This window comes from Anaerosacchariphilus polymeriproducens, from assembly GCF_003363435.1.
GTDB classification, from domain to species: Bacteria; Bacillota; Clostridia; order Lachnospirales; family Lachnospiraceae; genus Anaerosacchariphilus; species Anaerosacchariphilus polymeriproducens.
This window is the reverse complement of sequence record NZ_QRCT01000049.1, coordinates 115,343-173,013: the sequence shown is the minus strand read 5'-3', so window position 1 is coordinate 173,013 and position 57,671 is coordinate 115,343. Positions and strand designations below refer to the sequence as shown.

Annotated in this window: 64 protein-coding genes (2 of these 64 running past the window's edge); 63 read left to right on the top strand and 1 reads right to left on the bottom strand. The window is 34.1% G+C overall.

The genetic code is table 11. From position 1 onward, the window contains the following. From DWV06_RS14275 to DWV06_RS13965, 62 genes are all read left to right on the top strand, one after another. Positions 1 to 250, top strand: the 3' portion of a protein-coding gene (locus DWV06_RS14275; RefSeq protein WP_115482864.1) for an IreB family regulatory phosphoprotein. The gene continues 14 nt to the left of window position 1, outside the view; only the last 250 of its 264 coding nucleotides appear in the window; its start codon lies beyond the left edge, outside the window; its stop codon occupies positions 248 to 250. A 10-nt stretch (positions 251 to 260) separates the two neighbouring features. Continuing rightward, entirely contained in the window at positions 261 to 692 is a 432-nt protein-coding gene (gene ruvX / locus DWV06_RS14270; RefSeq protein ID WP_115482863.1) for a Holliday junction resolvase RuvX, read from the top strand. A gap of 45 nt (positions 693 to 737) precedes the next feature. Next, positions 738 to 1,001 carry a DUF1292 domain-containing protein gene (locus DWV06_RS14265; protein WP_115482862.1) on the top strand — a complete coding sequence of 88 codons (264 nt, stop codon included), beginning with the start codon at positions 738 to 740 and terminating at the stop codon, positions 999 to 1,001. Positions 1,002 to 1,010: 9 nt separating this feature from the next. Continuing rightward, on the top strand, positions 1,011 to 1,454 hold the full coding sequence (locus DWV06_RS14260) for a Fur family transcriptional regulator (protein WP_115482861.1): 444 nt from the start codon (positions 1,011 to 1,013) through the stop codon (positions 1,452 to 1,454). A 68-nt stretch (positions 1,455 to 1,522) separates the two neighbouring features. Next, a complete protein-coding gene (locus DWV06_RS14255; RefSeq protein ID WP_115482860.1) occupies positions 1,523 to 3,187 on the top strand; it encodes a ribonuclease J in 1,665 nt (554 codons plus the stop codon). A gap of 9 nt (positions 3,188 to 3,196) precedes the next feature. Then, the gene (locus DWV06_RS14250) at positions 3,197 to 3,532 is read left to right on the top strand and encodes a YlbF family regulator (protein WP_115482859.1); all 336 of its coding nucleotides are present in this window, start codon (positions 3,197 to 3,199) and stop codon (positions 3,530 to 3,532) included. A 30-nt stretch (positions 3,533 to 3,562) separates the two neighbouring features. Continuing rightward, the gene (locus DWV06_RS14245; RefSeq protein WP_115482858.1) at positions 3,563 to 3,958 is read left to right on the top strand and encodes an endolytic transglycosylase MltG; all 396 of its coding nucleotides are present in this window, start codon (positions 3,563 to 3,565) and stop codon (positions 3,956 to 3,958) included. After that, positions 3,955 to 4,605, top strand: coding sequence for an O-methyltransferase (locus DWV06_RS14240; protein ID WP_115482857.1), 651 nt, complete (start codon positions 3,955 to 3,957; stop codon positions 4,603 to 4,605). The genes DWV06_RS14245 and DWV06_RS14240 overlap by 4 nt, the downstream gene beginning before the upstream one ends. After that, the gene (locus DWV06_RS14235) at positions 4,605 to 5,831 is read left to right on the top strand and encodes a peptidase U32 family protein (protein ID WP_115482856.1); all 1,227 of its coding nucleotides are present in this window, start codon (positions 4,605 to 4,607) and stop codon (positions 5,829 to 5,831) included. The genes DWV06_RS14240 and DWV06_RS14235 overlap by 1 nt, the downstream gene beginning before the upstream one ends. A gap of 3 nt (positions 5,832 to 5,834) precedes the next feature. Further along, a complete protein-coding gene (locus tag DWV06_RS14230) occupies positions 5,835 to 7,013 on the top strand; it encodes an aldo/keto reductase (RefSeq protein ID WP_115482855.1) in 1,179 nt (392 codons plus the stop codon). Between the two features lie 70 nt (positions 7,014 to 7,083). Continuing rightward, positions 7,084 to 7,704, top strand: a complete 621-nt coding sequence (gene sigK, locus DWV06_RS14225) for an RNA polymerase sporulation sigma factor SigK (protein WP_115482854.1) — start codon at positions 7,084 to 7,086, stop codon at positions 7,702 to 7,704. 38 nt (positions 7,705 to 7,742) lie between these two features. Further along, entirely contained in the window at positions 7,743 to 8,786 is a 1,044-nt protein-coding gene (locus DWV06_RS14220; protein ID WP_193726027.1) for a type IV pilus twitching motility protein PilT, read from the top strand. Positions 8,787 to 9,048: 262 nt separating this feature from the next. Continuing rightward, on the top strand, positions 9,049 to 10,584 hold the full coding sequence (locus DWV06_RS14215; protein WP_115482853.1) for a YifB family Mg chelatase-like AAA ATPase: 1,536 nt from the start codon (positions 9,049 to 9,051) through the stop codon (positions 10,582 to 10,584). After that, the gene (dprA, locus tag DWV06_RS14210) at positions 10,581 to 11,690 is read left to right on the top strand and encodes a DNA-processing protein DprA (RefSeq protein ID WP_115482852.1); all 1,110 of its coding nucleotides are present in this window, start codon (positions 10,581 to 10,583) and stop codon (positions 11,688 to 11,690) included. Before DWV06_RS14215 ends, dprA begins: the two co-directional genes overlap by 4 nt. A gap of 72 nt (positions 11,691 to 11,762) precedes the next feature. Further along, a complete protein-coding gene (topA, locus tag DWV06_RS14205; protein WP_115483072.1) occupies positions 11,763 to 13,844 on the top strand; it encodes a type I DNA topoisomerase in 2,082 nt (693 codons plus the stop codon). Positions 13,845 to 13,963: 119 nt separating this feature from the next. After that, entirely contained in the window at positions 13,964 to 14,743 is a 780-nt protein-coding gene (codY, locus tag DWV06_RS14200; RefSeq protein WP_115482851.1) for a GTP-sensing pleiotropic transcriptional regulator CodY, read from the top strand. A 229-nt stretch (positions 14,744 to 14,972) separates the two neighbouring features. Beyond that, positions 14,973 to 15,362 carry a flagellar basal body rod protein FlgB gene (gene flgB / locus DWV06_RS14195; RefSeq protein ID WP_115482850.1) on the top strand — a complete coding sequence of 130 codons (390 nt, stop codon included), beginning with the start codon at positions 14,973 to 14,975 and terminating at the stop codon, positions 15,360 to 15,362. Positions 15,363 to 15,388: 26 nt separating this feature from the next. Continuing rightward, on the top strand, positions 15,389 to 15,832 hold the full coding sequence (gene flgC / locus DWV06_RS14190; protein WP_115482849.1) for a flagellar basal body rod protein FlgC: 444 nt from the start codon (positions 15,389 to 15,391) through the stop codon (positions 15,830 to 15,832). A 13-nt stretch (positions 15,833 to 15,845) separates the two neighbouring features. Beyond that, positions 15,846 to 16,166 (top strand): flagellar hook-basal body complex protein FliE, encoded by a 321-nt coding sequence (gene fliE, locus DWV06_RS14185; RefSeq protein WP_115482848.1) that lies wholly within the window; start codon positions 15,846 to 15,848, stop codon positions 16,164 to 16,166. 59 nt (positions 16,167 to 16,225) lie between these two features. Then, positions 16,226 to 17,830, top strand: coding sequence for a flagellar basal-body MS-ring/collar protein FliF (fliF, locus tag DWV06_RS14180; RefSeq protein ID WP_115482847.1), 1,605 nt, complete (start codon positions 16,226 to 16,228; stop codon positions 17,828 to 17,830). 2 nt (positions 17,831 to 17,832) lie between these two features. Next, positions 17,833 to 18,840, top strand: a complete 1,008-nt coding sequence (fliG, locus tag DWV06_RS14175; RefSeq protein ID WP_115482846.1) for a flagellar motor switch protein FliG — start codon at positions 17,833 to 17,835, stop codon at positions 18,838 to 18,840. Then, positions 18,833 to 19,636: a FliH/SctL family protein gene (locus DWV06_RS14170; protein ID WP_115482845.1), complete on the top strand. Its 804-nt coding sequence runs from the start codon at positions 18,833 to 18,835 to the stop codon at positions 19,634 to 19,636. Before fliG ends, DWV06_RS14170 begins: the two co-directional genes overlap by 8 nt. A gap of 64 nt (positions 19,637 to 19,700) precedes the next feature. Next, positions 19,701 to 21,011, top strand: coding sequence for a flagellar protein export ATPase FliI (fliI, locus tag DWV06_RS14165; protein ID WP_115482844.1), 1,311 nt, complete (start codon positions 19,701 to 19,703; stop codon positions 21,009 to 21,011). A 15-nt stretch (positions 21,012 to 21,026) separates the two neighbouring features. Beyond that, positions 21,027 to 21,470, top strand: a complete 444-nt coding sequence (gene fliJ, locus DWV06_RS14160) for a flagellar export protein FliJ (protein WP_115482843.1) — start codon at positions 21,027 to 21,029, stop codon at positions 21,468 to 21,470. A gap of 19 nt (positions 21,471 to 21,489) precedes the next feature. After that, entirely contained in the window at positions 21,490 to 22,362 is an 873-nt protein-coding gene (locus DWV06_RS14155; RefSeq protein WP_115482842.1) for a MotE family protein, read from the top strand. A gap of 25 nt (positions 22,363 to 22,387) precedes the next feature. After that, positions 22,388 to 23,860 carry a flagellar hook-length control protein FliK gene (locus DWV06_RS14150; protein WP_115482841.1) on the top strand — a complete coding sequence of 491 codons (1,473 nt, stop codon included), beginning with the start codon at positions 22,388 to 22,390 and terminating at the stop codon, positions 23,858 to 23,860. Between the two features lie 44 nt (positions 23,861 to 23,904). Beyond that, the gene (locus DWV06_RS14145; RefSeq protein WP_115482840.1) at positions 23,905 to 24,558 is read left to right on the top strand and encodes a flagellar hook capping FlgD N-terminal domain-containing protein; all 654 of its coding nucleotides are present in this window, start codon (positions 23,905 to 23,907) and stop codon (positions 24,556 to 24,558) included. A 34-nt stretch (positions 24,559 to 24,592) separates the two neighbouring features. Further along, a complete protein-coding gene (locus DWV06_RS14140; protein WP_115482839.1) occupies positions 24,593 to 24,991 on the top strand; it encodes a TIGR02530 family flagellar biosynthesis protein in 399 nt (132 codons plus the stop codon). A gap of 92 nt (positions 24,992 to 25,083) precedes the next feature. Beyond that, positions 25,084 to 27,231 (top strand): flagellar hook-basal body complex protein, encoded by a 2,148-nt coding sequence (locus DWV06_RS18855; RefSeq protein WP_235828972.1) that lies wholly within the window; start codon positions 25,084 to 25,086, stop codon positions 27,229 to 27,231. A 147-nt stretch (positions 27,232 to 27,378) separates the two neighbouring features. Next, the gene (locus DWV06_RS14125) at positions 27,379 to 27,576 is read left to right on the top strand and encodes a flagellar FlbD family protein (protein WP_115482838.1); all 198 of its coding nucleotides are present in this window, start codon (positions 27,379 to 27,381) and stop codon (positions 27,574 to 27,576) included. Between the two features lie 83 nt (positions 27,577 to 27,659). Then, complete coding sequence (locus tag DWV06_RS14120; protein ID WP_115482837.1) at positions 27,660 to 28,460, top strand: motility protein A; 801 nt, start codon at positions 27,660 to 27,662, stop codon at positions 28,458 to 28,460. Next, positions 28,460 to 29,266: an OmpA/MotB family protein gene (locus DWV06_RS14115; RefSeq protein ID WP_115482836.1), complete on the top strand. Its 807-nt coding sequence runs from the start codon at positions 28,460 to 28,462 to the stop codon at positions 29,264 to 29,266. The genes DWV06_RS14120 and DWV06_RS14115 overlap by 1 nt, the downstream gene beginning before the upstream one ends. A gap of 19 nt (positions 29,267 to 29,285) precedes the next feature. Beyond that, positions 29,286 to 29,798: a flagellar basal body-associated FliL family protein gene (locus DWV06_RS14110; protein WP_115482835.1), complete on the top strand. Its 513-nt coding sequence runs from the start codon at positions 29,286 to 29,288 to the stop codon at positions 29,796 to 29,798. A 50-nt stretch (positions 29,799 to 29,848) separates the two neighbouring features. Then, positions 29,849 to 30,829, top strand: coding sequence for a flagellar motor switch protein FliM (fliM, locus tag DWV06_RS14105; protein WP_115482834.1), 981 nt, complete (start codon positions 29,849 to 29,851; stop codon positions 30,827 to 30,829). Positions 30,830 to 30,833: 4 nt separating this feature from the next. After that, complete coding sequence (fliY, locus tag DWV06_RS14100; protein WP_115482833.1) at positions 30,834 to 31,985, top strand: flagellar motor switch phosphatase FliY; 1,152 nt, start codon at positions 30,834 to 30,836, stop codon at positions 31,983 to 31,985. 26 nt (positions 31,986 to 32,011) lie between these two features. Then, on the top strand, positions 32,012 to 32,374 hold the full coding sequence (locus tag DWV06_RS14095; protein WP_115482832.1) for a response regulator: 363 nt from the start codon (positions 32,012 to 32,014) through the stop codon (positions 32,372 to 32,374). 8 nt (positions 32,375 to 32,382) lie between these two features. After that, positions 32,383 to 32,754: a flagellar biosynthetic protein FliO gene (locus tag DWV06_RS14090; protein ID WP_162300652.1), complete on the top strand. Its 372-nt coding sequence runs from the start codon at positions 32,383 to 32,385 to the stop codon at positions 32,752 to 32,754. Positions 32,755 to 32,769: 15 nt separating this feature from the next. Continuing rightward, positions 32,770 to 33,663 carry a flagellar type III secretion system pore protein FliP gene (gene fliP / locus DWV06_RS14085; protein WP_115482830.1) on the top strand — a complete coding sequence of 298 codons (894 nt, stop codon included), beginning with the start codon at positions 32,770 to 32,772 and terminating at the stop codon, positions 33,661 to 33,663. 25 nt (positions 33,664 to 33,688) lie between these two features. Continuing rightward, positions 33,689 to 33,967 carry a flagellar biosynthesis protein FliQ gene (fliQ, locus tag DWV06_RS14080; RefSeq protein ID WP_115482829.1) on the top strand — a complete coding sequence of 93 codons (279 nt, stop codon included), beginning with the start codon at positions 33,689 to 33,691 and terminating at the stop codon, positions 33,965 to 33,967. A gap of 2 nt (positions 33,968 to 33,969) precedes the next feature. Beyond that, the gene (gene fliR / locus DWV06_RS14075) at positions 33,970 to 34,749 is read left to right on the top strand and encodes a flagellar biosynthetic protein FliR (protein WP_115482828.1); all 780 of its coding nucleotides are present in this window, start codon (positions 33,970 to 33,972) and stop codon (positions 34,747 to 34,749) included. 1 nt (position 34,750) lies between these two features. Continuing rightward, positions 34,751 to 35,872, top strand: coding sequence for a flagellar biosynthesis protein FlhB (gene flhB / locus DWV06_RS14070; RefSeq protein ID WP_115482827.1), 1,122 nt, complete (start codon positions 34,751 to 34,753; stop codon positions 35,870 to 35,872). A 21-nt stretch (positions 35,873 to 35,893) separates the two neighbouring features. Continuing rightward, positions 35,894 to 37,927 carry a flagellar biosynthesis protein FlhA gene (flhA, locus tag DWV06_RS14065; protein ID WP_115482826.1) on the top strand — a complete coding sequence of 678 codons (2,034 nt, stop codon included), beginning with the start codon at positions 35,894 to 35,896 and terminating at the stop codon, positions 37,925 to 37,927. 1 nt (position 37,928) lies between these two features. Next, positions 37,929 to 39,122, top strand: coding sequence for a flagellar biosynthesis protein FlhF (flhF, locus tag DWV06_RS14060; RefSeq protein WP_115482825.1), 1,194 nt, complete (start codon positions 37,929 to 37,931; stop codon positions 39,120 to 39,122). 3 nt (positions 39,123 to 39,125) lie between these two features. Continuing rightward, positions 39,126 to 39,998 (top strand): MinD/ParA family protein, encoded by an 873-nt coding sequence (locus DWV06_RS14055; protein ID WP_115482824.1) that lies wholly within the window; start codon positions 39,126 to 39,128, stop codon positions 39,996 to 39,998. Between the two features lie 18 nt (positions 39,999 to 40,016). Beyond that, positions 40,017 to 40,754, top strand: coding sequence for a flagellar brake protein (locus DWV06_RS14050; RefSeq protein WP_162300651.1), 738 nt, complete (start codon positions 40,017 to 40,019; stop codon positions 40,752 to 40,754). A 4-nt stretch (positions 40,755 to 40,758) separates the two neighbouring features. Further along, positions 40,759 to 41,880: a chemotaxis-specific protein-glutamate methyltransferase CheB gene (gene cheB / locus DWV06_RS14045; RefSeq protein WP_115482822.1), complete on the top strand. Its 1,122-nt coding sequence runs from the start codon at positions 40,759 to 40,761 to the stop codon at positions 41,878 to 41,880. 1 nt (position 41,881) lies between these two features. Continuing rightward, positions 41,882 to 43,966: a chemotaxis protein CheA gene (locus DWV06_RS14040; protein ID WP_115482821.1), complete on the top strand. Its 2,085-nt coding sequence runs from the start codon at positions 41,882 to 41,884 to the stop codon at positions 43,964 to 43,966. A gap of 15 nt (positions 43,967 to 43,981) precedes the next feature. Further along, positions 43,982 to 44,449 carry a chemotaxis protein CheW gene (locus DWV06_RS14035; protein WP_115482820.1) on the top strand — a complete coding sequence of 156 codons (468 nt, stop codon included), beginning with the start codon at positions 43,982 to 43,984 and terminating at the stop codon, positions 44,447 to 44,449. A gap of 46 nt (positions 44,450 to 44,495) precedes the next feature. Then, positions 44,496 to 45,116: a chemotaxis protein CheC gene (locus tag DWV06_RS14030; protein ID WP_115482819.1), complete on the top strand. Its 621-nt coding sequence runs from the start codon at positions 44,496 to 44,498 to the stop codon at positions 45,114 to 45,116. Between the two features lie 12 nt (positions 45,117 to 45,128). Then, positions 45,129 to 45,614 carry a chemotaxis protein CheD gene (locus tag DWV06_RS14025; protein ID WP_115482818.1) on the top strand — a complete coding sequence of 162 codons (486 nt, stop codon included), beginning with the start codon at positions 45,129 to 45,131 and terminating at the stop codon, positions 45,612 to 45,614. A gap of 19 nt (positions 45,615 to 45,633) precedes the next feature. Next, complete coding sequence (locus DWV06_RS14020) at positions 45,634 to 45,912, top strand: hypothetical protein (RefSeq protein ID WP_115482817.1); 279 nt, start codon at positions 45,634 to 45,636, stop codon at positions 45,910 to 45,912. A gap of 28 nt (positions 45,913 to 45,940) precedes the next feature. Then, a complete protein-coding gene (locus tag DWV06_RS14015; protein WP_115482816.1) occupies positions 45,941 to 46,708 on the top strand; it encodes a FliA/WhiG family RNA polymerase sigma factor in 768 nt (255 codons plus the stop codon). 11 nt (positions 46,709 to 46,719) lie between these two features. After that, a complete protein-coding gene (locus DWV06_RS14010; protein WP_115482815.1) occupies positions 46,720 to 48,327 on the top strand; it encodes a DUF342 domain-containing protein in 1,608 nt (535 codons plus the stop codon). 27 nt (positions 48,328 to 48,354) lie between these two features. Then, complete coding sequence (locus tag DWV06_RS18280; protein WP_147289869.1) at positions 48,355 to 48,687, top strand: hypothetical protein; 333 nt, start codon at positions 48,355 to 48,357, stop codon at positions 48,685 to 48,687. A gap of 16 nt (positions 48,688 to 48,703) precedes the next feature. Next, a complete protein-coding gene (locus DWV06_RS14000) occupies positions 48,704 to 49,315 on the top strand; it encodes a DUF6115 domain-containing protein (protein WP_115482813.1) in 612 nt (203 codons plus the stop codon). Continuing rightward, on the top strand, positions 49,315 to 49,839 hold the full coding sequence (locus DWV06_RS13995; protein ID WP_115482812.1) for a hypothetical protein: 525 nt from the start codon (positions 49,315 to 49,317) through the stop codon (positions 49,837 to 49,839). The genes DWV06_RS14000 and DWV06_RS13995 overlap by 1 nt, the downstream gene beginning before the upstream one ends. A 142-nt stretch (positions 49,840 to 49,981) precedes the next feature. After that, a complete protein-coding gene (rpsB, locus tag DWV06_RS13990; protein ID WP_115482811.1) occupies positions 49,982 to 50,725 on the top strand; it encodes a 30S ribosomal protein S2 in 744 nt (247 codons plus the stop codon). An 83-nt stretch (positions 50,726 to 50,808) separates the two neighbouring features. Beyond that, complete coding sequence (gene tsf / locus DWV06_RS13985; protein WP_115482810.1) at positions 50,809 to 51,744, top strand: translation elongation factor Ts; 936 nt, start codon at positions 50,809 to 50,811, stop codon at positions 51,742 to 51,744. Positions 51,745 to 52,534: 790 nt separating this feature from the next. Then, positions 52,535 to 53,272, top strand: coding sequence for a class I SAM-dependent methyltransferase (locus tag DWV06_RS13980; protein WP_235828981.1), 738 nt, complete (start codon positions 52,535 to 52,537; stop codon positions 53,270 to 53,272). 5 nt (positions 53,273 to 53,277) lie between these two features. Continuing rightward, a complete protein-coding gene (locus DWV06_RS13975; RefSeq protein WP_115482808.1) occupies positions 53,278 to 54,033 on the top strand; it encodes a MurR/RpiR family transcriptional regulator in 756 nt (251 codons plus the stop codon). A gap of 189 nt (positions 54,034 to 54,222) precedes the next feature. After that, positions 54,223 to 55,047 (top strand): aldo/keto reductase, encoded by an 825-nt coding sequence (locus DWV06_RS13970; protein ID WP_115482807.1) that lies wholly within the window; start codon positions 54,223 to 54,225, stop codon positions 55,045 to 55,047. A 43-nt stretch (positions 55,048 to 55,090) separates the two neighbouring features. Beyond that, positions 55,091 to 55,597: a PTS sugar transporter subunit IIA gene (locus DWV06_RS13965; RefSeq protein WP_115482806.1), complete on the top strand. Its 507-nt coding sequence runs from the start codon at positions 55,091 to 55,093 to the stop codon at positions 55,595 to 55,597. A gap of 41 nt (positions 55,598 to 55,638) precedes the next feature. On the opposite strand, the gene DWV06_RS13960 is transcribed toward DWV06_RS13965, so the two are convergent. Continuing rightward, on the bottom strand, positions 55,639 to 56,517 hold the full coding sequence (locus DWV06_RS13960; RefSeq protein ID WP_115482805.1) for an AraC family transcriptional regulator: 879 nt from the start codon (positions 56,515 to 56,517) through the stop codon (positions 55,639 to 55,641). 177 nt (positions 56,518 to 56,694) lie between these two features. Here DWV06_RS13960 and DWV06_RS13955 point away from each other — a divergent pair, with 177 nt between their 5' ends. Next, a protein-coding gene (locus tag DWV06_RS13955; RefSeq protein WP_115482804.1) for a glycogen/starch/alpha-glucan phosphorylase crosses the window boundary here: on the top strand, positions 56,695 to 57,671 show its 5' portion. It continues 1,279 nt past the right edge of the window; the window shows 977 of its 2,256 coding nt (coding positions 1-977); it begins with the start codon at positions 56,695 to 56,697; its stop codon lies off the right edge, out of view.

Sequence of the window (57,671 nt, the reverse complement as noted above, 5' to 3'; positions counted from 1 at the left end):
TAATACACAATATTTTAAAGTACAAACGGATACAGAACTAAAAGTAAAGGAAGTACTGGATGTTGTATATAAAGCAATGAAAGAAAAAGGTTATGATCCTGTAAGTCAAATTGTTGGATATATAATGTCGGGTGATCCTACTTACATTACCAGTCATAATAATGCTCGGAGTTTAATTATGAAGGCAGAACGAGATGAATTGGTGGAAGAATTGTTGAAAGAATATATTAAGAACAATTTTTTGGATTAATGGAGGAAATATGAGAATAATGGGGCTTGATTATGGTTCGAAGACAGTTGGTGTTGCAATCAGTGACTCTCTTTTGTTGACCGCCCAAAGTGTTGAGACTGTCTGGCGAAAATCAGAGAATAAGCTAAGGCAGACATTAGCACGAATTGAACAATTAATTAATGAATATGAAGTAAGTAAAATTGTATTAGGTTTTCCTAAAAATATGAATAATACGATTGGGGAAAGAGCGGAAAAGGCATTGGAATTCAAAGGCATGCTTGAGAAAAGAACTGGTCTTGAGGTTGTACTGTGGGATGAACGGTTGACCACAGTTGAGGCTGATAGAGTTTTAATAGAAGGAAATATTCATTTTGAAAATAGGAAGCAGTATGTAGATCAGATTGCTGCTGTTTTTATTTTGCAGGGTTTTTTAGATTCTATATCGAATGAAGAGAAATAAACTTATATTTGGATATTGATATAGGTTATGAAATAAGGAGAATATATGGATAAAATAAAATTTACATTTACTGATTCAGGAGATGTAGTTGATTTTTTTGTACTAGAACAAACAAGGATTAATGGAATTGATTATATATTAGTAACAGATCAAGAGGATGGCGATGCAGAAGCTTTTATTTTAAAAGATCTATCAGGTATGGAAGATCAAGAGGCAATCTATGAGATTGTTGAAGATGAAAAAGAATTAGAAGCAGTCGCTGCTATATTTAATGAAATTTTAGAAGATATTTCTTTTGAAAGTATATAAGGTGATTGTATGTCAGTGGATCAAGATAAATTTAAACAAATTTTAAGAGAAAAAGGTTTAAAGGTGACGACACAGAGAATTTCAATTTTAAAAGTGTTGTCTGATTGTGATGACAAACATTTGACCGCGGAGGAGATCTATGAGCTAGTTAAAATAGATTATCCTGAAATAGGTTTAGCAACAGTTTATAGAACAATTCAGTTACTATTAGAATTGAAACTAATTGACAGCGTTCAGTTGGGAGATGGATACGTACGTTATGAATTTGGGCATAATGATGAAGGTGGTAAAAAACATCACCATCATCATTTAGTGTGTCTTTCTTGTGGAAAAGTAGTATCTTTCGAAGACGATTTGCTTGAGAAACTCGAAGAGAAAATTGAAGAGAAAACGTCATTTCGAGTAGTAGATCATGATGTGAAATTCTATGGTTACTGTAAAGATTGTTTGTAAAATATGTGCGGAAAATACATAAGCAACAAGGAATTTAGACTTGTTGACAAAATTTAAGGAGGTATATTTTGAAAAAAGCAAACAACTCAAAATTGAAAATCATTCCATTAGGAGGACTTGAACAAATTGGAATGAACATTACTGCCTTTGAATATGAAGACAGTATTATTGTGGTGGACTGCGGTCTGTCATTTCCGGAAGACGATATGTTAGGTATTGATTTGGTGATTCCGGATATTACGTATTTGAAAGAAAATAGAGATAAAGTAAAAGGCTTTATTATTACACATGGGCATGAGGATCATATTGGTGCCCTGCCTTATGTTTTAAAAGAATTACCGGCACCGATCTACGCAACTAAATTAACAATAGGAATTATTGATCATAAATTGAAAGAACATAATATCTTAAAGCAGATTAAAAGAAAAGTAGTGAAACATGGACAATCTATTAATTTAGGGTGTTTTAGAATTGAATTCATAAAAACAAATCATAGTATTGCAGATGCTTCTGCTTTGGCAATTTATTCACCGGTAGGTATCGTAGTTCATACAGGAGATTTTAAGGTGGATTATACACCTGTATTTGGAGATGCAATTGATTTACAACGTTTTGGAGAGATTGGGAAAAAAGGAGTATTGGCATTAATGTGTGATAGTACCAATGCTGAGAGACCAGGATTCACTATGTCAGAAAAAACGGTAGGGAAAGCTTTTGATAATATATTTGCAGAACATAAAAATACCAGGATTATTATTGCGACATTTGCTTCTAATGTGGATCGTGTACAGCAAATTATAAATTCTGCGTATCGCTTCGACAGGAAGGTAGTAGTCGAGGGAAGAAGTATGGTAAATATTATCAATATTGCTACTGAATTAGGATATATCCAAATCCCGGATAAAACATTAATTGATATTGAGCAGCTAAAAAATTATCCGGATGAAAAAACAGTTTTAATAACAACGGGAAGTCAGGGCGAGTCCATGGCTGCATTATCTAGAATGGCCTTGGATATACACAAAAAGGTGTCAATTAAGCCGGGAGACACCGTTATATTTAGTTCAAATCCTATTCCGGGAAATGAAAAAGCAGTTTCCAAGGTGATTAACGAATTATCTATGAAGGGAGCAGAGGTAATATTTCAAGATGCTCATGTTTCAGGGCATGCCTGCCGAGAAGAAATTAAATTGATATATTCTTTGGTGCGACCGAAATACTCTATTCCAATTCATGGTGAATATAAGCATAGAATCGCTCAAAAAAGGGTGGTCGAAGATCTTGGAATTGAGAAAGAAAATGTTTTCATTTTAGCATCCGGAGATGTATTTGAATTAGATGAGAATCAGGCGAAAGTTACAGGTAAAGTCAAAAATGGAGCAATTTTAGTAGATGGTTTAGGTGTTGGAGATGTTGGAAATATTGTATTACGTGACCGTCAACATTTAGCAGAAGATGGAATCATGATTGTTGTTCTTACATTAGAAAGAGGAAGCAATCAGGTATTAGCAGGGCCGGATATTGTATCTAGAGGTTTTGTATATGTAAGAGAAGCGGAAGGATTAATGGAAGAAGCAAAAAATGTATTAGAATCTTCTTTAGACAGATGTTTAGAACAAGGGGTATCCGATTGGGGAAGGATCAAGGGTACTGTTAAAGATTCTTTGAGTGAATTCATATGGAAAAAGACCAAAAGACGTCCTATGATTTTGCCGATAATAATGGAAGTGTAGGCGGTAAGTATGAATCAAATTCGTCAAATTTTAGATAATTTGGTTAAAGAAATACAAAAAACGGAAGAATATATTCATTTTATTGAGGCAAAGAAGGAAATAGAAAATTATCCGGATAAAGTTATGATTGCAAATGATTTCCGGGCAAAAAATTTTCGATTGCAAACTAGTGATTTAGAGCTATTTGATGAGATGGATGATTTAGAGCAAGAATTTGCTAGCTGTCTTCAAGATAGAATTATCGGAGATTACTTAAAGGCAGAATTAGAATTATGTAATATAATTAGGGAAATAAACTGTACAATTATAGAACCGTTAGAAATTGACTTAGAATTTGTAGAATAAAAACTGGTCTAAGGGGAGAGGAGGTTTTTTGTGAATACGAAAAGAACGTTTTATCATACAGCACGAGTATTGATTAAAATATTATTAGCTATATTTGTTGTTTTTTTGGTATATAAATACTGTGCTGATTCTTATCTGTTTGGGTATCGAGTATTCAATGAGGAACCTGTTGCAAATCCACCTGGTAAGGAAATCCAGGTGGAAATAAAACCAGGAATGTCTTTAAAAGATATTACAGCGAAATTGGAAAAGGAAAATGTAATTAGGGACTCTGCTTTATTTATGTTTCAGGTACGACTGCACAGGTATGAAAATAAATTAAAATCCGGGACTTATACATTAACAAACTCTATGACGAATAAAGAAATTATGAAGATTTTGACTGGAATAGTGGAAGAAACTCTGGATGAGGAGATTAAAAGGTGATTGTAGAACAGCGGTTTATAACTTATATGAATTCATTAGATCAAGGAAATACTGAGTTATTAAATCAGATCGAGAACGAGGCACTGGATACATATGTGCCTATAATTAGAAAAGAAACACAAAGCCTTCTGAAAGTTTTGCTTGCGTTGAAGCAGCCAATGAATATTTTGGAAGTCGGAACAGCAATTGGTTTCTCGACTATTTTAATGAGTGAATATAGTCCGGTCGGATGTAAGGTGACTACAATTGAAAAATATGAAAAGAGAATTCCAGTCGCAAAAGAGAATTTTAAAAGGGCGGAAAAAGAAAATGATATTATCCTTTTAGAAGGTGATGCAATAGAGATTTTACAAAATTTGAATGGATCATTTGATTTTATTTTTATGGATGCGGCAAAAGGACAGTATTTAAATTTCTTTCCAGACATTATGCGTCTATTGGCTCCTTCCGGTGTTTTAGTCTCTGATAATGTAATGCAGGATGGAGATGTCATTCAGTCTCGTTATGCCGTTACACGAAGAAATCGTACGATTCATAGCAGAATGAGGGATTATTTATATGAATTAACTCATAATGAGCAACTCGTAACGACAATATTACCGATAGGAGACGGGGTTACAATTAGTACGAAAGTGAGAGAAGAATAATGAGAAAACCAGAATTATTAATTCCAGCCAGTAGTCTTGAGGTATTAAAGGTAGCAGTTATTTTTGGCGCTGATGCTGTTTATATTGGCGGTGAAGCTTTTGGTTTAAGAGCAAAGGCTAAAAATTTTTCAATGAAGGAAATCAAGGAAGGGATAGAATTTGCCCATAAATATCAAGTCAGAGTTTTTGTTACTGCGAATATTCTGGCACACAATGAAGATTTGGAAGAGGTCAGGGGTTATTTTAAGGAATTAAAGGTAGTGAAACCGGATGCATTAATTATATCTGATCCAGGCATATTTATGATTGCCAGAGAGATTTGTCCGGAAATTGAGATTCATATTAGTACACAAGCGAATAATACAAATTATGGAACATATCAGTTTTGGTATCAACAAGGTGCTAAAAGGGTAGTTTCGGCAAGAGAACTATCAATTGACGAAATTAAAAAAATACGTAATAATATTCCAAATGATTTGGAGATTGAGACTTTTGTACATGGAGCCATGTGTATATCATATTCGGGACGTTGTCTTCTGAGTAATTATTTTACGGGAAGAGATGCGAATAAGGGAGCCTGCACCCATCCCTGTCGTTGGAAGTATTCTATCGTGGAAGAAACAAGACCGGGAGAATATATGCCTGTTTATGAGAATGAACGAGGAACTTATATTTTTAATTCGAAGGATCTGTGTATGATTGAACATATTCCGGATTTAATAGATGCAGGAGTGGACAGTTTAAAAATAGAAGGAAGAATGAAAACTGCGTTATACGTTGCTACTGTAGCGAGAACCTATCGTAAAGCGATTGATGATTTTTTAGAAGATCCTATGCTTTATAAGCAACATATGCCTTGGTACTTGGATCAGATATCAAATTGTACTTATAGACAGTTTACAACCGGCTTTTTTTATGGAAAACCGGATGAAAATACACAGATTTATGATAATAATACTTATGTAAAAGAGTATACTTATTTGGGCATAATTGGAGATAGGGAGGAGTCTGGCAGATACCAGATCGAACAAAGAAATAAATTTTGTGTTGGTGAAGAAATTGAAGTGATGAAGCCAAATGGAGACAATATAATTACACAAGTAAAGTCAATATTTGATGAGGATGGAAATCAAATGGATTCTGCACCTCATCCAAAACAAGTACTATTTGTCGATTTGGGTATGGAGCTTGATAAATTTGATATTTTAAGACGAAAAGAAGAGTGAGAAATGAATTATAGAGAAAATTCCAAAAATGGAGACAAACTGTCAATTTTAGGATATGGATGTCTCAGATTTACCAAAAAAGGAAATAATATTGATCAAGAAAAGGCAGAAAAAGAAATGCTTTATGCTTTGCAAAATGGCGTAAATTATTTTGACACTGCTTATACATATGGGGGCAGTGAAGTCGCTCTGGGGAAATTTTTAGCGAAAGGATATAGAAAAGATGTTTTCATAGCGACGAAACTTCCACATTATTTATGTAAGTCATATGAAGATTTTGACCGCTTTTTTAGCGAAGAGTTGGAGCGGCTCCAAACAGATTATATAGATTATTATTTAATGCATATGATAACAGATCTAACTTCCTTTAATAGGCTGAAAGAACTTGGGATTGAAAAATGGATTCAAGATAAAAAAGAGAATGGACAAATTAAAAATATTGGTTTTTCTTATCATGGAGGAAAAGAAGGATTTATTCAGGTGATCGATGTTTATGACTGGGATTTTTGTCAGATACAATATAATTATTTAGACGAACATGCACAAGCAGGAGTGGAAGGTTTAAAATATGCATCTTTAAAAGGTCTTCCGGTAATTATTATGGAACCTTTAAGAGGCGGTAAATTGGTATTTGGATTGCCAGAACAGGCAGTGAATTATTTCAAGAAGGAAGATAAATCAAAAACACCAGCTGAATGGGGGTTAAGATGGTTATGGAATCAACCGGAGGTAACCGTTGTATTGTCAGGTATGAATACTCTGGAGCAGGTCAATGAGAATGTAAGAATTGCTTCAGAAACTCAGGCAGGTGAACTGACTGCAAAACAATATGAAATGTTTGAGCAGGTGATAAAGGAAATAAAAAAGGTAGAAAAGGTAGGGTGTACAGGATGTGGTTATTGTATGCCATGTCCGCAAGGAGTCGACATACCCGTATGTTTCAGGTGTTATAATACAAAATATATGGATGGAGCTTATAAGGCTCTGAAAGAATATATATTGTGTACTACGTTAAAAATAAATCCATCGAATGCTTCGAAATGCATTCAGTGTGGAAAGTGTGAAAAAAACTGTCCACAGGGGATTTCGATTCGGAAAGAATTGAAAAATGTCAAAAAAAACTTAGAAACACCGATGTATAAAATAGCAAAAACAATAATGAAATTACGTATGAAATATTAAGTTAATATGGAAAGGCACTTTCAAGCTAGTTCTCACATAAAATGTAAAAATGGTCTTTGAGGTGCTTTTTTTGAAAACTTTTCCCAAACCCCTAACTGCGAAAGAGGAATCTTATTATCTGAAAAAATATAAAGAGGGTGATCTTGAGGCAAAACATATTCTGATTGAGCGGAATTTAAGATTAGTGGCTCATGTAGTAAAAAAGTACCAATATGTTGAAGAAGATGTGGAAGATTTAATCTCGATAGGGACCATAGGTTTGATAAAAGCAGTTGCAACTTTTGATATGGATAAAGGAAACCGGCTGGGGACATATGCATCACGGTGTATAGATAATGAATTACTGATGATGTTTAGGCAGAAGAAAAAAAGTTCGAAAGAAGTTTCCTTGTATGAACCTATTGGAACGGATAAAGAAGGAAATGAAATACATTTGTTGGATATTATTGAGAATGAAACAGCAAGTGTGACAGATCAGTTAACTTTAAAAGAGGATACGAAAAAACTATATGAGAGTATGGAGAAATACTTAAAAGAGCGAGAAAAAGAAGTGATAAAAATGCGTTACGGTTTGTACCAAAAAGAAGAACTTACGCAGAGAGAGATAGCCAAAAGGCTCGGAATTAGCCGTTCTTACGTTTCAAGGATTGAAAAAAGTGCTTTACAGAAAATGAAAAAAGGATTCGAATAATTCGAAAGATAATTTGTACTTAGAAAAGAGGAAACGAAATGATTAAGATTCAAGAACTTTTAGAGATTGCAAAGGCAAATGGTGCTTCAGATGTCCATATTACTGTAGGTATTCCTCCTAGAATGAGGATTAGCGGAGAACTTGTCAGTATGGATTTTGATAGCTTTGAACCGGCAGAAACTTTTGAACTATTGGAAAGTATGATGGAAAAAGACCAGTTAAAAAGATTTGAATTATATGGTGAGGTCGATTTCGCTTATTCTATATCCAAACAGGGTAGATATCGGATCAATGCTTTCAAGCAGAGAGGTTCTGTTGCTATTGTGTTGCGCCTTGTGGATAACATGATACCGGAATTAGAATCAATGGGGATTCCTGATGAAGTTGTAGATTTGTATAAAAAGAAAAGTGGTCTTGTTTTGATCAGTGGTCCTGCGGGTTCTGGGACGACAACTACGCTGGCCTCATTCATCCATAAAATGAATATGAACCGGAGTGCACATATTATTACGTTGGAAGATCCTATTGAATATTTGCATAATCATGAAAATTCAATTGTTCATCAAAGGGAAATTGGATTAGATACCTATACATTTGCCAATGCAATACATGAAGCTTTGCGTGAAGACCCAGATGTTATCTGCGTAGGGGAATTAAAAGACAGTGATACGATCTCTACCGCAGTAACAGCTGCAGAGAATGGATATTTGGTGTTTGCTACCCTGCACACGGTAGGTGTTGTTAAAACAATAGAACGGTTAATAGAAATCTTCCCATCCGAACAAAAGAAGCAAATGCGTCTACAGCTTGCGAATGTTTTAGAGGCGGTTATTTCTCAGCAATTGGTCCCCCGTGTAAAAGGAGACGGAAGAGTAGCTGCATTTGAAGTAATGTTTGCCTCTGATGAAATTAAAGATTTGATACGCAGGGATAAAATTGCACAGATCTACGATATTATCAAGAATGATAAATATAGTTCTATGATTACTATGGATAAGGCATTGCATCAGCTCTATATGGAAGGGGCAATTAGTAGAGAGTCAGCAATTAATTATTCCTTTGATGGATTTGAAAATAGTTAGATTTAATTTATAATAAAGACATCTTATCAGTTGTGGTAAGATGTTTTTATATTGTTAACAAGAGGATTTTAATGGTAATATATGTTAATTTTTGTATAAAGCTCTTGAAAAAGAGGATTAAGTATGTTAATCTGATAGTATTCATTGGAAGTTTCAACTTCCGTAAAGAAATTATTCTAAATTTCTTTTATTTTCCCATAGAAACAAAACTTAATATTAGGATAATGTGCCTAATTCGATTATATAGAAAAGGAGTGGATTCATGTTTAGTAGGGTACTATCAGGTGGTATCTGTGGTATAGAGAGCTATCAAGTACTGGTTGAAGTTGATGTAAGTAATGGTTTGCCTATCTTTGAAATGGTAGGTTATTTAAGCTCAGAAGTGAAAGAGGCGAAAGAAAGAGTGAAAACGGCATTACGAAATAGTGGATATATGCTGAGCCCTAAAAGAATAACAGTTAATCTATCACCTGCAAATGTAAGAAAAGGAGGGACAGCTTTTGATTTTCCTATTGCGATAGGCGTTCTTTCAGGTTTTGAGTTGATTAGAAAAGAACAATTGAAAGATACGTTGTTTATTGGGGAATTGGGCCTGGATGGGAGAATATATGCGATTCGAGGAATGCTCCCTATTGTAATCATGGCAAAGAAGCATGGAATTAAAAGATGTTTTGTTCCGAAAGAGAATGAAAAAGAAGCTTGTACAATACATGGAATTCAAGTGATTGGGGTAAACAATTTTGAACAGGCAGTAAGTTTTTTGTTTAAGAAAGAACCGATACAATATGTGGAAAAAAGTTCAGATTTGACCGAATTGTTAAAAAGTTCTGACTATCAAGAAGATTTTTCTGAAGTTTGTGGGCAGGAAAGAGTAAAACGTGCCATTGAAGTTGCTGCAGCAGGTTTTCATAATCTGTTGATGATTGGACCGGCAGGTACAGGTAAGACGATGCTGGCCAGGAGGATTCGGTCTATTCTTCCGCCAATGAATTTGGAAGAATGTTTGGAGGTTTCGAAAATTTATAGCGTTGCAGGTTTGTTGTCAGAAAAGGATTCTCTTGTAACACAAAGACCGTTTCGAGCGCCGCATCATACAGTAACTCCGCAAGCGTTGGCTGGTGGAGGGCGTTTTCCGATGCCGGGTGAGATAAGTCTGGCACAATGCGGAGTATTGTTTTTGGATGAATTACCTGAATTTTCAAGAAATTCGTTAGAGATATTGAGACAGCCTCTTGAAGAACGTCAAATAAAAATTTCCAGATTGTATGGAAGTTATAATTTTCCAGCTAAATTTTTGTTTGTTGCAGCTATGAATCCATGTAATTGCGGTTATTATCCCGACATGAATCGATGTACTTGTTCTGCTCGAGATATTTCTAAATATTTGGGAAAGATAAGTCAGCCATTATTGGATCGAATGGACATTACGGTAGAGGTTTCCCAAATGAATTATGGTGAAATATACAATCAAAAAAAAGGAGAATCTTCTATTATAATAGCACATCGTGTGAAACGTGCACGCGCTATTCAACAGGAACGATATAAAGGTTTGGGATTTGAGACAAATGGTGAATTGTCAGCCAAATTAATTGAAACATACTGTTTTTTGGAAAAAGAAGAAACTGCATTAATGGAGAAGGTTTTTAATCAATTTAAACTTAGTATAAGAGCTTATCATAAAATTTTGAAAGTAGCCAGAACGATTGCTGATTTAGAAGAATGTGAACAAATAAAGAGCATACATTTGAATGAAGCAATTTGTTATCGAACATTGGATAAGAGGTATTGGGGAAGATGAATATATTTTACAATTATTGGCTCGCTAATATTCCGGGAATAGGGAATAAAAAAATTCAAGAGATACTAAAATATACAAAAGATGCAAAAACTGTTTATAATCTTTCAAAAAAACAACTTAAAGAATTTGAATTTTTAACTGTTAAAAATATACAAATGATATTGGAGGCCCAAAATGATTACCAGATAAAAGAGCAGTTTGAAAATATGCAGAAGAAGGGAGTTGCATTTGTATGTGAATTAGAGGAAGAGTATCCTGATAAACTCCGAAATTTAGTCGATGCACCGTTCGGATTATATATAAAAGGGAGACTGCCATCTGAAATAAAGCCTAGTGTTGCTATAATAGGGGCAAGAAGATGTAGTCCTTATGGGAGAGAAGTTGCTAGAAAATTTGGGGAAGAATTTGCACAATATGGAATACAAATTATTAGTGGATTAGCAAGAGGGATTGATGGAATTGGTCAAATGAGTGCAGTAGAAGCAGGAGGAGAATCCTTTGGAGTACTTGGATGTGGGGTTGATATTTGTTATCCCAGAGAGAATATAGAATTGTATATGCAGATTCAAAAAAAAGGTGGTCTCTTGTCTGAATATCCGATAGGAACACAGCCGAGAGCCAATTTATTTCCATACAGGAACAGATTGATCAGCGGTCTTGCAGATGTTCTTTTAATTATTGAAGCCAAAGTAAAAAGTGGCACATTTATTACAGTAGAATATGCATTGGAACAGGGAAAAGATGTTTTTGTAGTACCTGGAAGAATTAATGATGCACTGAGTCAGGGGTGCAATGAATTGATAAAGCAAGGGGCTGGTATTGTGACATCATTTCAAGATATATTGGACGTTTTTGGTGTAAAAAGTGAAAAAAAATGTTTAGAAAACATAAAAAATCAATTAAATACCAACTTAGCACTTGAAAAAAAACAATTAATAGTGTATAGTTGTCTAAGTTTAGAGCCGAAAAGTATAGAAACTATAATTCAGGAAGTAAACCTGTCGATTCCTGAACTTACTAATATAATTGTAACATTACAGATGATGGGATTGATTTATGAACCAGCAAGGAATTATTATGTCCGAACGAGTATAAAAGAAGGATAGATAGATACACTCATTTAATATATGAGGATAAATAGACAGGTTTTATTAAAAAATTGCGGAGGCGTAGGAAATATGGCGAAGTATCTAGTAATCGTGGAATCACCAGCTAAGGTTAAAACAATTAAAAAATTCTTGGGAAAGAATTATGAAGTAGTAGCATCAAATGGTCATGTGAGAGACTTGCCAAAAAGCCAAATGGGAATAGATGTAGAGCACGATTTTGAACCAAAGTATATTACAATCAGAGGAAAAGGGGATGTCTTAGCAAGACTTAGAAAAGAAGCTAAGAAAGCGGATAAAGTATATCTTGCAACTGACCCTGACCGTGAAGGAGAAGCAATTTCATGGCATTTATCGAAATCTCTTAAATTAGATGAAGATAAAATGTATCGAATCAGTTTCAATGAAATTACTAAAAAAGCGGTCAAAGAATCCATAAAAGATGCAAGAGAAATCGATATGGATCTGGTAGATGCACAACAAACAAGAAGAATGTTAGATAGAATGGTAGGTTACCGTATTAGTCCATTGCTATGGGCAAAAGTAAAAAGAGGATTAAGTGCAGGTAGAGTGCAATCGGTAGCATTAAGAATTATTTGTGATAGAGAAGAAGAAATTAATGCATTTATTCCGGAAGAATACTGGACATTGGATGTTTTTTTGAACGTAGAAGGTGAGAAAAAACCACTTCAGGCAAAGTTTTATGGGAATCGTAATGAAAAAATAGCGATAAAATCGGAAGAAGAATTAAATGTTATTCTTACTAAATTAGAAAATGCACAATATTCTGTTGAAGATGTGAAAAAGGGAGAACGTATAAAAAAATCACCTGTCCCATTTATTACAAGTACATTGCAGCAGGAAGCAGCAAAAACTTTGAATTTTTCCACACAAAAGACTATGCGGATAGCCCAACAGCTTTATGAAGGAATTGAAATAAAAGGAAGTGGAATGATAGGTTTGATTACATATCTGCGTACAGATTCAACTCGTATTTCTGAAGAAGCAGATGGACTTGCCAGAGATTATATTAAAGAACATTATGGAGAAGAATATGTAATTCAGGCTACAACAAATTCAAAAAATAAAAGTAAAATACAGGATGCCCATGAGGCGATCAGACCAACAGATATAGAAAGAACCCCGGAAAAGATGAAGGAGTCTTTATCAAGAGATCAATTTCGGTTGTATCAATTAATATGGAAACGTTTCACAGCAAGTCGAATGAGCTATGCAAAATATGAAACTACATCAGTTAAGATTTCAGCTTCTGAATATCAATTCAGAGTTTCAGCATCCAAATTGGCATTTCAAGGGTTTATGTCTGTTTATGTACAAGAAGATGATGAAACAAAAGAAAATAATATATTATTAAAAGATATAAACAAAGAAACTCAATTAGATTTTGGAGAATTCGATTATAAACAACATTTTACGCAGCCACCGCCCCATTTTACTGAGGCAGCATTGGTAAAAGCATTGGAAGAGTTGGGGATTGGTCGTCCAAGTACGTACGCTCCAACAATTTCAACTATTATAGCAAGAAGGTATGTTGCGAAAGAAAATAAGAATTTATATGTGACAGAATTAGGTGAAATAGTTAATTTTATTATGAAAGAAGCGTTTCCAAGTATTGTGGATGTGAATTTTACAGCAAATTTGGAAGCATTATTAGATAAAGTGGGAGAGGGAGTCGTCAATTGGAAGACAGTTGTACGAAATTTTTATCCTGATTTAGATGAAGCAGTACAAATTGCAGAACAAGAGTTAGAAAAAATTGAAATTCAGGATGAAGTTACGGATGTTATTTGTGATATGTGTGGTCGAAATATGGTAATAAAATATGGCCCTCATGGTAGATTTTTAGCTTGTCCGGGATTTCCAGAATGCAAAAATACGAAACCTTATTTAGAGAAAATTGGTGTAAAATGTCCTAAATGTGGAAAAGATGTTGTTCTGCGTAAAACAAAAAAGGGAAGGAAGTATTATGGATGTGAAGATAATCCGGAGTGTGACTTTATGTCATGGCAGAAACCTTCCGAAGAAAAGTGTCCGGAATGTGGCAGCTATATGCTTGAAAAGGGGAACAAGTTGGTATGCGCAAATGAGACATGTGGTTATTTGAGAAACATAAAAGAGCAAAAAGATAAATAAAATGTGAAAAAAATGTAAATTATTATATTTTTGGATATTTATACTTGTTTTTGCGAAATTTGTGTGATAAAATTATAGGTGCATGACAAATGTTTAGAAAATTGAATGGAGGGTAAAGAATGAGTGTTCAATTGCTGGATAAAACCAGAAAAATTAACAAACTTTTGCACAACAACAATACGTCTAAAGTAGTATTTAATGACATATGTCAAATATTAACTGAAATATTGAGTTCAAATATTCTAGTTATTAGTAAAAAAGGCAAAGTGTTGGGTGTAAGTCTAAGCAACGCAGTGGATGAAATTGAGGAGTTGATTGCAGATCAAGTAGGTGGTTACATTGATCCGATTTTGAATGAAAGGTTATTGGGAGTCCTTTCTACAAAAGAAAATGTAAATCTACAAACATTAGGATTTGTATCGAATGATGTGAAAAGATATCATGCGATTATTACGCCAATCGATATTGCGGGAGAGAGATTAGGCACATTATTTATTTACAAAAGTGATATGGAGTATGAAATTGATGATATCATTTTAAGTGAGTATGGAACTACTGTGGTGGGACTTGAAATGATGCGCTCTGTAAACGAGGAAAATGCAGAAGAAACTAGAAAAGTACAGATAGTAAAATCAGCCATCAGTACATTATCATTTTCAGAATTGGAAGCAATTACACATATTTTCGAAGAAATGGATGGCAAGGAAGGAATTCTTGTTGCAAGTAAGATTGCGGATAGAGTAGGAATAACCAGGTCAGTCATTGTTAATGCACTTCGTAAATTTGAAAGTGCAGGAGTAATAGAATCTAGATCTTCCGGTATGAAAGGAACATATATTAAAGTTTTAAATGATGTTGTTTTCGAAGAACTAGAATCAATGAAAAATCAAAAACGCTAAACATTATTGGAATGTATATATTAAAACAGGAAGGATTTACAATTTTTTTGTAAATCCTTTTTCTTGTCTATAAATAAAAAAAAGTGTATTATATTGTGTAGATATTAAAGGGAATAGTACTATATCATGTAAAAAAATAGAAAAAAAGTACTACATCGTGTAAAAAAAACGAAAAATTGCTTGTCTTTTTTGTAATTTTATATATAATAGAGTCAGGAGGGTGTTGCATATGATTAATTCAAATGTATTTAATTATCTAAATGTATTAAATAAAGCGGCTGATGCAAGTTGGCTTAGAAATGAAGCTATTAGTAATAATATTGCGAATGTGGATACACCTGGTTATAAAAGACAGGATGTAGATTTTGAAAGTGCATTAGAAGTTGAATTAAAGAAGTCTAAATATTCTACTTTAGATGAAAAAATTTTAAATTCAAATTTAAAACATTTAGATGTGTCTACTTACACAGATTCCGCAGGGTTTTCGTATCGTATTGATGATAATAATGTAGACATAGACACAGAAAATGTAGAGTTAGCATCTAATCAGATAAAATATAACGGTTTGGTTGACAGTATGAAACAAGAAATCAGTAGATTAAAATTGGTTATAAAATAATTATATAAATTTAAGGAGGAAATAAAATGGGAATGTTTCGATCATTTGGGATTAATTCATCGGGTATGACAGCACAGCGCTTTCGTACAGATATTATCTCTCAGAATGTTGCGAATGCTTCAACAACTAGAACAGAAAATGGAACTCCATACCGTCGGAAAATTGTTTCTTTTGCGGAGAAAAGTACTACCCCTTCATTTAGTAGTGTTTTAGCAAAGGCTAATAGTTCTTATTCAGGAAGCGGGGTTAAAGTTTCTGAGGTGTCTGAGGACATAGAAAACGATTTTGTGATGAAATATGATCCTTCACACCCAGATGCAGATGAAAATGGATATGTGTCTTATCCCAATGTTAATATAGTAACTGAAATGACAGATTTAATTGATGCCAGTCGTTCATATGAGGCAAATGCCACTGCTTTTTCAGCAAGTAAATCGATGGCAGTAAAAGGTCTTGAAATGGCAAAATAGGAGGTAAGATTACATGGATATTTCTTCACTTAATAATATTTCTTCAAGTTATATAAAGGCAGCAGATGCTCTTCAAGGTCAAACCGTATCGGGAAATGAAAAGAATGATAGTTTTGATTCTGTGTTAAAATCAGCTATGTCTATGGTCAACCAGACGGATTCTTTGCAAAATGTTGCAGAGCAGGAAGAAATTAAATATGCTTTGGGATATTCAGAGAACACACATGACTTAACAGTAGCACAGGAAAAGGCAAATGTTGCTTTACAGTATACTGTGACGGTAAGAGATAAGTTTTTAGAAGCATATAATCAAATAATGAATATTCAAATTTAAGTTATAGAAATATAAAAATACTTTAGTCTTCGTAAACAGACGGTAGAGGAGTATCATGAATGAATGAAAGAATAAAGGGTATACAGCAAAAAATAATAAATTGGTGGAATAAATTTACAGCAGTTCAAAGAATAATTATCATAAGCGTAGTAGTTGGTGTCACAATTGCATTGGGAATATTATATTGGGTGCTTTCACAGCCTAAGATGGTAACTTTAGTGACTTTAGAGAGTACAAAAGAAGCTTCTCAGATAACAGAACTTCTTGAGTCAGAAGGAATTGCTTATACTGCTTCAAAAGATGGATTGGTCATTCAAGTTAATGAAAAAGATGAATCGGCAGCAGTTTTATTGTTGGGTTCTAATAACATTCCTACTCAGGAGTATGATTTGTCTTCTGTATTTGATGGCAATTTTAGCACAACAGAATCAGATAAATCCAAAAAATACCAGTTATATTTAGAAGAGAAGGTAGCCAGTGAATTAAAATCAATTGATATAGTTGATGAAGCAACCGTTACGTTATCAATTCCAGAGAATGATGGCACTTTAGCATCTCAGAAGGAATCTACCTATGCCAGTGTATTAGTTTCATTAAATGGTGAGGTGAAAGAAGGAGCTGCAGAGGGTTGGGCAAAATACATAGCAACAGCAGTTGGAAATGATAACACGGATAATGTATTGATTTTAGATTCAAATGGAAATGTTTTATTTACTGGTGAAGATAAGTCTTCTACAGCAGGCTCAGTAAGTAATCAGCTTGCAGTTCAAACAAAGTATGAAAGTATGGTAAAAAATCAGGTCAAAGATGTTATGCTTGGGGCAAATGTTTATGACAATGTTGAAATAGGTCTGAATCTCGCTTTAGATTTTGATGTGATTGAACAGACGGATCACCAGTATTATGTGAATGATGGAAATACACAAGGTTATTTAGATAGTGAAAGTAATTACGAACAAGAATCTCAAGGGGGAGCGGCTGCGACTCCTGGAACAGATGCAAATGACGAGACAACATATGTAATGGAAAATAATGGAACATCTACTTCTACTACGACAGAAAATACAAAAGATTATTTACCAAATGAAAAAATTACAAATACTAAATTTGCAACCGGTACAATTAAAGCAGATGAATCATCTATTACTGTAGTTGCAGCAACCTATAAAGTTTATGATGAAGATAAGTTGAAAAAATCCGGTGAATTAAAAGGTCAGACTTTTGCAGAGTTTCAGGCGGCAAATAGTGAAAAGACGAAAGTGGACGTAGATGAAGAACTTTATCAGGTAGTTTCGAAAGCTACAGGAATATCAGAGGATAATATTTCTATTGTAGCTTATCAGGTGCCTTTTTTCCAAGCAAGCGATACAAGCAAAAAATCGATTTGGGATTATGCTCCAATTCTACTTGGTGTATTGATTTTAGGATTTTTAGGATTTATCATTTTCAAGAGTACAAGAGGCGAAAAAGAAACTGTGTTAGAACCAGAACTTTCTGTTAAGAATTTACTTGAAACGACACAAGAAGCACAGGATGAAGAGTTAGAAGATATCGGATTTAATGAAAAATCAGAAGTCCGTATTATGATTGAGAAGTTTGTAGATGAAAATCCAGAGGCAGTTGCACAATTGCTTCGAAATTGGCTAAATGAGGAGTGGGATTAAAAATGGCTGAACATAAAATAGGAGGTTTACAAAAAGCGGCAATATTATTAATTGCATTAGGTCCAGAAAAAGCATCTAATATTTTTAAACATTTAAAAGATGAAGAAATAGAAGAATTGACATTAGAAATTGCAAACACCAGAAGTGTTACACCTAGTATAAAAGAAGACATATTGAATGAATTTTATCAGATATGTTTAGCACAGCAATATATTGCCGAAGGTGGTATTGGTTATGCAAAAGAATTGCTTGAAAAGGCTCTTGGCTCAGACAAGGCCATGGATGTTATTTCCAGGCTGACAGCTTCCTTACAGGTAAGACCTTTCGAATTTATACGAAAAACAGATCCGGCTCAATTGCTGAATTTTATTCAAGACGAACATCCACAAACAATTGCATTAATTTTATCATATCTGCCAGCTCAACAGGCAGCTCAGATCGTTGGTGCGCTGCCTATTGATAAGCAGGCTGATGTAGCAAAACGTATTGCGGTAATGGATGGAACTTCTCCAGATGTTATTAAAGAAGTAGAGCGTATTTTAGATAAAAAGTTGTCTTCTTTAGTAAATCAAGATTATACAATTATCGGTGGCGTAGAAGCTATTGTTGATATTTTGAATTCAGTAGATCGTGGTACAGAAAAACATATTATGGAAAATCTTGAAATTGATGATCCGGAACTTGCAGATGAAATCCGTAAGAGAATGTTTGTATTTGAAGATATTCTATTATTGGATGACAGAGCAATTCAAAGAGTATTGCGTGATGTAGATAATAATGATTTAAGTATTGCATTAAAGGGAGCGAATCAAGAAGTACAAAATACAATTTTCAATAATCTGTCTAAACGTCTGGCAGCAATGATTAAAGAAGATATGGAATATATGGGGCCGGTACGTATGAAGGACGTAGAGGAAGCGCAACAGAAAATTGTTGGTGTTATTAGAAAGTTAGAAGATTCTTCAGAAATTGTTATCTCACGTGGTGGAGGTGACGAGATTATTGTCTAATTTGTTAAAATATCATAATGTTAAGCAATTAGAAGAGAAAAAAAGAGTCATAGATTCAAATGATAAAGTTGCTGAAAGAATCAAGGAACTGCTTGTATCACAAAGGGCGGAACAGCTGGGGGAGGAAGGTGACTCTGAATTTATTGGAGGGCTGTTCGCTGAAAGTGTAGAAGTGGTTGAATCGGAAAAAGAAAAAGAGGCGGAACGGAATCGTCAGACAGCATATGAAGAAATTGTCGCACAGGCAAAAGAACAGGCTGCGAGTATGCTTGAAGAGGCAAGTGCACAGGCACAATTAATATTAGAGAATGCGAGGGTAGAAGGAGAAAATAAGGGGTATGAAGAAGGATGTCGTCGAGCAGAAGATAACATTCAGAAAATGAAGGAAGAGTTAGAAGAGAAGGAAAAAGAATTAGAAAGAGATTATAAAAGAAAAGTGAATGAGCTGGAACCCGTTTTGGTAGATGTATTGGCTGATGTATTTGAAAGAGTATTTCATGTTCAGTTCGATGATAAAAAGAGCATGGTACTTCATCTGGCGAAAAATGCAATGGATAAGATAGAGAACAGTAGAGAGTTTCTCGTAAGAGTTCCAAAAGAAAATTATACATTCGTAAAAGAACGGCAGGACGAACTGGAAGCAAGAGTAGGTAAGACAGTCAGGGTCGAAGTGATTGAAGATATGCTTCTTAAGAAGAATCAGTGTGTGATAGAGACTGATTCAGGAGTCTTTGACTGCAGCTTAGACATTCAGATGGAACGTTTATTGAAAGATTTAAAATCTCTAAGTATTTAAAAATTTTTTTCGAAAATAACTAATAACTCATTAAAATTTATGAGATGAAAAGGAAATATGCTTCATGACAATAAATCTTGATAAATATAGTAAATTATCCCAACAGTCATATTTTAAAAAGTTAGGCAAAGTAGTAAAGATTGTAGGACTAACAATAGAATCAGTTGGACCGGATGCAAAGTTAAATGATCTTTGTCGTATTATTGTGGATGAAGAAGAAAATAAATATGTTTTAGCAGAAGTAGTTGGAATGCGTGACAAAAGGATTTTGCTCATGCCTTATGAAAATGTTGAAGGAATAGGACTTGGATGTATCGTGGAAAATACGGAACATCCATTGTCTGTCTATGTAGGCGATGATCTGCTTGGTCATACCCTGGATGGCTTGGGGCGGCCGACGGATATTAGCTCTATTCCATTGACAAAAATGTATCCGGTTGAGGCAGACCCGCCAAATCCAATGGAACGTGAGATTATTGAGAAAGTCTTGCCTTTAGGTGTAAAAGCCGTAGATGGATTGATTACAGTAGGGAAAGGTCAGCGTATTGGTATTTTTGCCGGAAGTGGTGTTGGAAAGAGTACCTTATTAGGTATGTTTGCAAGAAATACGAAGGCAGATGTAAATGTAATTGCATTAATAGGTGAACGAGGAAGAGAAGTTCGCGAGTTTGTTGAAAGAGATTTGGGTGAAGAAGGAATGAAACGCTCGATTCTGGTGATAGCAACTTCGGACAAGCCTGCACTAATTCGTAATAAGGCGGCCAAAACAGCTACGGCGATTGCAGAATATTTTCGTGATCAGGGGAAAGATGTATTGTTGATGATGGATTCATTGACTCGTTTTTCAATGGCTCAAAGGGAAATAGGACTTGCGTCAGGAGAGCCACCGGTTACAAGGGGATACCCCCCAAGTGTGTATGCAGAAATGCCTAAGCTGTTAGAACGGGCAGGTAATTCAGAGGAAGGTTCCATTACAGGTCTGTACACTGTGCTTGTAGATGGAGATGATTTTAATGAACCAATTACAGATACAGCAAGAAGTATATTAGATGGACATATTATGCTTTCAAGAAAGTTAGTTCATAAAAACCATTACCCTGCAATTGATGTATTGCAAAGTATATCTCGTGTTATGAATTCCATTGTAACAGATTCGCATAAAAAGGTGGCGGGAAAACTTAAAAATGTTTTAGCTACGTACAGCGAAGCTGAGGATTTGATCAATATAGGAGCCTATAAAAAAGGAGCCAATAAAAATATAGATTATGCAGTAAGTAAAATTGATGAAGTCAATGAGTTTTTAATGCAGGGAACTCATGAAAAATTTGAATTTGATGAAATTATAGGGCAGTTAGAAAAAATGTTTGGTGAATAATATAGAGGAGGAGCCATGGCAAAGTTTATTTATCGAATGCAAAATATATTAGAGATCAAAAGAAAACTTGAAATGCAGGCAAAATCCGATTATGCAGAGGCAAGTCAGAGACTGGTGCAAGAAGAGAAAAAATTAGCAGAGTTAAAATTAAAACAACAGGAGTTTGAAGGAATTCACAAGAATCTTTTAATGTCTGCCATTAATCTTTTGGAAATTAAAAATTGTAGAAAATCTATTGAAGGAATAAAAGGTTCCATTAAAAATCAGATGATTTCTGTTCATGTAGCTCAGAAGAATTTAGAAATGGCCAGAGTTAAGCTGGGTGAAGTCATGTTGGAAAGAAAAACTTATGAAAAATTGAAAGAAAAAGCGTTTGAAGATTTTAAACAAGAAGTTAATGTTCAGGAAAGTAAGGAAATCGATGAACTGGTGAGTTACATCTATGGAAATAATAAATAAAAGATAGTGGGTGAAAGACATGGAAGATAATTTTGAAGAATTAGAGGAAAAAACGGAAAAGTCAAAAAAAGAACTGAAAAAAGAACAAAAAGACAAGAAAAAGGAAGAAAAAAAATTAAAGAAACAGAAGAAAAATGCCGATAAAATTATTGAGGACTCTGATTCGTTAGAAGAAAAAGAAGGAAGCAGATTTGCAGTGGTCTTGGCAGTTGCCGGATTAGTCATTACTTGGCTTATCATTTTGGTATTGTTAGTAAAAGCGGATATAGGAGGATTTGGTTCAGGGGTATTATCACCGATTTTGGAAGATGTTCCATATATAAATAAGATATTGCCAGAATCCAGTTCGAAAAGTGATAAAAAGAAAGTTAATCCGGATTATCCTTATAAAACGGTAGAAGAAGCTATTGAGCAGATAAAAAAACTCCAAGTGGAACTTCAGGATGAGAAAGAGAAAAGTGAAACAGGCGATTCAAATATCCAAGATCTGCAGACAGAGATAGAACGATTGAAAGAGTTTGAGAAAAAACAGGTCGAATTTCAGAAATTAAAAACTGAATTTTATGAAGAAGTTGTATTTGGAGAGAATGCTCCGGCAATGAAAGAGTATCAAAAATATTATGAGAGTATTGATCCTACTAATGCAGAACTTTTGTATAAAGAAGTAGTGAAACAGGAAGCTTATAATCAAAAAGTCCAAGATTATGCAACGACTTACTCCGCAATGAAACCAAAACAGGCAGCGGCTATATTAGAAAAATTAACAGATGACTTGAAACTTGCAGCACAGATACTGGAAGTAATGGACAAAGAATCAAGAGGTGATATTCTTGGTGCAATGGATCCTGATTTCGCAGTTAAACTAACAAAAATCATGGCACCTGAAGAATAAATAAAAAAAAGAAAGGAGGAGTTTTATGACAGGTACAACGATGGTAAAAATGAACTCGGCAATTTTAGGTTCACCAAAAGGCGTAAGTGCAGGAAAGAAAGAATCCTCTCAATTGGATTTTGAATCCTTCATCAATCAAATTGCTTCAAGTGGTCAGGTTGAAGCACAGACACAAACGGATTTTGTAGAAGATAGTCAGAGCAATTTAAAGGTTGGTAGTGTAAAAAAGGAGAGTTATTCAAGTATTCAGGATAAATTACCACAAAAGGAATCTGTTCAGGAAGATGCAAAGGAATTCTCAGAGACATCAGGAATGTTGAAAGAAAAACTAGAAGATTTTGAAAAGAAAATGAAAGAGAGCATTTTAGAAAGTTTAAATGTTTCCGAGTCAGAATTAGAAGCAGCAATGCAAGCATTAGGATTCCAATTTAGCGATTTCATGCAGCCGGAAAATCTTACGACATTGGTTACTCAGCTGGCAGGTAATACAGAGCCAGTCACACTGCTTATGAACGAAGAATTTCAACAGTTATTCCAGACGGTTGAAGAACTAACGGTTTCCCTCTTAAAGGATTTGGGCATGAATAGGAACGAAGTACAGCAATTACTTGAAAATATGCAGCTTGATACTTCGGTTCAGATGAATCCGGATGATGAATTGATTGGACAAGAAGTTGTAATTCAGTCTGAAATTCAAAAGCAAGAGGAAGCGGATTTAGTATTACAGCAGTCACAAGAAACTCAGGCAGCAGACGGAAATAGTGTAGAGAAAGCTTTAGAAAATCTGCCTAAAGAAATAGTGAATGTAGAAGAGCAGGAAATAGACGAAGAAACAAATGCTAAAATTTTGGCAGATGAGTCTATGAATTTAGAAACGGAAGAAATAGAAACTGATTTTTCGGATGATAATACAGATTCTCAGAATAAAGAAAATCACTTATTTTCTAATGCACAAAACGGCAATCCTGTATTAGATGCTAGAACAAATACGGTAGGTGCAGTACCACAGACAGCAGAGAATTTTCAGACGCGTGTAAATGTAGAAAATATTATGAGACAAATCACGGAATCAGTCAGAGTAAGTATGTCTCGGGAAGCCACCAGTATGGAATTACAATTGAATCCTGAAAATCTTGGTAAGATTCATTTGATGGTGACTACGAAAAATGGAATTGTTACTGCGCATATGGCAGCAGAAAATGAAGCTGTTAAAAATGCCTTAGAAAATCAGATTGTTCAATTAAGAGATAATCTTAACAATCAGGGCCTAAAGGTGGAAGCGATTGAAGTAACGATTGCAAGTCACGAGTTTGAAAGAAATTTAGAAGAGAATCAACAGAATAATCAAAAGGAAAGTGAAAGGCAAAATTCAGGTAATAGACGCAGGAATTTAAATGTTTCAGACTTGGAAGCTATTCAAGGGATTATGTCAGAAGATGAAAATCTTGCAGTCAAAATGATGTTACAGAATGGTAATTCAGTTGATTATTCAGCTTAAAAAGAATGATGATACGAATATAAGAAAAAGAAAGGAAGAAATTTATGGCTATTATTGCACCGATTAAGGATGGCATAGTTCAAGATACCACAGCTTCTTCAAACACTTCATCCACATCTACGAAAAAAAGTAATTCAGAACTTGATAAAGACGCATTTTTGCAATTATTAGTTGCACAAATGAAGTATCAAGATCCGATGGAGCCAACAGCCAATACGGAGTACATAGCTCAATTGGCCACATTCTCAGAATTAGAAGCAATGCAGAATCTACAGGCATCACAGAGTCAGGAAAAAGCAACTAGTTTGACAGGAGAAAATGTAATTATGAAGGTTACATCTTCTACTACCGGTGAAACAAGTTATATAAGTGGAAAAGTAGATTATGTTGTGATTGAAAACGGAAAAGCGTTTTTATCAATTAATGAACAATTATATTCCATTGATGATTTAGATACGGTAGTATCGGATGAATACTTAGATGCTACTGAAGCAGCTACAAATTTTAAAAATCAGGTAACGAATCTTCCGAGCGAGCAGACAGTTACATTGGATGATAAAGAAGCTGTAGTGGCAGCAAGGAAGGCATATGAAGCATTATCTACTTATGCGAAAAAATTTGTAAGTTCTGATGCGATTACAAAAATGCAGAATCTGGAAGCAAAAATTAAATTATACGAGTCTGAAGCAGATAAATAATGAATAAGGGACAGTAACCCAAGGGGGAATGGATATGAATTCAATTCAAAATCAATTTACATCCATTGAACAGGTTACCGGCCGATACTTAAAAAATAATCATCAATCTACAGCAAGTGCAGATTCCAACTTCTCTTTTGAAGAAATTTTACAAGAACAACAAAAGACGAATGAGTCCAGAGAATTAAAGTTTTCGAAACATGCCTTGAACAGACTTTCAGATAGGAACATAAATTTATCACAGGGTCAAAAGACACGATTGGAAGAAGGGACGTTGAAAGCAGAAGAGAAAGGGATAAAAGAATCATTAGTACTAGTTGATGACTTGGTATTTATTGTAAATATAAAAAATCAAACGGTAGTCACAGCAATGGACCAAACAGAAGCAAATGAAAATGTTTTTACAAATATTGATGGTGCAGTAATTATTTAGCCGGACCTTTTAAGGAAGCTAAACAGCCTTTGACCGATAGATAAGGCTGCGTCAATATAGTAAGACGATACAATTTAGGAGGATATTTTGTTATGATGAGATCATTATATTCTGGTGTATCAGGATTAAAAACACACCAGACCAAGATGGACGTTATAGGTAATAATATTGCGAACGTAAATACAGTAGCTTTTAAATCTAGTAGTACCACTTTTAGTGAAATATTATATCAAACTACAAAATCAGCATCAGGAGCGAATGCACTGACAGGAACCGGTGGTACGAATGCAAAACAGATTGGTCTTGGAGTTACAACAGGAGCAACTACAGTTAACATTACAACAGCAGGTGCAACGCAGACCACAGGAAACCCATTTGACTTGAAAATAACAGGAGATAGCTTTTTTGTTGTAAGTAATGGTTCAGAAAATTATTTTACAAGAGACGGATCATTTTACGTTGATGGTGCAGGAAACTTATGTATGTCTTCAACCGGATACAATATAATGGGATGGCAGGTTGATGGAGAAGGAAAAATAGCACAAGATACCGTGTCTCCATTAAGGATTCTGGCAGTGGAGAATCTGACTTCAGATCCTGAGGCAACAACAAATTCAAAAATTTCAGGAATTATTGACAAAAATAGTACTCAAGTAACAAGTGAAACGGGATTGATTCGAAGCTTAACTTTTTATGATCAATTAGGATATAGTTATACTGCTAAATTTTCTATAAAATCAACTGCGGCCGATGGAAAATATGCGATTGCACTTAATGATATTGTAGATAGTAACGGAGATTCTATTACGAAAAAATATGGAGTTACATTAGATAAAATTGTAAATTTTGGAACCGATAGAACTACGACTACCTCAACTACAAAGAATTTGACTAATTTAGTAGAAGGTTATGCATATGCCAATGGCAACTACTATTCAGCAACAGGAAGTGTAATGACCAATTATCAGAGTATTTTCCAGACAGGAACTTTAGAATCAGGCTTTACATATAATGCACCTCAGGTGGTTGATAATACATCTTATAATTTCGTGGGAACGAAATCTTATTCGGGAACAACAGGTTTTACAGATGTTGCTACATTGATCGGAGCGACCTATGATTCTGGTACTGGAAAAATGACACAAGGTCTGACAAAAGCTGAAATTTCTTCAATGTTATTTACAAAATCAATGGGTGCTTATAATTTGAACGATGCTGTAGCCTGGACCTATGATTATGGTACGGTCGGAGATGGAAGTGATGCTACTGTAACAGACGGAACAACAACGGTACCGGTTTCAATTCTGACCAGCTGCGGTATTACAGGTACATCTGCCTTGGCTGATGGTGATCCTGTAACAGGGCTTACATGGGAAATGACAAATGCAGAAGTCGTAACTGCATTACAGGCAGCAGAAACCAATCCGGATATTGCATGGAGTTATTCAACTGGTTCCGGATATGTTGCAACTCATACAACTACGTTAGGAAACAGTGATTTAAATACAGGATATTACTATGACTCTGCACAAGGACAGTTTGAACAGGGTGGTACGATTGTAACAGCAGCAGAGGCTTATGGGATACCTGCAGATACAGATGCCGTAAAAAATACTTTTACACAAAATGCGGATGGATCTATTACTTTATCTACAACAACGAAGACAAAAGATTATATTGTACAGTTTAACACTAGTACTGGTGCTTTTGTTTCAGTAAATGGTGAAGATGATGTGAATTTAGATTTTGCTGCCGGTTATGGGAACTTTAAAGATATTAATATGGATTTTAAAGGAACCACAATGGTAGATAATAATGGAAGTTCAACTTTAGTAATGGAGACCGGCGATGCAGATGGTGTCGGAGCAGGGAAAAAGCTTGGACAGATGACAGGGGTATCTATTCAGAACAACGGAATGATTTATGGAACTTACGATAATGGAAATACAAAACTTTTGGGACAGATAGCTACCGCTTCCTTTGCCAATGCTTCAGGTCTCTTGAAAGAAGGAGAGAACTTGTACTCAGCAACATTGAACTCCGGAGAATTTGACGGAATCGGACAAGATGTTACAGCAGATGGAGGAAGCATGTCAAGCGGAGTTTTAGAGATGTCTAATGTAGATCTTTCTGCGGAGTTTACTGAAATGATAACAACACAAAGAGGTTTTCAAGCGAATTCCAGAATTATAACAACTTCAGATTCGATGCTAGAAGAATTAATTAACCTAAAACGTTAGTCAGTAAGGGAAAATAGGGGATAGGATCGGTGCAGAAGAGGAGCATTTGTCTTATCTCCCTTTTTCAGTCAAATTCATAGATATTGTAGAATAATGTTTCACTGTGACGCAATATGTGGTATAATACCAAAGAAGGAGTGCGTATATATGATAGATGTAACGAAGCTAAATGGAATAAAAATATTAATCAATGCTGAACTGATAGAAATAATAGAAGAAACTCCCGATACGGTAATTTCTTTCACAACTGGAAAGAAATTAATAGTAAAAGAAAGTAGACAAGAGATAAAAAATTTAGTAATATCATATAAACGAAGTATTTTTACAAACTTCGACAAAAATTAAAAAAAATAGACAGAATATGAAAAAATAGACAGAATGATTATATACAATAAAGAGAAAAAAAGACGAAGGGACGGGTGGCAATTGTGGATATAGCTTCCTTGTTAGGCATTATTTTAGGTGTTGTAATGATAGTATTCGGTATTGTTTTTGATAAAAATACCGGAGTGGAGTTTTCAAAGTTATTCAGTTTTATTGATATCCCATCAGTTATTATTACAATTGGAGGTTCATTGACAAGTACATTGAGTTCAAGTACTTTACCCAATTTTTTAAATGGTTTAAAATCAATTAAACTTGCGTTTCAAGGGGTGAAGGGAGATGCCAATGAAACCATTTCTAATGTAATAGAATTGTCAACGATTGCCAGAAAAGAAGGTTTGCTGGCATTAGAAGAAGCAGCTACGAATCTGGAAGATGAATTTTTAAAAAAAGGAATTATGCTGGTGGTTGATGGGACAGACCCTGAGTTGGTAAGAGGGATTATGGAAACAGAATTGGTCTGTGTCAGCGAAAGGCATGGAAAAGTACTTGATTTCTGGAATAAATTATCAGAAATGGGTCCAGCCTGGGGTATGATTGGAACTCTAATCGGACTAATTAATATGTTGAAAGGTTTAGATGATCCTTCAACAATCGGTCCTTCTATGTCAGTAGCTTTGTTGACGACTCTTTATGGTTCGTTGATAGCAAACTGGTTGTGCGGTCCGGTATCTGCAAAACTGAAAGCGAATAGTGCAACTGAAATCATGTTAAAAGAAGTGACGGTAGAAGGTTTATTATCTATTCAGGCAGGTGAAAATCCAAGAGTCATTGAAGAAAAATTGAAGTCTTTCTTAGCACCTTCACAACGAACAAAAGTGAATGAAAGAGAAGGTGAGGAATAATGGCAAAAAAGAGGAAAGAGGAAACAGGTCCAAAAGGGGCACCGGCATGGATGACCACATTTGGAGATTTGATGAATCTTCTCTTATGTTTTTTTGTATTATTGTTTTCAATGTCTTCCGTAGATGCTGAAAAATTTGAAAATATGATCGCATCTTTAAATAGTAGTTTTAGTATTTTATCCGAAGGCGGCACAGGTGTAGGAGAAGGAACACTTATTTCAGCAGGAGTCAGTCAGTTGGCAATGTTTGAAGAAGAATACAGCAAAATGCTGGAACCTATCGATTCAGAAGATTCTTCCATGCCAAAGGATTTTAAAGAAGAATATCAATCAGAAGCATTAAAAGAATCAGAAAAAATGGCAGAAAATATTGAAAAAATGGCTCAGGAAAATGAAGTCTTAGATAAAGTCCAAATAGATTTTACATCTCAATATGCTTTGCTTACGTTAAATGGCGCATTACTATTCGAATCAGGAAGTGCAGATATCGTTGAAAATTCTTATCCATTAGTTGATAAGATTGGCACTATATTAGAATACTATAATGAGAATATTATTGAAATAGAAGGTCATACAGATAATGTTCCGATACATGGTGGAGCGTTTAAGAATAATGAAGACTTATCTTGTCAAAGGGCATTGGCAGTAGCAGAATATTTCCGTAATCATAATAGTATAGATCCGGTAAAGCTTAAATACTCAGGTCGTGGGGAATATGCTCCAATTGCTGATAATACAACGGTAGAAGGCAGAGCTCAAAACAGAAGAGTCGAGATTAAAATTTATAATTCGTTTAGCGATTACTAAATGGAAGGAATGAAATAAAATGAAAAAAAATTTATTGACTGTGTTGGTATTGGCTTTAGTGTTAGCTAATTTAATTCTAACTGCTATATTGACATTTAGTGTTATTTCAGAAGTAAAGAAGACAGATGCACTGGTTGGGAAAATAGCAGCCGCGATTGATCTAGAGTTGAGTGCAGGTGAGAAGTCAAAAGACAAGAGCGTTCCAATTGATAAAATCTCAGTATACAATATTGAAGATAGTATGACGATCAATTTAAAACCGGGAAATGACGATGCGGAACATTATGCTAAATTGTCAGTGTCATTATCAATGAATACAGAAAGCAAAGATTATGAAAAATACGGTGCATCACTTAGTGAAAAAGAGAGCTTAATAAAAAATGAAGTCAATCGTGTAGTATCTTCTTATACAATTGACGAAATCAAAAGCAGTACACAGGCAATTCAAGACGAGTTGTTAACCAGAATACAAGAAATGTTTGATTCTGATTTTATTATTCAGGTAGTTTTCAGAGATGTGGTTTATCAGTAAGGCAGATATTAGAAGCACTATGGGTTTGAAGAAAGGAGGGGAATATTCCGATGGGAGAGGTATTATCTCAAAATGAAATAGATAATTTACTGCAGGCGTTAAGCAGTGGTGAACTGGATGCAGATGAGATGAAAGAAAAAGAGGAGAAGCAGGTGAAATATTATGATTTTGCCAGACCTGCAAAATTTTCGAAAGAGCATCTGCGTACTTTAGAAATAGTTTTTGAACATTTTGGCAGATTATTATCTACAAATCTACCGGCATATTTAAGAAAAAATATTCAAGTAGAAGTAGTGAATTCTGAAGCACTTACTTATCAGGAGTTTTCAAATGCTTTAGCGAATCCGGTGATTCTTGGTATCGTTGATTTTAGTCCATTAAACGGACATATTGTATTGGAGTTGGCCCCAAATCTAGGTTTTGCAATGATTGACCGTATGTTAGGTGGAGAAGGGACCGCATTAGAAAAGGCAAGAGAGTTTTCAGAAATCGAATTGACAATTATTGAAAGAATTATGAATATTTGTGTTAATCTTTTAAGAGAACCTTGGAAAAACGTAGTAGATATTTCGCCGAGGTTAGAGAGAATAGAAACCAATTCACAGTTTGCGCAGATCATATCTCCAAGTGAAATGATTGCAATCATTACAATAAATATGAAGATTGGCGAAGTTGAAGGTTTCATGAATATCTGCCTTCCATATTTGACTTTAGAACATGTGATGGATCGTTTAAATACGAAGTATTGGTTTTCCAGCATTCAAAATCAAGATGATAAAGCATATTGTGATGCCATTGGTACTTTGATTTCAAAATCTAATATGCCCATTAAGGCAGTGTTAGGAAAAAGTTCTATTACAGTCAATGATTTTGCCCATTTGCAATGTGGAGATATTATAAGGCTGGACAGAAAAGTAGATGAAGAATTAAAAGTATATGTAGGTAATATAGAAAAATTTGCTGCTCTGCCAGGAGCATCTGGTGATAAATATGCAGTAAGAATTACATCGGTCATAAGAGAGGAGCAGTGATAAAATGGATGGAATATTAGGGCAAGATGAGATTAATGCTTTATTGAATAATACAGATCCCGATGGAATGAGTGATTCGACAGAACAAGTGTTGACAGATGCTGAAAAAGATGCGGTTGGTGAAATAGCAAACATTAGCATGGGAACTGCTGCTACCACCTTATTTGCTCTTGTTAACAGAAAAGTAGTAATTACAACTCCCAAGGTGTCTTATTCAACGTGGGAAGAAATTTCCGAATCATATGAAAGACCATGTGTTTTTATACAAATATCTTATACGGAAGGTCTGGATGGAAGTAATATATTGGTATTGAAAGAACTGGATGTCAAGATTATTACTGATTTGATGATGGGTGGTGATGGCACCAATACAGATGGTGAACTTGGAGAACTTCATTTAAGTGCAATTAGCGAAGCAATGAATCAAATGATGGGTTCTTCTGCAACATCATTATCCTCAATGCTGAATAAGACAATTGATATCAGTCCGCCACAAGCAGATTTAATTGATATAAATTCAGTGGATGATGAAGGAAAGATTGCAAGCTTTTTAAAAGGACGATTTATAAAAGTATCCTTTAAGATGGAGATTGAAGGATTAGCTGACAGTGAAATCATGCAGCTTTATCCTGTAGATTTTGCCCGTGAGATGTATGAATGTTTTCGACAGACAATGGAAATGGATAAAATAGATGAAACTTCAAACAGGCAACAACAGACACCGAAACAACAGGCGGTTCCGCCACAAGCTACAACGCAGCAGGCAGTGCCTCAGCAGACACCGAATGTTGGAATGGCGAATATGAATGGAGGACAACAACCAATGATGCAGCAAATGAATACAGCACCGAAACAGGATGTAAATGTGCAGCCGGCACAGTTTCAGGCGTTTTCAAATGATTTTATTCCAATGGGTCAAAAAGAAAATATTGATTTGATAATGGACGTGCCATTGGATGTAACGGTTGAATTGGGAAGAACAACAAAATCAATCAATGATATTTTAGAATTTGCACCAGGGACAATTATTGAATTAAATAAAATTGCCGGTGAACCAATTGATGTTCTGGTTAATGGCAAATATGTTGCAAAAGGTGAAGTAGTTGTGATTGAAGAAAGTTTTGGAGTTCGTGTGACTGAAATCATAAAAGGATAATATAAGAAGACAGAGGAGATAAGATTATGGCAAAAAATATTTTAGTATGTGATGATGCAGCATTTATGAGAATGATGATTAAAGATATTCTTTCTAAGAACGGATATAATGTAGTTGGTGAAGCTGAAAATGGAGCAATAGCAGTTGAAAAATTCAATGAGTTAAATCCTGATTTAGTTCTAATGGATATTACCATGCCTGAGATGGATGGATTACAGGCTCTTAAAAAGATACGCGAAACGGATACGGATGCAGCTGTTATAATGTGTTCTGCCATGGGACAACAGGCAATGGTTATTGAAGCAATTCAATCAGGAGCGAAAGATTTTATCGTAAAACCATTTCAAGCAGATCGTGTCTTAGAATCCATAAAAAAAGTAATAGGATAGGGATGAGAATGACAATTGGAATGTCCACCATAAATAATATTTTTCAATTATTAGGTGTTTTATTGATTTTTATTTTTGTACTTGCAGTTACTTATTGGACAACACGTTGGATTGCAAAATATCAGCAGGCACAGGTCTTTCATAAAAATATTAAGCCAATTGAAACTTTCCGTGTGACGAATGGGAAGTTTATACAAATCTTGAAAGTAGGAGAAAAATACATTGTAGTTGCAGTCTGTAAAGATACAATTACTATGTTGACAGAATTAAAAGAGGATGAAGTAATGGAAATTCCTCTGGAGATGAAACAGAATACAAATCTCAACTTTCAACAGGTACTTGAAGATATTAAAAAAAAGTTGCACCAAAAACAGAAATAGGCAGGCAAGGGAGATATGTTAAGAGTTAAGAAACAATATAGAAAAATTAGTATAGTAATGAGTCTGTTTGTATTTGTGTTGACCTTATTTCTGCTGAATCATCGTGTGGTTCATGCTACTACGACCGATAATAATACACAACAGAATACAACACAAGACAATCAAAATGATATAGGTCAGCTCAATGTTGGTCAGGGTCCTGAAGTTGCAACAGGGATCAATGATGGTGGTTTTTCCATAAATTATAATGATGGAAAAGGGCAAATGGCAGGAAACATAAAAATACTTATCTTCTTGACCTTAATAGCTTTAGCCCCTTCTATTCTGATTATGTTGACCTCATTTACAAGGATAATCATTGTATTACATTTTACGAGGCAGGCCCTTGGTACACAAACTGCTCCCCCAAACCAGGTTATGGTCGGGTTAGCATTATTTTTAACGTTATTTATAATGTCCCCTGTTTTCAAAAACATAAATGAAAATGCTTTGAAACCATTTGATGCAGGAAAGATTACACAAGAACAGGCCATTGAAACAGGATTAAAACCTTTAAGAGATTTTATGTATAAACAGACACAGGTCAAGGATTTAAATCTTTTTTTAGACATAGCGAACCAGGAAGACGCCGCTGTAGATAAAAATGGGAAAATTATCTTAGAGAAAATTCCAATTTCAGTGTTGATTCCCAGTTTTATTTTAAGTGAATTGAGAACTGCCTTTATTATTGGATTTTTAATTTATATTCCGTTTATAGTTATTGATATGGTAGTAGCATCTACTTTGATGTCTATGGGTATGATGATGCTTCCACCAACAACGATTTCTATGCCATTTAAGATATTACTTTTTGTACTAGCAGATGGCTGGGATTTGGTTATTGGAAATTTAGTAAAGACGTTTTACTGACAATATGAAATAAGAGGTGAAAAAAATGATAAGTCAGGAAGTTGTTATGGATATCGCCAGAGATACAATATGGCTCATAATTAAAGTCTCGATGCCCTTATTGTTAGTTTCCCTAATTATTGGTCTTTTAGTAAGTATTTTCCAGACAGTAACTTCCATTCAGGAACAGACACTAACTTTTATTCCCAAAATTATAGGTATTTTTGTTGGGATGTTGATATTTGGGGGCTGGATATTAAACAGTATTACGACTTATATGACAGAGCTTTGGTCACATTTTAGTTATTACTTATCAGGATCATAATTATGGTAAACTATGTATTTTCAATAGAGACATTTGAATATTTTTTAGTGATTTTTGTTCGGATGGCAACGTTTGTTTTTATTGCTCCATTTTTTGGAATGAGTAATACACCGGCCAGGGTAAAAGTTGGTTTTTCCCTTGTGGTATCAATCGTTTTATTTCAGGTACTACCGGTGAAAGAATTGAATTATAATACAGCAATTGAATATGGAGTAATAGTATTAAAAGAAGGAATTACAGGATTACTGATAGGATATGCAGCCAGCATTTGTAATTCTATTGTTATATTTGCAGGTAAAATTATTGATATGGATATGGGGTTATCGATGGCTACGTTGTTTGACCCGGTAACCAAGGAACAGACCAGTATAACAGGTAATTTATATTCTTATTTCGTTTTAATGATGCTTATTGTTAGTAATATGCATCATTATATATTAAGAGCATTGGTAGATTCTTATCAATTAATTCCCGTTGATGGATTAAATATTAATGTCGATAAGATGTACTCAAATTTTTCGACCTTTATGATAGATTTTATTGTAATTGGGTTCCGCATTGCACTACCTGTATTTGCATGTATCTTAATTATGAATGTAATTTTAGGAATACTTGCAAAAGTAGCGCCCCAGCTAAATATGTTTGCTGTGGGGATTCAAATGAAGATTATGGTAGGTCTGATGGTGTTGTTTTTGACAATTGGATTACTACCTAGTATTTCAAATTTTATATTTGAGGAAATCAAAAAAATGATAATACTATTTATTGAAGGAATGCATTGATATGGAGAATAAATATTTTTATTTGTCCTACAATTTACAGTACTTTGCAAAAGATGGACCTGGTGGAGAGAAAACAGAACCTGCAACCGGGAAAAAATTAAAAGAGGCAAGAGAAGAAGGTCAGGTGGCCAAAAGTAACGAGTTGACTTCGGCAATCGGTCTTGTATCATTATTTATAATATTAAAGTTCTTTATTTCTTATATTGGGACAAATCTTATTTCTACTTTTGAACTTATCTATGGAAAAATTCCGGATATTGTAAAAGAAGGAAGTAAAGAGTTTAATTGGCAGACAGCTACTACATTGCAGTCAACCGTATTGATTAAAATTCTCATGATTGTGGCACCGGTATTTATCATATCCTTGGTTGTTGCAGTAATAGTAAATTTGCTGCAGGTAAAATGGAAACTGACAACAAAACCTCTTAAACCTAAATTAAGTAAATTAAATCCAATGAGCGGATTTAAAAAAATACTTTCAAAACAATCGATTTTTGAATTAGTAAAGTCGATTGGAAAAATCATCTTAATTGCTTACGTATCTTTATCTGTTTTAAAAGAAAAACAAGATCAAATCTTTATTTTATATGATATTCCTCTATTTCAGGCAATTCAATTAATAGGCAGCATAGCGATAGATATAGGGTTAAAAATCAGTTTGGTCTATATTATTGTGGGAATTGCAGATTATATCTTTAATTTTATTAAATTTAAAAACGATATGAAAATGACAAAGCAAGAAGTTAAGGATGAATTTAAAAATACAGAAGGAAATCCTGAAATAAAAGGACGTCAGAAATCAAAAATGAGAGAAGTTTCGAGACAAAGAATGATGCAGGATGTGCCAAAAGCAGATGTAATCATAACGAATCCAACACACCTTTCAGTAGCAGTCATGTATGATTCAGATTCTTTAAAAGCACCTTTGGTAGTCGCAAAAGGTGAAGATTATTTAGCATTAAAAATTCGTGAAATTGCGAAAGAAAACGATGTAGAAATTGTAGAGAATAAACCTTTAGCCCGAATGCTTTATGCAAATGTAGAAGTGGGAGGCGAAGTCCCACCTGAATTATATCAGGCGGTAGCAGAAGTATTGGCGTTTGTATATAATTTGAAGAAATGAAAGTAAAAGGAGGTAACTAAGATGAAAAAGGCAGATATAGGAATAGCAGTCTATTTACTGGCGGCTGTCATGTTTTTCATCATTCCGATTCCAAGTATCTTGCTTGACGTAATGTTAGCAATCAATATATCTGTGGCATTGATTGTATTATTTAATGCCTTATTTGTAAAAGAAGTATTAGATATGTCTTTTTTTCCTACCTTATTGCTTTTCACTACCATATTTAGAATATCACTAAATGTTTCAACAACTAGACTTATTTTAGCAACCGGAGAACCGGGAAATGTAGTAGAAACTTTTGGACAATTCGTTGGTAGCGGTAATTTAATTATTGGTGTAATAATATTTATAATTTTGGTCATTATCCAGTTTGTGGTTATTAATAAAGGTTCCGAAAGAGTTGCTGAAGTAACAGCCAGGTTTACACTGGATGCTATGCCGGGAAAACAGATGGCTATCGATGCAGACCTTAATACGGGAACGATAGATGAAAAAGAAGCAAGAGTGAGAAGAGAAAAGATTCAGCAGGAATCCGGCTTTTTTGGGTCCATGGATGGTGCGATGAAGTATGTAAAAGGAGATGCATCAGCAGGTCTGATTATTACTTTCGTTAACATTATTGGTGGAATTACAATGGGAGTTCTACAGCAGGGCTTGGAATTGTCAGAATCTTTTGGCAAATATACAATATTAACAATTGGTGATGGTCTGGTGAGTCAGATACCTTCTCTTTTGATTTCGTTATCAGCAGGTATTTTAATTACGAAAGTCTCCAAAGAATCTGATTTTAGTTCCGTTTTAGTCCGTCAGCTGTTTGGTATTCCAAAAGTATTGTATATCGTAGGGGGTACTTTATGTTTTCTGGGAATTACGACACCCTTAAGCAAGCTGTTGTTTATAGGACTTGGCCTTGCTTTTGTTGTGACAGCACGTTCGATGCAGAATACTCTGGCTGTGGAGGCAATTGAAGAGGAAGTGGATACATCAGAAGAACAAGCAGATGAAATTCGGCGTCCGGAAAATGTGGTCTCTTTGTTACAGGTAGATCCGATAGAGTTAGAATTTGGATATGGAATCATTCCATTAGCGGATGTAAATCAAGGTGGTGACCTTCTTGACCGTGTGGTTATGATTCGACGCCAGATAGCCTTAGAATTAGGAACGGTAGTACCTATTATTCGTTTAAGGGATAATATACAATTAAATCCTAATCAATATATTGTTAAAATAAAGGGAATACAAATTAGTGAAGGCGAGATTCTATTTGATCATTATATGGCAATGAATCCCGGTTTTGTGGAGGAGGAAGTGATAGGAATTCCTACTTTTGAACCATCCTTTCATTTACCGGCTATTTGGATTACGGAAAGTCAAAGAGAGAGAGCCGAAAGTTTAGGTTATACAGTAGTAGATCCACCATCAATTATTGCAACACATTTAACAGAAATAATTCGTTCTCATGTTGCGGAACTATTGACCAGACAAGAAGTTCAAAATCTTATTAATAATGTGAAAGAAAACAATCCTACTTTAATAGAAGAATTAGTACCGAAACTATTAAGTATCGGCGAAATTCAAAAAGTGTTACAAAATCTATTGCGGGAAGGTATTTCAATAAGAGATTTGTTATCAATTTTTGAGAATCTGGCAGATCATGCAACTACAACCAGAGATACCGATGTTTTAACAGAATATGTCAGGCAAACTTTAAAAAGAGCAATTTCTTCAAAATATTTTCCTTCGAATGAAACGACTAGTGTAGTTACGCTGGATCCTAATGTGGAAAAAGAAATTATGAATTCAGTAAAACAGACTGAGCAGGGAGCATATTTGACTTTGGATCCGGAACGGACGAAAAAAATTATTGCGTCTGTGGAAGAGGAGACAGGAAAGCTTGAGAATTTAGGGAAGGCATCTATTGTTATAACGTCTCCGATTGTAAGAATGTATTTTAAAAAACTTACAGAAGATTATTTTAAAGATTTAGTTGTGATATCATATAATGAAATCGATTCGAATGTAGAATTACAATCAGTAGGGATGGTGACCGGATAAAATGATTATAAAAAAGTTTCAGGCAAATACGGAAGAAGCAGCAGTACAGCAGGCTAGAGATGAATTAGGAAGTAATGCAGTGATCATGAATATTAAAGTGGTGAAGCCGAAAGGGATTTTTGGTCTTTTTAAATCCAGCACCGTAGAGGTTACAGCGGCAGCGGAGGAAAAAGAACCGGTGATACCACAATTGCCGAAAAAACCGGAAACAGTTCAATTAGCAGCCGATGAAGCCGTTAAAGTGCCGGTTTTAGATAAGAAAAAAGAGGACACTTCTGTCATTGAAGAAAGACTAGACAGTCTGCAACAGCTTTTGGAAAAACAGTGGGGAGACAAAACATTTGAAAAGAAAGAACAGCCTAAAGAGAATGTAAAAAGTGAAGAATCCAAAGTTAAAAACGAAAATCTGTCTTTTATCAAATTAATATATGGAGTTATGCTTGAGAATGAAGTTGATGAAAAATATGCCAATCAAATTATTGATGAGACAGAACGCATAATGAAAAGTGATAAAAGTGTAGATTATATTTTATCAAATTTATATCAGAAAATGATTCTAAAGTTTGGTCAGCCAAAAGAAATTGAATTATCAGAGGAAAAACCCAAAGTCGTTTTTTTTGTTGGGCCAACTGGAGTAGGGAAAACTACAACCATTGCAAAATTAGCTTCTAAGTTTAAATTAGAAGATAAGAAAAAGGTTGCATTAATTACAGCAGACACATATCGTATTGCAGCAACTGAGCAGCTTAGGACTTATGCAAATATTTTGGATGCTCCGTTTTCGGTCATTTATTCTTTAGAAGAATTGGAGCAGAATATTGAAAAAGTAAAAGAATATGATTTGGTTTTAGTAGATACAGCGGGTCACTCGCATAGAAATGAAGAACAAAAAGAAAATATTAATCAACTATTACATTGTCTGGGAGAAGAATATGAAAAAGAGACTTACTTAGTATTAAGTGCGACGACGAAGTATAAAGATTTGTTGGAAATAGTAGATTCATATTCCGGATTTACTGATTATAGTATTATATTTACAAAATTAGATGAAACAAGTACTTATGGGAACATCTTGAATATAAAATTATATTCAGGAGTGAGTTTATCTTATATAACAAATGGCCAGAACGTCCCAGATGATTTGGAAGTATTAGATACACAAAGCATTGTGAAGAAGTTGCTGGGAGGTAAATGATTTATGGATCAAGCCGAACAATTAAGAAATATTATCAAATCAAAAAATCAAAAGCCACCCAAAGTAGCAAGAGTAATTACTGTTACTAGTGGAAAAGGCGGAGTAGGAAAATCTAACGTTGCAGTAAATCTCGCAGTTGAGATTCAAAAGCAGGGAAAACGTGTACTAATATTTGATGCAGATTTCGGCTTAGCAAACGTAGAAGTAATGTTTGGAGCAATTCCGCAATATACCTTAAGTGATTTAATTTTCCAAGGAAAAGAAATAAAAGATATCATAACACCCGGGCCATTAGAAATTGGATTTATTTCAGGTGGTTCAGGGATTGCAGGATTGAATAACCTTAATAAAGATGAAATATCATATATAATTCGGAATATGGCAGAATTAGATTCTTTAGCAGATGTTATAATTATTGATACAGGTGCAGGAATCTCGGACAGCGTATTAGAATTTGTCGTATATAGTTCAGAAGTTTTGTTGGTAACGACACCAGAACCGACTTCTTTAACCGATTCTTATTCGTTATTAAAAGCATTACACAGGAATCCTAATTTTCGACAGGAAGAGACTAAAATCAGAGTGATATCAAATAAAGTTTCTACTGTTCAAGAGGGACATGCACTTTATAAAAAATTAAATACAGTAACGAATCGTTTTTTGAACATGGAAATTGATTTTTTGGGTATGATACCACAAGATAAAAAAATGGAAGAAGCCGTTATGCAGCAGCAGCCTGTTACTTTGTACATGCCAACATCTAAATCAGCAGTTGCATTTCAAGAGATAGCAGTAAGTTTGTTAAATCATAAACAGATTTTTTATCAAGACTTAAACGGAATCAAACAGTTGCTTTCTAAAATTATAAATAAATAAAACTAGGAGGTGATGAAATTGATTTCTAATGTACTATCCATAGGCGATAAAGTAGAAATAAGGCTTTTAAATGATAAAGAACATGGAGAGAAGCTGGGGGATAGCACCCGCATTTTTAAAAGTCAGATTCAGGATATTACAGAAGATGATATAAAAATGGCACTGCCCATTGAACAAGGAAAGATAATATTGTTACCGGTCAGATTACGATATGAATTTTATTTTTATACAAAATCAGGTCTGTATCGGTGTGAAGGTGAGATTCAAAACCGTTATAGAGCAAATAAAATCTATATGGCTTCTGTTGTAGTTAAATCAAAGCTTATTAGATATCAAAGAAGAGAGTTTTATCGATTACCTTGTTTATTAGATATGAATTATAAAATAATTGACAAAGAAAAAGCCATAATATTTGCAGACAGTACTATTCAGTATAAGAGTGAATATTTATCATCAGATGAAATATTTAAGGGGATAGTTGTAGATATTAGTGGGGGAGGTTTAAGATTTATAAGTGGAGACAAAATAGAAGCTGGAGCCTATATATGTTTTATGTTACAAATAGAGTTAAATAGTCAAACAAAGAACCTGTATGAAATCGGTGAAGTTATTTCATCGGACAGAATGATGCCAGAGAAGGAGCGCAAGTATGAGCATCGGATCCGTTTCGTATACTTAAATAAAAAAGAGCAAGAGTTGATTATCCGATATGTATTTGAAACTGAGCGTAAAAAGGTGAATAAAAAAAGGGACTGATTATATGAAGAAAAAAATTCTAATTATAGATGACTCTGCACTTATGAGAAGGCTGGTTTGTGATATAATAAATGCAGATGGTAGATTTCAAGCCGATGATTATTGCAAGGATGGAAAGGCTGGCTATGAAACCCTATTAAAAACTCAATATGATGCAGTGATTTTAGATGTGAACATGCCGATTATGTCAGGGCTTGAACTTCTTCAAAAATTGAAAGACGAAAATATTCATGTGAATATCATTATGGTCAGTTCAACCATGAACCCAGGTTCAGAAGAAGTAATAAAAGCTACTCAATTAGGAGTTTTTGATTATATTTTAAAACCTTCTAACTTTGTAGAAGCCCGTGGAGAAGTTTTCCGAAACAAAATTCTTGATTCTTTAGCAAAAGCTACGTATACAGATGAAAAAATATCTTCTATTGCCCAAGTAATAGAACCTCAAGTAGAGAAAAAGGAAAAAGAAGTCAAGGAACGCAGGCCTGATAAAACTATTACGGATCAAAGAACGACAGGAGTCTATAGAGTCAAGGAAAGAGTAATAGGTAACAAGTTAATTGCGCTTGCATGTTCCACAGGAGGTCCCAAAGCACTTCACTCAATCATACCGTATTTATCTAAACACATTGACGCACCTGTTGTATTAGTTCAGCATATGCCAGTAGGATTTACAAATTTATTAGCAGAAAGATTGAACAAGGTAAGCATGGTAGAGGTGAAAGAGGCAGAAGATGGAGAACTTATCAAGAATGGACATGTATATATTGCTCCGGGAGGCTTTCATATCAGAGTAATTCCCGGAAGTGGAAATACACATAAAATCAGACTCAGTCAAGAACCTCCACAAGGGGGATTAAGACCATATGCAAACTTTATGTATGAGTCATTAGAGGATTGCAATTATGATGAAATTACCTGTGTTGTTTTAACAGGTATGGGAGCTGATGGAACAAAAGGTATCGCGCATCTTAAAGAGAAAAAAAATGTTTATGTTATTGTACAAAACAAAGAAACATGCGCAGTTTATGGAATGCCCAAAGCGATCGTAGATGCAGGTCTACAGGATGAAATAGTTCCATTAGGCGATGTTTATCAATCAATTACAAAGAACGTGGGGGTAAGATGACATGGATGTAAGCCAATATTTAGAAATTTTTCTTGATGAAACGAAAGAACATTTACAAACTTTAAACGAAAGTCTGCTTATATTAGAAAAAGAACCGGAAAATAAAGACACAATTAATGAGATTTTCAGAGCAGCACATTCCTTAAAAGGTATGGCTGGAACTATGGGTTACAAGCGGATGCAGAAGTTGACTCATGATATGGAAAATGTGTTCCAGGGAATTCGTAATGATAAAATGAAAGTATCTGCAAAACTTGTGGATGTTTTGTTTCAGTGTTTAGATGCTTTAGAAGAGTATCTTGAAATGATTCAAAATACCGCAGATGAAGGTACGAATGAGAATGAAGCGATCATTAAACAACTTACTGAAATTTTAAATGAAGAAAGTGATACCGAAAAAACGAAAACAAGTGTAGACAATAAAGAAGAAACGTCTAATGAAAACGAAAAAAAATTCCTCGATATTGTTTTTACAGAGAAAGAAAAGAAAAGAGCACAGGATATTATGGCATCTGGTCAAAAGCTCTATGGTGTCACAGTATTTATTCAGGATACTTGTTTATTAAAGGCTGCTAGAGCATTTATTGTTTTTAAAGCAGTAGAGGAGTATGGGAGCATTATAAAATTTGAACCGGGTGCACAAGAAATTGAAGATGAGAATTTCGATTTGGATTTTAGTTTTGTTCTGGTTTCAGAAGAGCCTTTAGAAAAAATAAAAGCAACAATAAATGATGTATCAGAAATAGATAAAATATTCTGTGAAGAAATGACTGAAATAAAAGAAGAGGCAGAGGACGTGATTTTGGCGCAGGAGATTGTAGAAGAGAATAACAATTCTGTTTCAAATAATACAAATAATGTAATAAAAGGAACGAATGAAAAATCAAATGTAAACCAACCTGTGAAACAAAACGTTAATAAACCGGTTGTAAACCGAACAGTTCGTGTTGATATTGAGAAACTGGATGCTTTAATGAATCAAGTAAGTGAGCTGATCATCGCGAAGAATAGTTTAGTATCTATCAGTTCAGCAGAGAGTACCGGCCTGCAGGAGCAAGGGTTCCATGAGCAGATTGAATATTTAGAACGAATCACAACGAATCTTCATGAATCTGTTATGAAAGTAAGAATGGTTCCAATCGAAAGTGTAGTGAACAGATTCCCAAGAATGATTCGTGATTTATCCAAAAAACTGGATAAAAAAATGGAACTATATATGACAGGAGAAGATACAGAACTTGATAGAACTGTTATAGATGAAATTGGTGATCCATTACAACATTTACTTAGAAATTCAGCTGATCACGGGCTTGAGTCAAAAGCAATCAGAAAAGAAAGAGGAAAGCCGGAGCAGGGATCTATATTCTTAGATGCTTATCAGGAAGGAAATAACGTTATTATTGAAGTAAGCGATGATGGTAATGGTATTGATGTTGAAAGTATTAAGAAAAAAGGGATTGATCGTGGAATTATCACACCTGAACAGGCTGAAACTATGGAAAATAGAGAAATTATTGATTTATTATTCCTTCCGAGTTTTTCCATGGCGCAGAAAATTACAGATGTTTCAGGACGTGGTGTTGGACTGGATGTTGTAAAATCGAAAATTGCTGCCTTGGGTGGAGATGTTGAAGTTAAGAGTAAGTTAGGAGAAGGAAGTAAATTTACTATCCGCCTTCCATTAACACTCGCAATTATCCAGGCATTAATGGTTGAAGTCAGAGAAGAGAAATATGCAATTGCATTAGGTTCCATTCAGACAATTGAAGATATTTTGGTACAGGATATTAAGTATGTACAGGCAAAAGAAGTAATCCATATCCGTGGCACAGTAATACCAGTGATCCGTTTAGACAAAATACTTGATATTGAACCAAGAGAACAGGAACCTGAAAGTTTGACAGTGGTTATTGTTCAAAAGGGTGATAAGCAAGCCGGTCTGGTTGTAGATAATTTGATTGGACAACAAGAAATAGTAATTAAATCATTAGGCAAGTATATTGAAAATAATCGTATTATCAGCGGTGCTACGATTCTAGGTGATGGTGAAGTTGCCTTAATTGTTGATGTTAATTCATTGATATAGCAGGAGGTGTTGAACATGGATAATAATCAAATCTCACAGGTAGACGCAAATAAAAAGCAATATATTGTAGTATCTATTGGGAATGAACAATATGGTATTGATATTCATTATGTAGATAATATTGTCAGAATGCAGAAAATAACAAGAGTACCCAAAGCACAGGCTTATTTTAAGGGAATTATCAATTTACGAGGAGAAGTAGTCCCTGTTATGAGTATTCGTTTAAAAATGGATCTTCCGGATGATGAATTCACGAATGCAACAAGAATTATTATATTAAAAATTGAACAACATGGTGTACTTGGAATTATTGTAGATGAAGTAAAAGAAGTTGTTACGTTAAGCTCTAACGAAATAGATAAGATGACAAATGATGTAAAAGATGGAAAAAATTCATTTATAAATGGAATTGGAAAACATGATGGTCAATTAATTTCATTACTTGAGCTAAATAGTATTATTTCAGAAAAAGAGGTTGTTTAATTAACAGATTTTTAGTGCAGAGTATGTGAACCTATGGAGGAAGCATATGACAAAATTTAATTTTGAGCAAGTCAACGATTTATATATTGATGTATTAAAAGAAATTGGAAACATCGGCGCCGGAAATGCTACCACATCTCTGGCGAAGATGTTAGGTATTAAAATTAATATGAGCGTTCCTAATGTACAGCTTTTATCGATTCAAGAATTGACCACGGCTCTTGGCAATGAAGAAGATACGATCGTCGGGATTTTCTTGGAATTAGAGAAAGATGTAAATGGAAGTATGATGTTCTTATTGGATTTGAAATCAGCGCATTATTTGGCAAATCATTTACAGGGAAAGCCAATCGATAATGAAGCAGATTTTGATGATATGGATATATCGGCAATGAAAGAAATAGGAAACATCATTGCAGGATCTTACCTATCGGCAATATCAACTATGACACAATTAGTTATTACTTCATCAATCCCTTATTTGACCATTGATATGGCAGCAGCAATATTAAGTGTACCTGCGATACAATTTGGACAGGTCGGAGATAATGCGTTGTTAATTGAAACTACTTTTGGGAATGATACCACATTAAGTGGATATTTTATCTTACTTCCTGGTTTGGATTCCTATGATAAAATATTAACATCTCTTGGTATTGAACTATAGGAGGAAACACTGATGGGTCAAATCATAAAGGTAGGCATGGCTGATTTTAAGGTTGGCAGAGGTCCGGACATTGTTACAACTTTGGGGTTAGGATCATGTGTAGGGATAGCACTTTATGATCCGGTGACTAAAATAGGTGGCTTGGTACACATTATGTTGCCAGACAGTACTAAAATTAGACATAATTCTAATAAAGCAAAATTTGCAGATACAGGTATTCATCAATTAATTGATGAAATGAAAAAACTGGGTGCCGGTGAAAGCCGCTTGGTTGCAAAATTAGCAGGTGGTGCTCAAATGTTTGAATTTAATGTTACAAATGAAATTGGAAATATTGGTCAAAGAAACGTAGTAGCGTCCAAAGAGATTTTAGGAAAGTGCAATATACGGATATTAGCAGAGGATACAGGTCTCAATTATGGACGAACAGTAGAACTATATTGTGATACCGGAGATTTTCTGATTAAGTCAGTAGGGAAACCTATTAAAACATTATAAAATATAATGGAGATGACAAATGAATACAAAATCAATTCCAGCTATCATTTCATTATTGGCGGGTCTGGTGACTTGTGTTGTTATGTTTCAACAAAAATATACCGATGTAAATGGTATGAAGACTTTATTTATGGTATTAATTATTTTTTATGGAGCCGGTCTAATTTTACAATTTATGTTGAATAAAGTATTTAATCCTGCCCCAAAAAAGGAAGATAAACAAGAGATGGACCCAGATGAAACAAGTATCCAGAATAATGAAAGGATAGAAGAAGTAAAAACGGAAGAAATGAACTAAAATTTACAGAGAAAAGAGGGGATAGGCAATGAACGAGACAGAGAAGAGGAAGCTATGGAATGACTATAGTAAATATAGAACGCCGGAACTTCGAGAGAAGATTATTCTTGAATATGCCCCTCTTGTTAAAATCGTAGCTGGCAGGCTCAGCATGTATTTGGGACAGAATGTAGAATACGATGATTTGGTCAGTTACGGGATATTTGGCCTGATTGATGCGATTGATAAATTTGATCTCGATAAGACAGTAAAATTTGAGACATATGCAAGTTTGAGAATCCGTGGATCCATTTTAGACCAGATCCGCAAAATGGACTGGATACCGAGAACAGTAAGAAAAAGACAAAAGCAGATTGATGCAGCCATGAAGGAAATAGAAGCTAGAAACGGAAAAGCTGCAACCGATGAAGAAGTAGCCATCCAATTGGGAATACCAATGGATGAGCTGCTTAATTGGCAATCTCAGCTAAAAATCACTCATATAATTTCCTTAAATGAGTTTGTTGAACAGGGCAGTGAACCGGTTATGGATTCCACTTATAATACACATTTTGAGACACCAGAGAAAGTAGTCGAGAAAAGTGAATTAAAAGATATTTTAGAGAAATCATTAAATAATCTGTCAGAGAAAGAATGCAAAGTGATTCAATTATATTATTATGAAGAACTGACATTAAAGGAAATTAGTAAAATATTAGAAGTATCAGAATCTAGAATATCACAATTGCATACGAGAGCGCTGCAAAAGATGAAAAAGAGTATGGGCACTTATATGGATATTCTTGTAAATAGGTAGGAGGAAGAGTTATGGAACCAAGAAATGGATATTTCCAACTGCATATTGAAGAAGGGAAAGGAACATTTTTGAGAGTTTACCCGCCAAAAGGAGGGGGAGAACAAGTTAAAGTAGCGGAAGTCATGGAATATTTGACACGAAGGCATTATGAAAATGTAGATCAGCTTAAGATGAGCAAGGCATTAAAGACAATGCCCGAAGGTGCTTTTCAAATGAAATTGAGTGAAGAGGCCAAGTATCATGAAAATGAATCTGTAGTTTTAAATATGACACCAGATAAAATGAAAATTTATGGGAGATTTTATCCGCCTTCAAATATGGGGCAGCAATTAACGGTGAAAGATATTGTTGATGAGTTAATTTTTAATAAGGTACAGGTAGGAATCAACCAAGAAGAAATTCAGAAATTTATAAGTGACAGACATTATTGTAAAGATTATATATTAGCTGTTGGTCAAGAACCTGTTCAAGGCAGTGATGCCCAAATCGAATATTTTTTTGAAACAAATCTTAATGCAAAACCCAAACAAAATGAAGATGGTACTGTAGATTATCATAGTTTGGATATGATCAATCATGTAAGGCAGGGGCAATTGCTTGCACGTCTTACAAAAGAGGTACCAAGTATACCCGGCTCTGATGTTATGGGAAATGTAATCAAAGCCAGAGAAGTTAAAAAACTCAAATTAAATTATGGGAAAAATATTACTTTATCTGAAGATGGGATGGAACTGTTTTCTGATGTGACCGGGCATGTTAATTTAATAGCGGGAAAAGTATTTGTTTCCGATGTTTTTGAAGTTTCAGCAGATGTTGATGCTTCTACAGGTGATATTCACTATAATGGGAATGTATTAGTAAAAGGAAATGTCCAAAATGGATTCCGCGTAGAGGCTGAAGGCGATATCGTAATTGAAGGTATCGTAGAAGGCGCAACGGTAATAGCTGGCGGTAATATCATTTTAAAAAGAGGAATGAATGGAATGGGAAAGGGACTTCTTCGTTCCGAAGGAAATATTGTTTCCAAATTTTTAGAGAACTGTACAGTGGAAGCAGGAGGTTATATCGAAACTGATTGTATTCTACAATGTAAAGTGACAGCCAGAGATGAAATCAATGTAGTAGGAAAGAAAGGATTCGTAGTAGGCGGAAATGTGAAAGCCGGAAAAAATATTGCTGCTAAGATCATGGGTTCTCATATGGGCGCCATGACGATACTTGAGGTAGGAATAGATCCGAAGAAAAGAGAAGAGTATTATAAGTTAAAAGAAGGTATTAAACAAATGAGAAAAAAGTTAGACATAATGAAGCCTAGCATAGTAGACTTTAGTAAGCGTTTAAAAGAAGGAGAACAATTTTCAGCAGACCGAATAAAACATTTACAAACTTTATCTCAGCATTATAAGGAATTAAAGGAAAAAATCGAAATAGATTCACAACGAGTAGAGATGTTTGAACAGCAGTTAATGGAGAATGAATCAGTAGCGATTAAAGTAGGTCAAATCATATACCCTGGAGTAAAGATCGTTATTGGTGAGGAATCCTTCTATGTGAAAGATCCAATGAAAACTTGTAAATTTGTGAAAGAGGATGGAGAAATAAAATCTACAGCTTACTAATTTAAATTATGGAAAGGTGTGAGTACAATGTCAATTATAAGACCGGTTGATATGAATGGAATGATTTCCAGAAGTCAGGATGTTACGACTTTTAAACAGAATCAGGATAATAAAGGAATCATAGACCAGAATAACTTCCAACAGGAATTTAAAAAAGAAATTCAGCATCATATGAAGAAAGTAAATGATCCTGAAAAAGGACAGGAAGAATACAAATATGGTGAAAAGAAGGAAGGGAATGGTGCTGCTCACTCTAAAAACTATAATAAGAAAAAAGAAGACAAAAAAGAAGACAAAAAAGATAACAAAAAAGAAAGAGTTTCCTTGAAAGGAAATTCAAGTTTCGATATAAGAATATAAGGTAGGGGACATAATAATGACAGCGTTAGAAATTGGTTTATTAATTGCTGGGTTTGCAATGCTTATTGGAAGCTTTTTTATAGTTGATAAATTCTCATCCGGTGAACTTGAAAGAATTTCAAAAATGAGTTCAATAGAAATAGAAAAAATAACAGAAAAAGAAATGGAAAAAGCGAAAGAACGGATGGAAGAAACGTTTCAAGAATGCTTTGAAGAGGTTGAAGAGAGAGCACAAAGAGAATTTGAAAAAATTTCAAATGAAAAAATTATGGCAGTCAGTGAGTATTCAGAGACCGTATTAGAAGAAATTAATAAAAGTCATAAAGAAGTTGTATTTTTGTATAGTATGCTTTCTGACAAACAGGATGAAGTAAAGGAACTTATTTCAAATCAAGTAAGAAGTGAAAAAGTACAAGCGAAACAAGCTGAATCACTTATTCAAGAAATAGGAAGGCAGTCGATAGAATCGGAACCTGAAATTGATATGGAAGAAGAAATCATTAATTACAATCAACGTATATTAAATCTCCACCAGGATGGTAAATCTCCGGTGGAAATTGCACGAGAATTAGGATTAGGGATCGGCGAAGTAAAATTAGTCATTGATCTATTTAAAGGAGAAAAATAATGAAGCTAAGGTATTATTTAAGAGGACTTGGCGTCGGAGTTATTATAACCACCATTATTTTATCAATTTCATTATATGGAAGAAATAAGTCCTTGACAGATAAAGAAATCATAGAAAGAGCAAAAGAGCTTGGGATGGTAGAGCAGGAGAAAAATAAAAATAACCAATCTCAAAAGCTTCAAGATTTAAAAGAAGAACAAGAAAACCAGTCAAAAGAAACAGAGAATAAGAAAAAGCCGGAAAAAAAAGAACAAGACATACCTAAAAATAAAAACGAAAATGTAGAGAAAAAAGATACAACTTCCGAAAAAACAAAAGAAATGATTCAAGTTGATATTACCGGTGGATTAGGCTCTAATGCTATAGCAGAGTTATTATTTAATGCAAAACTTGTGGATGATGCAGTTGCTTTTAACAGTTTTTTAACAAAGAATAATTATGATGAGAAATTAGGAGCCGGTGCATTTAGAATACCTATGGGGGCAACTTATGAAGAAGTTGCTAAAATATTGATTGAAAAGTAAGAAAAGCCTTGCGCTTTTTTTTGCTTTATGATATACTTTTTAAGGCAAAAATCACGTAAGAGGATTTCTAAGCGGGTGCCGGAAGGTTGTTTAGAAAGAAGAGTCTTACGGAAGAAACAATGAACCAAATGGAGGAAAAAACATGGGAATTATTTCAATGAAACAACTACTAGAAGCTGGTGTACACTTTGGACACCAAACAAGAAGATGGAATCCAAAAATGGCAGAGTACATCTACACAGAAAGAAATGGAATCTATATTATCGATTTACAAAAATCTGTAGGTAAAGTAGATGAAGCTTACAAAGCGATTTTTGATGTAGTTGCAGATGGTGGTACAATTCTTTTCGTAGGTACTAAAAAGCAAGCACAGGATGCTATCAAAGCAGAAGCAGAACGTTGTGGTATGTTCTACGTAAATGAAAGATGGTTAGGTGGTATGCTTACTAACTTTAAGACGATACAGAGCAGAATAGCACGTTTAAAAGAAATTGAAAGAATGGAAGAAGAAGGTACTTTTGCAGTTCTTCCCAAAAAAGAAGTTATTGAGTTAAAGAAAGAACAAGAAAAATTAGAGAAAAATCTTGGTGGAATCAAGAATATGAAAAAAGTTCCGGATGCTATTTTCGTAGTAGATCCTAAGAAAGAAAGAATTTGTATCCAAGAAGCTCATACACTAGGTATCCCACTAATTGGTATCGCAGATACAAACTGTGATCCGGAAGAATTAAATTATGTAATTCCAGGAAATGATGATGCAATTAGAGCAGTAAAATTAATCGTATCAAAAATGGCTGATGCAGTAATTGAAGCAAATCAGGGAGCATCTATTGATAATGAAGAAGTAGAAGTTGCTGAAGAAGCAGTTGAAGCAGTAGAAGCTTAAGGAATATAAAACTGGGACAGACACTGATAAGGGCCTGTCCCTTATATTAGATAGAATCTTATAAATAATAGGAGGTAATATAAATGGCTATTACAGCAGCTATGGTAAAAGAATTAAGAGAATTGTCCGGTGCAGGTATGATGGATTGTAAGAAAGCTCTTACTGAAACCGATGGAAATATGGAAGCGGCAATTGAATTTTTAAGAGAAAAAGGTTTAGCAACTGCACAAAAGAAGGCTGGCAGAGTTGCAGCTGAAGGTCTTGTTGCAGCGGTATTATCTGCTGATGAAAAGAAAGCAGTTGTTGTAGAAGTGAATGCAGAAACAGACTTTGTTGCAAAAAATGAGAAATTCCAAAAATTTGTACAACAGGTTGCAGATCAGGCTTTAAATACTACAGCATCAGATATTGAAGCTTTTTTAGCTGAAGCATGGAGTTTAGATTCTTCAAAGACTGTGAACGAAGAGCTGGCATCACAAATTGCAGTAATTGGTGAAAACATGAATATTAGAAGATTCCAACAAGTGGAAGAAACAAATGGTTTCGTAGCTTCTTACATTCATGCTGGTGGAAAAATCGGTGTTCTGGTAGATGTTGAAACAGATGTTATCAATGATAATATTAAAGAAATGGCTAGAAATATTGCTATGCAGGTAGCAGCTATCAAACCTATTTATACAAGCAGAGATGAAGTTGATTCTTCTTACATTGAAAAAGAAAAAGAAATTTTAACTGCTCAAGCAAAAAATGAAAAACCGGATGCTAATGATAAAATTATCAGTGGCATGGTTATGGGACGTATCAATAAAGAATTGAAAGAAATCTGTCTTTTGGATCAAGTATATGTGAAAGCCGAAGATGGAAAACAAGTAGTTCAAAAATATGTGGATGAAGTAGCGAAAGCGAATGGTGCTAAAATTGCGATTAAGTCTTTTGTACGTTTTGAAACTGGTGAAGGTATTGAAAAGAAAGAAGAAGATTTCGCAGCGGAAGTTGCTAAACAGATGGCTGGGAATTAAGGAGTTTTCTTTTAAATAATATGAAATTTGTTTAGATTAGTTTAAGGACATATGAGTGTATTATTTTGCTCGTGTGTCCTTTTATTGATGTGATAAATTCATATTTGGAAATATATAAAATGGATAAGTAAAATGCTAATTGTAGTTTTTGAAAATATTCCTAAAATGGTCTTCTGCAAACTCTATTATGCCAAACATTTCAATGAGCCTTTGAAAGCGAAACTGATATCAGGATAGCCTTCTATCAGTTTTAAGTCTCATTTCCATGGCCTAAGAAGAGTTTGCAGAAGACCATTTTAGGAATATTTAGGGGAGGTTACATGTAATTTAACAAAATTCAAATTAGAAAGATAAAAGATATTAAGTTCTACAACTAATCTATATATGTAAATGGCTTGAAACATATAAGTAGATATCAAGGTTATAAGTGTTTTAAAGATATTGATTTTTATAATAAATATTATAAAGAGAATAATGATTTTTATAAGAATTGGATTTTTGATAAAATAGTAGTAGGGGGTAAGGAGTGTTTAATACTACGTATTATGAAAAACAATAGAAATGATGATATTTCTTATGCATATCGTTTTTTAGAAAAAATTATAAAAAAGTACAATTTGTAAATGAGTCATAAATTAAGAGTCGAGAGCCGGCTCTTTTTTGCTGTTAAAATTTTTTGTCAATAAAAACTCTAATAAGACAGAAATACTATCTGGAAATTATTAGTAATTTCAGATACAATTAAGTTAATAGAAAAAATATGAGATAATGGAGGTGCGAATTTGTGTCAATGCAAAATATTTATGATAATGAAACTTTTTTTGAAGAATATAAGATGCTTCGGGAACGTGATGGAAATGCAAATATTTTGGTGGAAAAACCGGCATTATTTTCATTGGTGCCTGAGTTGAATGGTAAGGATGTATTGGATTTAGGGTGTGGTTATGGAGAAAATTGTCTGGAGTTTGTTAGAAGAGGGGCAAAAATTGTTGTGGGAATTGATATATCTGATAAAATGCTACAGATTGCAAAAAAGGAGAATTTAGGAGAAAAAGTGGAGTATATTCATATGTGTATGGAAGATATCTTGCATTTAAATAGGAAATTTGATTGTATTTTCAGCTCTTTGGCAGTTCATTATGTGAAAGATTTTGAAAAGCTGATTAAGGATATTTATCAGTTGCTAAATCCAGGTGGTTATTTTATTTTTTCACAGGAAAATCCAATGAATACCTGTTTTGCGGATGGAAGTAGATGGACGAAAGACAAGGATGGAAATGTGATATGTGCAAACTTATATCATTATAGTGTAGATGGAGAACGGAGAACTACTTGGTTTGTTGATGGGGTAGTGAAGTATCATAGGACGTTTTCTTCGATAATAAATGTTTTAGTAGATACAGGATTTTGCTTGGATAAATTAATCGAGCCTATTCCGGATGAAAAAATTATGAAGAACTATCCGGAGTATCTGAAGGAGATACATAAGCCTGATTTCTTATTAGTGAAAGCGTATAAAAGGAGTTAAGAGAGATGAAGTTGGAAGAATTGGTCAATAATAATTATATGATTTTAAATCAGAATGATCTTCATATATGGAAATATATATGCACTCATATGCAGGAGTGTTGTACTATTTCTATTGATGATCTGGCAAAAAAATGTAATATCTCTAGAGCAACAATCTCCAGATTTTCACAGAAATTATCATTAACTGGTTTTGGTGAATTTAAAACTAGATTAAAACTAGAATTAGAAGATAAGGATAATATTGATGATAGTACACTGAATGATATTTGTCAACATTATAAAAAAGCGATACAAGGATTTGAACAAAAGGATATGTCTGATATTTGTAAGCTGATTTATAATGCAGATAAATTATTTGTTTGTGCAACAGGTCATATTCAAAATATAGCGGCAAAAGTTTTAAAGAGAAATTTTATGAATATGAATAAATTTTTTGTTACTCTTTATGGGAATAGTGAGACAGAAGTGGTTGTTGATACTGCTACAAGCCAAGATTTAATCATTATTATTTCTTTGTCAGGAGAAAACACGGAGTCGGTTGAACTTGCTAAAAAAGTGAAAAGCAGAAATGTTCCGGTTGTTTCTATATCAAAATTAACTGATAACCCACTCTCAAAAGTTTGTGATTACAATTTGTACATAACATCTGATGCCATTAAATTATCAGATGATAAATCTTATTATACTACGGCCCAGTATTTCATGTTAATAGAATTGCTTTTTATAAAATATATAATGTATTGTAGAAAAACAATGTAGAAGAAACAATATTGTGTGCATGCGTTCGATTTATGTACGAACGTTTTAAAGGTGAACTTCGATTCAAAAGTATTTTAAACCATTGAATGAAAGATAGAAGTTTGATACTGTTTAAGTGCAGAATTATGTATTTTTGGTGTTTTATGTATAAAAAATCATCCTGCAGCTGTAAGGAAAGAAGGAGTCAGTATGTATGAGCAAAAATACGCAACATTGAATAATGGCGTAAAATTACCCATGCTGGGTTTGGGAACATTCAAAATGGAAAGTGGAAAGCAAACAGTGGAAGCGGTCAAGTTTGCATTACAAACAGGGTATAGGCATATTGATACGGCTATGATATATCAAAATGAAGAAAGTGTTGGACAGGGGATACTAGAAAGTGAAATAAGGCGAGAGGATGTATTTATAACAAGTAAAGTCTGGAACGACCAACAAGGTTATGAATCCACTTTAAAAGCTTTCGAAGAATCTTTAAAGCGCTTAAGTACAGAATATTTAGATTTATATTTAATACATTGGCCTCAAAAGATAAGCTGTGAGACTTGGAAAGCCTTAGAGGAGTTATATGAAAAGGGAAAAGTACGAGCCATAGGAGTTTCAAATTTTAAAATAAAGCATCTGGAACAATTGATCCAAAGTGCAAAAATCGTTCCAATGATTAATCAAGTGGAGTTTCACCCGCAATTGGTTCAGGAAGATTTAATGGATTATTGTTCCAAACATAAAATACAAGTAGAAGCATGGAGTCCATTAATGCATGGAAAAGTAATTGAGCTTCCAATCAGTCAGAAATTGTCTGAAAAATATCATAAGTCGATTGCACAAATTGTGTTACGTTGGGAGATACAAATGGGGGTGGTAACCATACCTAAGTCAGTTAATGAAGCAAGAATAAAGGAGAACTTTGATATCTTTCAATTTAAATTAAGCGATGATGATATGAAAAAAATTTCAGACCTGAATACAGGAGTAAGAATTGGACCGGATCCGGATTGGATGTACATGTTTTAGCAACAGTTTAATTTTAAGAGGAACAAATAGGAGGATGAAAGTTATGTTTTCATTATTTAAAAAAGAAAAAGGAAATAAAAATTCAAACAGTGAACTAAAAGCATTTTTAAGTGGTAAGGTAGTCGAAATTGAATCTGTACCGGATGAGGCTTTTTCGAATAAAGTGTTAGGCGATGGACTGGCGATTATTCCGGCAGATAATGAAGTTAATGAAGTATTGGCTCCTGCAGATGGAGAAGTTACACTGCTTATGCCGGATTCCAACCATGCTTGTGGTTTAAAGCTCATTAATGGATTAGAAATTTTAATACATATAGGAATTGATACCGTAGATATGCGCGGAGATGGATTTGAGGTGCTGGTGAGTCAAGGTCAAAAAGTAAAAGCCGGAGAAAAACTAATTCGTTTTAATACTGAAAAAATTAAGGAAGCTGGTCATCCTACTGTTACAGTACTTGTTGTTACAGATGATACTGGTAAATCTTATAAACTTCAAACAAATGTAGACAGTGTAGCTGGAGAGACGACCATCTTAACACTTGAAGCCTAATAGAGGAATATAAAATCTAATAAAATATTTAGATGAATTAGTTATTGATGCAGCTTCCTATATTCCCTAGGTATTACATTATATTTTTTTTTGAATAACCGGTTAAAATAAGACAGGTTTTCAAATCCTGTTATGGAGGCTATTTCTATAATGGAATTTGTAGAAGTAACTAAAAGGCGGGAAGCCATAGTCAAACGATAATTATTTAGATATTGAGTAAAAGACATTCCCATATGCTTTTTAAAGTACTTCATAAAATAAGATTCACTAAAATTTGAAATATCAGCCATTGTTTTTATAGTGATATGTTGAGAATAATTTATTTCAATATATTTTAGTATCTGTTTTAAAGTATCAAAAGATTTTTTTGCTTTTCTTAAGGTAAATTCGCCTTGATTATTCGTAAATAAAATATAAAAAAATTGAAATAAATATCCTTTCACTGCTAATTGATAAGCAGGAGGCTTAAAACTGCATAAAGAGTCTATAGAATCAATGCAGTTCGAAAGATCTTGGTGATAAGAAAAGGAAGAGTCTATCACCGTTGGGGTGTCATATTTATTTTGTGAGAATGGAAGTATGTAATTTTGAGAACAAAGGTCAATATGTTTTGGGATTAACATTTGAATTTGAAAAATAATATTTTCATATTCCATCGTATATTGTTCCAATTGACTAATAGAATGAAGCTGTCCGGGTCTAATTAATATTATGTTACCGGCTGATACAGGATGAGGGAGTAAATCTACATAGATAATTCCTCGTCCTTTTTTTATCAGGATCAACTCAAATTCATCATGCCAATGAGTGGGAACTTGAGTAAAATCAAGTGGAATGGAACAAAGATAGGTGTTATAAGGAAACGAGGGCTCAACATGAGATTTCGTTTCATGATAATTTTCATATTCAATAATATTCATAGGAGCTCCTTTGATGTATGTAAGTTTTAGCTGTTCTAATGATAGTATTGTATTACTTTTAGATAGTATTTTGCAAGAAAAAAGTAAAAGAGAATATTACAATACAACTAATAATAAGAGTAACGCAAATAGTTTATATTATTATTGAGAAAATTATATAATTAGGAGGAGTATGGAATGAATTTAAAAAATGAACTGGAAAGACTATGTGGTAAGCAGCTAAAGGAATGTAGCAATAAAGAATTATATATTTCTTTGTTAAATATGGTCAAAGATATGGCAAAGGATAAAGTGAGCCGGAAAGGAAAGAAAAAGCTTTATTATATTTCAGCAGAATTTTTAATAGGAAAATTATTATCAAATAATCTTATTAATTTAGGTATTTATGATGAGGTTAAGCAGATTTTAAATGAAAATGGAAAAGATATATGCGAAATTGAAGAGATGGAAGCAGAGCCATCCTTAGGTAATGGAGGACTAGGCAGGTTAGCAGCTTGCTTTTTAGACTCTATTGCAACTTTAGGTCTAAATGGCGATGGTATTGGATTAAATTATCATCTTGGATTATTTAAACAGGTATTTGAAAGTAAATTACAAAAAGAAGAAGCTAATCCGTGGATTGAGGAAAACAGTTGGTTGACAAGGACAGAAATTTCATATCCAATTAAATTTAAAAATTTTACTTTGCAATCAAGATTATATGATATTGAAGTGACAGGATTCAACAATCAGACGAATAAACTGCATCTGTTTGATGTTGAAACAGTTGAAGAAGGGATTGTAGAAGAAGGAATTGATTTTGATAAAGAAGATATCGAGAAGAATTTGACCTTATTCTTATATCCGGATGATAGTGACGAAGAAGGACAGTTATTAAGAATTTATCAGCAATATTTTATGGTAAGTAACGGTGCACGGTTAATTTTGGATGAATGTACAGCGAAAGGAAGTAACCTTTATGATTTATATGATTATGCAGTGATTCAAATCAATGATACACATCCAACTATGATTATTCCTGAATTAATCCGCTTATTAATGGATGAAGGAATTGAAATGGATGATGCCATTGCGATCGTTTCCAAAACATGTGCATATACAAATCATACAATTTTATCAGAGGCATTAGAAAAGTGGCCTGTTAGATATTTGAA

Coding starts and splice junctions, on each gene's coding strand:
- ruvX (WP_115482863.1), top strand. CDS start 261: ATGAGAATAATGGGGCTTGATTATGGTTCGAAGACAGTTGGTGTTGCA.
- DWV06_RS14265 (WP_115482862.1), top strand. CDS start 738: ATGGATAAAATAAAATTTACATTTACTGATTCAGGAGATGTAGTTGAT.
- DWV06_RS14260 (WP_115482861.1), top strand. CDS start 1,011: ATGTCAGTGGATCAAGATAAATTTAAACAAATTTTAAGAGAAAAAGGT.
- DWV06_RS14250 (WP_115482859.1), top strand. CDS start 3,197: ATGAATCAAATTCGTCAAATTTTAGATAATTTGGTTAAAGAAATACAA.
- DWV06_RS14235 (WP_115482856.1), top strand. CDS start 4,605: ATGAGAAAACCAGAATTATTAATTCCAGCCAGTAGTCTTGAGGTATTA.
- DWV06_RS14230 (WP_115482855.1), top strand. CDS start 5,835: ATGAATTATAGAGAAAATTCCAAAAATGGAGACAAACTGTCAATTTTA.
- DWV06_RS14220 (WP_193726027.1), top strand. CDS start 7,743: ATGATTAAGATTCAAGAACTTTTAGAGATTGCAAAGGCAAATGGTGCT.
- DWV06_RS14215 (WP_115482853.1), top strand. CDS start 9,049: ATGTTTAGTAGGGTACTATCAGGTGGTATCTGTGGTATAGAGAGCTAT.
- dprA (WP_115482852.1), top strand. CDS start 10,581: ATGAATATATTTTACAATTATTGGCTCGCTAATATTCCGGGAATAGGG.
- topA (WP_115483072.1), top strand. CDS start 11,763: ATGGCGAAGTATCTAGTAATCGTGGAATCACCAGCTAAGGTTAAAACA.
- codY (WP_115482851.1), top strand. CDS start 13,964: ATGAGTGTTCAATTGCTGGATAAAACCAGAAAAATTAACAAACTTTTG.
- flgB (WP_115482850.1), top strand. CDS start 14,973: ATGATTAATTCAAATGTATTTAATTATCTAAATGTATTAAATAAAGCG.
- flgC (WP_115482849.1), top strand. CDS start 15,389: ATGGGAATGTTTCGATCATTTGGGATTAATTCATCGGGTATGACAGCA.
- fliE (WP_115482848.1), top strand. CDS start 15,846: ATGGATATTTCTTCACTTAATAATATTTCTTCAAGTTATATAAAGGCA.
- fliF (WP_115482847.1), top strand. CDS start 16,226: ATGAATGAAAGAATAAAGGGTATACAGCAAAAAATAATAAATTGGTGG.
- fliG (WP_115482846.1), top strand. CDS start 17,833: ATGGCTGAACATAAAATAGGAGGTTTACAAAAAGCGGCAATATTATTA.
- fliI (WP_115482844.1), top strand. CDS start 19,701: ATGACAATAAATCTTGATAAATATAGTAAATTATCCCAACAGTCATAT.
- fliJ (WP_115482843.1), top strand. CDS start 21,027: ATGGCAAAGTTTATTTATCGAATGCAAAATATATTAGAGATCAAAAGA.
- DWV06_RS14155 (WP_115482842.1), top strand. CDS start 21,490: ATGGAAGATAATTTTGAAGAATTAGAGGAAAAAACGGAAAAGTCAAAA.
- DWV06_RS14150 (WP_115482841.1), top strand. CDS start 22,388: ATGACAGGTACAACGATGGTAAAAATGAACTCGGCAATTTTAGGTTCA.
- DWV06_RS14145 (WP_115482840.1), top strand. CDS start 23,905: ATGGCTATTATTGCACCGATTAAGGATGGCATAGTTCAAGATACCACA.
- DWV06_RS14140 (WP_115482839.1), top strand. CDS start 24,593: ATGAATTCAATTCAAAATCAATTTACATCCATTGAACAGGTTACCGGC.
- DWV06_RS18855 (WP_235828972.1), top strand. CDS start 25,084: ATGATGAGATCATTATATTCTGGTGTATCAGGATTAAAAACACACCAG.
- DWV06_RS14125 (WP_115482838.1), top strand. CDS start 27,379: ATGATAGATGTAACGAAGCTAAATGGAATAAAAATATTAATCAATGCT.
- DWV06_RS14115 (WP_115482836.1), top strand. CDS start 28,460: ATGGCAAAAAAGAGGAAAGAGGAAACAGGTCCAAAAGGGGCACCGGCA.
- DWV06_RS14110 (WP_115482835.1), top strand. CDS start 29,286: ATGAAAAAAAATTTATTGACTGTGTTGGTATTGGCTTTAGTGTTAGCT.
- fliM (WP_115482834.1), top strand. CDS start 29,849: ATGGGAGAGGTATTATCTCAAAATGAAATAGATAATTTACTGCAGGCG.
- fliY (WP_115482833.1), top strand. CDS start 30,834: ATGGATGGAATATTAGGGCAAGATGAGATTAATGCTTTATTGAATAAT.
- DWV06_RS14095 (WP_115482832.1), top strand. CDS start 32,012: ATGGCAAAAAATATTTTAGTATGTGATGATGCAGCATTTATGAGAATG.
- DWV06_RS14090 (WP_162300652.1), top strand. CDS start 32,383: ATGACAATTGGAATGTCCACCATAAATAATATTTTTCAATTATTAGGT.
- fliP (WP_115482830.1), top strand. CDS start 32,770: ATGTTAAGAGTTAAGAAACAATATAGAAAAATTAGTATAGTAATGAGT.
- fliQ (WP_115482829.1), top strand. CDS start 33,689: ATGATAAGTCAGGAAGTTGTTATGGATATCGCCAGAGATACAATATGG.
- fliR (WP_115482828.1), top strand. CDS start 33,970: ATGGTAAACTATGTATTTTCAATAGAGACATTTGAATATTTTTTAGTG.
- flhB (WP_115482827.1), top strand. CDS start 34,751: ATGGAGAATAAATATTTTTATTTGTCCTACAATTTACAGTACTTTGCA.
- flhA (WP_115482826.1), top strand. CDS start 35,894: ATGAAAAAGGCAGATATAGGAATAGCAGTCTATTTACTGGCGGCTGTC.
- flhF (WP_115482825.1), top strand. CDS start 37,929: ATGATTATAAAAAAGTTTCAGGCAAATACGGAAGAAGCAGCAGTACAG.
- DWV06_RS14055 (WP_115482824.1), top strand. CDS start 39,126: ATGGATCAAGCCGAACAATTAAGAAATATTATCAAATCAAAAAATCAA.
- cheB (WP_115482822.1), top strand. CDS start 40,759: ATGAAGAAAAAAATTCTAATTATAGATGACTCTGCACTTATGAGAAGG.
- DWV06_RS14040 (WP_115482821.1), top strand. CDS start 41,882: ATGGATGTAAGCCAATATTTAGAAATTTTTCTTGATGAAACGAAAGAA.
- DWV06_RS14035 (WP_115482820.1), top strand. CDS start 43,982: ATGGATAATAATCAAATCTCACAGGTAGACGCAAATAAAAAGCAATAT.
- DWV06_RS14030 (WP_115482819.1), top strand. CDS start 44,496: ATGACAAAATTTAATTTTGAGCAAGTCAACGATTTATATATTGATGTA.
- DWV06_RS14025 (WP_115482818.1), top strand. CDS start 45,129: ATGGGTCAAATCATAAAGGTAGGCATGGCTGATTTTAAGGTTGGCAGA.
- DWV06_RS14020 (WP_115482817.1), top strand. CDS start 45,634: ATGAATACAAAATCAATTCCAGCTATCATTTCATTATTGGCGGGTCTG.
- DWV06_RS14015 (WP_115482816.1), top strand. CDS start 45,941: ATGAACGAGACAGAGAAGAGGAAGCTATGGAATGACTATAGTAAATAT.
- DWV06_RS14010 (WP_115482815.1), top strand. CDS start 46,720: ATGGAACCAAGAAATGGATATTTCCAACTGCATATTGAAGAAGGGAAA.
- DWV06_RS18280 (WP_147289869.1), top strand. CDS start 48,355: ATGTCAATTATAAGACCGGTTGATATGAATGGAATGATTTCCAGAAGT.
- DWV06_RS14000 (WP_115482813.1), top strand. CDS start 48,704: ATGACAGCGTTAGAAATTGGTTTATTAATTGCTGGGTTTGCAATGCTT.
- DWV06_RS13995 (WP_115482812.1), top strand. CDS start 49,315: ATGAAGCTAAGGTATTATTTAAGAGGACTTGGCGTCGGAGTTATTATA.
- rpsB (WP_115482811.1), top strand. CDS start 49,982: ATGGGAATTATTTCAATGAAACAACTACTAGAAGCTGGTGTACACTTT.
- tsf (WP_115482810.1), top strand. CDS start 50,809: ATGGCTATTACAGCAGCTATGGTAAAAGAATTAAGAGAATTGTCCGGT.
- DWV06_RS13980 (WP_235828981.1), top strand. CDS start 52,535: ATGCAAAATATTTATGATAATGAAACTTTTTTTGAAGAATATAAGATG.
- DWV06_RS13975 (WP_115482808.1), top strand. CDS start 53,278: ATGAAGTTGGAAGAATTGGTCAATAATAATTATATGATTTTAAATCAG.
- DWV06_RS13970 (WP_115482807.1), top strand. CDS start 54,223: ATGTATGAGCAAAAATACGCAACATTGAATAATGGCGTAAAATTACCC.
- DWV06_RS13965 (WP_115482806.1), top strand. CDS start 55,091: ATGTTTTCATTATTTAAAAAAGAAAAAGGAAATAAAAATTCAAACAGT.
- DWV06_RS13960 (WP_115482805.1), bottom strand. CDS start 56,517: ATGAATATTATTGAATATGAAAATTATCATGAAACGAAATCTCATGTT.